Annotated in this window: 53 protein-coding genes (2 of these 53 cut by a window edge); 40 read left to right on the top strand and 13 right to left on the bottom strand. The window is 60.8% G+C overall.

What is annotated here, in order from left to right:
* The 5 genes from gmk to KCX59_RS12420 all read left to right on the top strand — a co-directional run.
* A protein-coding gene (gene gmk, locus KCX59_RS12440) for a guanylate kinase (protein WP_011774946.1) crosses the window boundary here: on the top strand, window positions 1-348 show its 3' portion. 225 nt of this gene lie to the left of the window's left edge; the window shows 348 of its 573 coding nt (coding positions 226-573); the start codon falls outside the window, past its left edge; its stop codon occupies window positions 346-348.
* Between the two features lie 39 nt (window positions 349-387).
* Complete coding sequence (gene rpoZ, locus KCX59_RS12435; RefSeq protein ID WP_011774945.1) at window positions 388-648, top strand: DNA-directed RNA polymerase subunit omega; 261 nt, start codon at window positions 388-390, stop codon at window positions 646-648.
* Window positions 649-675: 27 nt separating this feature from the next.
* Window positions 676-1,932, top strand: a complete 1,257-nt coding sequence (gene coaBC, locus KCX59_RS12430) for a bifunctional phosphopantothenoylcysteine decarboxylase/phosphopantothenate--cysteine ligase CoaBC (RefSeq protein WP_179016529.1) — start codon at window positions 676-678, stop codon at window positions 1,930-1,932.
* Window positions 1,933-2,008: 76 nt separating this feature from the next.
* Window positions 2,009-3,238 carry a methionine adenosyltransferase gene (metK, locus tag KCX59_RS12425; protein ID WP_179016530.1) on the top strand — a complete coding sequence of 410 codons (1,230 nt, stop codon included), beginning with the start codon at window positions 2,009-2,011 and terminating at the stop codon, window positions 3,236-3,238.
* 160 nt (window positions 3,239-3,398) lie between these two features.
* Entirely contained in the window at window positions 3,399-5,495 is a 2,097-nt protein-coding gene (locus KCX59_RS12420) for a primosomal protein N' (RefSeq protein ID WP_179016531.1), read from the top strand.
* Here the strand turns inward: KCX59_RS12420 and KCX59_RS12415 are convergent.
* The gene (locus KCX59_RS12415; RefSeq protein ID WP_178992634.1) at window positions 5,492-6,112 is read right to left on the bottom strand and encodes a PadR family transcriptional regulator; all 621 of its coding nucleotides are present in this window, start codon (window positions 6,110-6,112) and stop codon (window positions 5,492-5,494) included. The genes KCX59_RS12420 and KCX59_RS12415 overlap by 4 nt on opposite strands.
* 152 nt (window positions 6,113-6,264) lie before the next feature.
* Here KCX59_RS12415 and KCX59_RS12410 point away from each other — a divergent pair, with 152 nt between their 5' ends.
* From KCX59_RS12410 to KCX59_RS12400, 3 genes are read left to right on the top strand one after another with little or no spacing between them, the layout of a single operon-like run.
* A complete protein-coding gene (locus tag KCX59_RS12410) occupies window positions 6,265-7,368 on the top strand; it encodes an aromatic ring-hydroxylating dioxygenase subunit alpha (RefSeq protein ID WP_179016532.1) in 1,104 nt (367 codons plus the stop codon).
* Window positions 7,369-7,383: 15 nt separating this feature from the next.
* Window positions 7,384-8,385, top strand: a complete 1,002-nt coding sequence (locus KCX59_RS12405; RefSeq protein ID WP_179016533.1) for a PDR/VanB family oxidoreductase — start codon at window positions 7,384-7,386, stop codon at window positions 8,383-8,385.
* Window positions 8,386-8,399: 14 nt separating this feature from the next.
* Window positions 8,400-9,746, top strand: a complete 1,347-nt coding sequence (locus tag KCX59_RS12400) for an MFS transporter (RefSeq protein ID WP_179016534.1) — start codon at window positions 8,400-8,402, stop codon at window positions 9,744-9,746.
* A gap of 30 nt (window positions 9,747-9,776) precedes the next feature.
* On the opposite strand, the gene KCX59_RS12395 is transcribed toward KCX59_RS12400, so the two are convergent.
* The 4 genes from KCX59_RS12395 to KCX59_RS12380 are packed head-to-tail and all read right to left on the bottom strand — an operon-like array spanning window position 9,777 to window position 13,716.
* On the bottom strand, window positions 9,777-10,871 hold the full coding sequence (locus KCX59_RS12395; RefSeq protein ID WP_179016535.1) for a glycosyltransferase family 4 protein: 1,095 nt from the start codon (window positions 10,869-10,871) through the stop codon (window positions 9,777-9,779).
* The gene (locus tag KCX59_RS12390; protein WP_179016536.1) at window positions 10,868-11,812 is read right to left on the bottom strand and encodes an alpha/beta fold hydrolase; all 945 of its coding nucleotides are present in this window, start codon (window positions 11,810-11,812) and stop codon (window positions 10,868-10,870) included. Before KCX59_RS12390 ends, KCX59_RS12395 begins: the two co-directional genes overlap by 4 nt.
* Window positions 11,813-11,822: 10 nt before the next feature.
* Window positions 11,823-12,719: an aldo/keto reductase gene (locus tag KCX59_RS12385; RefSeq protein ID WP_179016537.1), complete on the bottom strand. Its 897-nt coding sequence runs from the start codon at window positions 12,717-12,719 to the stop codon at window positions 11,823-11,825.
* 34 nt (window positions 12,720-12,753) lie between these two features.
* Window positions 12,754-13,716, bottom strand: coding sequence for a sugar-binding transcriptional regulator (locus tag KCX59_RS12380; RefSeq protein WP_178992641.1), 963 nt, complete (start codon window positions 13,714-13,716; stop codon window positions 12,754-12,756).
* A 122-nt stretch (window positions 13,717-13,838) separates the two neighbouring features.
* On the opposite strand from KCX59_RS12380, the gene KCX59_RS12375 reads away from it, so the two are divergent.
* From KCX59_RS12375 to KCX59_RS12280, 20 genes are all read left to right on the top strand, one after another.
* Window positions 13,839-15,620, top strand: a complete 1,782-nt coding sequence (locus KCX59_RS12375; RefSeq protein WP_179016538.1) for a glycerol-3-phosphate dehydrogenase/oxidase — start codon at window positions 13,839-13,841, stop codon at window positions 15,618-15,620.
* 171 nt (window positions 15,621-15,791) lie between these two features.
* The gene (locus KCX59_RS12370; RefSeq protein ID WP_178992643.1) at window positions 15,792-16,544 is read left to right on the top strand and encodes an MIP/aquaporin family protein; all 753 of its coding nucleotides are present in this window, start codon (window positions 15,792-15,794) and stop codon (window positions 16,542-16,544) included.
* A gap of 82 nt (window positions 16,545-16,626) precedes the next feature.
* Entirely contained in the window at window positions 16,627-18,141 is a 1,515-nt protein-coding gene (gene glpK / locus KCX59_RS12365; protein ID WP_179016539.1) for a glycerol kinase GlpK, read from the top strand.
* Between the two features lie 304 nt (window positions 18,142-18,445).
* A complete protein-coding gene (gene leuS, locus KCX59_RS12360; protein ID WP_179016540.1) occupies window positions 18,446-20,974 on the top strand; it encodes a leucine--tRNA ligase in 2,529 nt (842 codons plus the stop codon).
* 59 nt (window positions 20,975-21,033) lie between these two features.
* Window positions 21,034-22,017, top strand: a complete 984-nt coding sequence (locus tag KCX59_RS12355; protein WP_370628789.1) for a DegV family protein — start codon at window positions 21,034-21,036, stop codon at window positions 22,015-22,017.
* Window positions 22,018-22,090: 73 nt separating this feature from the next.
* Window positions 22,091-22,924 carry a helix-hairpin-helix domain-containing protein gene (locus KCX59_RS12350; RefSeq protein ID WP_179016541.1) on the top strand — a complete coding sequence of 278 codons (834 nt, stop codon included), beginning with the start codon at window positions 22,091-22,093 and terminating at the stop codon, window positions 22,922-22,924.
* Window positions 22,917-24,623 (top strand): ComEC/Rec2 family competence protein, encoded by a 1,707-nt coding sequence (locus KCX59_RS12345; protein WP_179016542.1) that lies wholly within the window; start codon window positions 22,917-22,919, stop codon window positions 24,621-24,623. Before KCX59_RS12350 ends, KCX59_RS12345 begins: the two co-directional genes overlap by 8 nt.
* A gap of 174 nt (window positions 24,624-24,797) precedes the next feature.
* Window positions 24,798-25,826, top strand: a complete 1,029-nt coding sequence (locus KCX59_RS12340; RefSeq protein WP_179016543.1) for an ornithine cyclodeaminase — start codon at window positions 24,798-24,800, stop codon at window positions 25,824-25,826.
* Window positions 25,827-25,914: 88 nt separating this feature from the next.
* Entirely contained in the window at window positions 25,915-27,192 is a 1,278-nt protein-coding gene (locus KCX59_RS12335) for an ABC transporter substrate-binding protein (protein WP_179016544.1), read from the top strand.
* Window positions 27,193-27,194: 2 nt separating this feature from the next.
* Entirely contained in the window at window positions 27,195-27,944 is a 750-nt protein-coding gene (locus KCX59_RS12330; protein ID WP_179016545.1) for an ABC transporter ATP-binding protein, read from the top strand.
* On the top strand, window positions 27,941-28,726 hold the full coding sequence (locus tag KCX59_RS12325) for an ABC transporter ATP-binding protein (RefSeq protein ID WP_179016546.1): 786 nt from the start codon (window positions 27,941-27,943) through the stop codon (window positions 28,724-28,726). Before KCX59_RS12330 ends, KCX59_RS12325 begins: the two co-directional genes overlap by 4 nt.
* Window positions 28,719-29,588, top strand: coding sequence for a branched-chain amino acid ABC transporter permease (locus KCX59_RS12320; protein ID WP_179016547.1), 870 nt, complete (start codon window positions 28,719-28,721; stop codon window positions 29,586-29,588). The genes KCX59_RS12325 and KCX59_RS12320 overlap by 8 nt, the downstream gene beginning before the upstream one ends.
* The gene (locus KCX59_RS12315) at window positions 29,588-30,637 is read left to right on the top strand and encodes a branched-chain amino acid ABC transporter permease (protein ID WP_179016548.1); all 1,050 of its coding nucleotides are present in this window, start codon (window positions 29,588-29,590) and stop codon (window positions 30,635-30,637) included. The genes KCX59_RS12320 and KCX59_RS12315 overlap by 1 nt, the downstream gene beginning before the upstream one ends.
* A complete protein-coding gene (locus KCX59_RS12310; RefSeq protein WP_179016549.1) occupies window positions 30,627-32,021 on the top strand; it encodes a M20/M25/M40 family metallo-hydrolase in 1,395 nt (464 codons plus the stop codon). The genes KCX59_RS12315 and KCX59_RS12310 overlap by 11 nt, the downstream gene beginning before the upstream one ends.
* The gene (locus KCX59_RS12305) at window positions 32,018-33,316 is read left to right on the top strand and encodes a glutamine synthetase family protein (RefSeq protein WP_179016550.1); all 1,299 of its coding nucleotides are present in this window, start codon (window positions 32,018-32,020) and stop codon (window positions 33,314-33,316) included. Before KCX59_RS12310 ends, KCX59_RS12305 begins: the two co-directional genes overlap by 4 nt.
* Complete coding sequence (locus tag KCX59_RS12300; RefSeq protein ID WP_179016551.1) at window positions 33,306-34,460, top strand: amidohydrolase family protein; 1,155 nt, start codon at window positions 33,306-33,308, stop codon at window positions 34,458-34,460. Before KCX59_RS12305 ends, KCX59_RS12300 begins: the two co-directional genes overlap by 11 nt.
* Before the next feature lie 83 nt (window positions 34,461-34,543).
* Window positions 34,544-35,659 carry an amidohydrolase gene (locus KCX59_RS12295; RefSeq protein WP_218648818.1) on the top strand — a complete coding sequence of 372 codons (1,116 nt, stop codon included), beginning with the start codon at window positions 34,544-34,546 and terminating at the stop codon, window positions 35,657-35,659.
* Window positions 35,660-35,767: 108 nt separating this feature from the next.
* A complete protein-coding gene (locus KCX59_RS12290) occupies window positions 35,768-36,661 on the top strand; it encodes a MurR/RpiR family transcriptional regulator (RefSeq protein ID WP_179016553.1) in 894 nt (297 codons plus the stop codon).
* A gap of 115 nt (window positions 36,662-36,776) precedes the next feature.
* Window positions 36,777-38,327: a sigma-70 family RNA polymerase sigma factor gene (locus tag KCX59_RS12285; RefSeq protein WP_179016554.1), complete on the top strand. Its 1,551-nt coding sequence runs from the start codon at window positions 36,777-36,779 to the stop codon at window positions 38,325-38,327.
* A 209-nt stretch (window positions 38,328-38,536) separates the two neighbouring features.
* A complete protein-coding gene (locus KCX59_RS12280) occupies window positions 38,537-39,151 on the top strand; it encodes a beta/gamma crystallin domain-containing protein (protein WP_179016555.1) in 615 nt (204 codons plus the stop codon).
* A 189-nt stretch (window positions 39,152-39,340) separates the two neighbouring features.
* Here the strand turns inward: KCX59_RS12280 and KCX59_RS12275 are convergent, their stop codons facing one another.
* From KCX59_RS12275 to KCX59_RS12265, 3 genes are all read right to left on the bottom strand, one after another.
* The gene (locus KCX59_RS12275; protein WP_179016556.1) at window positions 39,341-39,781 is read right to left on the bottom strand and encodes a hypothetical protein; all 441 of its coding nucleotides are present in this window, start codon (window positions 39,779-39,781) and stop codon (window positions 39,341-39,343) included.
* Window positions 39,782-40,005: 224 nt separating this feature from the next.
* The gene (locus KCX59_RS12270; protein WP_179016557.1) at window positions 40,006-40,338 is read right to left on the bottom strand and encodes a PadR family transcriptional regulator; all 333 of its coding nucleotides are present in this window, start codon (window positions 40,336-40,338) and stop codon (window positions 40,006-40,008) included.
* 13 nt (window positions 40,339-40,351) lie between these two features.
* Window positions 40,352-40,627 carry a hypothetical protein gene (locus KCX59_RS12265; RefSeq protein WP_179016558.1) on the bottom strand — a complete coding sequence of 92 codons (276 nt, stop codon included), beginning with the start codon at window positions 40,625-40,627 and terminating at the stop codon, window positions 40,352-40,354.
* Window positions 40,628-40,824: 197 nt separating this feature from the next.
* Between KCX59_RS12265 and KCX59_RS12260 the strand changes: the two genes are divergently transcribed.
* Together KCX59_RS12260 and holA are read left to right on the top strand one after the other, a co-directional pair.
* Entirely contained in the window at window positions 40,825-41,274 is a 450-nt protein-coding gene (locus tag KCX59_RS12260; RefSeq protein ID WP_179016559.1) for a hypothetical protein, read from the top strand.
* Between the two features lie 92 nt (window positions 41,275-41,366).
* Window positions 41,367-42,383, top strand: coding sequence for a DNA polymerase III subunit delta (gene holA / locus KCX59_RS12255; protein WP_178992655.1), 1,017 nt, complete (start codon window positions 41,367-41,369; stop codon window positions 42,381-42,383).
* 93 nt (window positions 42,384-42,476) lie between these two features.
* On the opposite strand, the gene rpsT is transcribed toward holA, so the two are convergent.
* Window positions 42,477-42,737, bottom strand: coding sequence for a 30S ribosomal protein S20 (gene rpsT / locus KCX59_RS12250; protein ID WP_054808077.1), 261 nt, complete (start codon window positions 42,735-42,737; stop codon window positions 42,477-42,479).
* Window positions 42,738-42,915: 178 nt separating this feature from the next.
* On the bottom strand, window positions 42,916-43,443 hold the full coding sequence (locus KCX59_RS12245) for a type II toxin-antitoxin system PemK/MazF family toxin (RefSeq protein WP_179016560.1): 528 nt from the start codon (window positions 43,441-43,443) through the stop codon (window positions 42,916-42,918).
* Window positions 43,444-43,603: 160 nt separating this feature from the next.
* Here KCX59_RS12245 and lepA point away from each other — a divergent pair, with 160 nt between their 5' ends.
* Together lepA and hemW are read left to right on the top strand one after the other, a co-directional pair.
* Window positions 43,604-45,457, top strand: coding sequence for a translation elongation factor 4 (gene lepA, locus KCX59_RS12240; RefSeq protein WP_026005317.1), 1,854 nt, complete (start codon window positions 43,604-43,606; stop codon window positions 45,455-45,457).
* A complete protein-coding gene (gene hemW, locus KCX59_RS12235) occupies window positions 45,458-46,687 on the top strand; it encodes a radical SAM family heme chaperone HemW (RefSeq protein WP_179016561.1) in 1,230 nt (409 codons plus the stop codon).
* Between the two features lie 32 nt (window positions 46,688-46,719).
* Here hemW and KCX59_RS12230 read toward each other — a convergent pair whose 3' ends face one another.
* Together KCX59_RS12230 and KCX59_RS12225 are read right to left on the bottom strand one after the other, a co-directional pair.
* Window positions 46,720-47,133 (bottom strand): DUF4870 domain-containing protein, encoded by a 414-nt coding sequence (locus KCX59_RS12230; RefSeq protein WP_026005318.1) that lies wholly within the window; start codon window positions 47,131-47,133, stop codon window positions 46,720-46,722.
* Between the two features lie 122 nt (window positions 47,134-47,255).
* On the bottom strand, window positions 47,256-48,107 hold the full coding sequence (locus tag KCX59_RS12225) for a DUF3097 domain-containing protein (protein WP_091467742.1): 852 nt from the start codon (window positions 48,105-48,107) through the stop codon (window positions 47,256-47,258).
* Window positions 48,108-48,299: 192 nt separating this feature from the next.
* Between KCX59_RS12225 and hrcA the strand changes: the two genes are divergently transcribed.
* The 3 genes from hrcA to KCX59_RS12210 are packed head-to-tail and all read left to right on the top strand — an operon-like array spanning window position 48,300 to window position 51,261.
* A complete protein-coding gene (gene hrcA / locus KCX59_RS12220) occupies window positions 48,300-49,307 on the top strand; it encodes a heat-inducible transcriptional repressor HrcA (protein WP_091467740.1) in 1,008 nt (335 codons plus the stop codon).
* Between the two features lie 50 nt (window positions 49,308-49,357).
* On the top strand, window positions 49,358-50,485 hold the full coding sequence (dnaJ, locus tag KCX59_RS12215) for a molecular chaperone DnaJ (RefSeq protein WP_179016562.1): 1,128 nt from the start codon (window positions 49,358-49,360) through the stop codon (window positions 50,483-50,485).
* Window positions 50,486-50,487: 2 nt separating this feature from the next.
* Window positions 50,488-51,261, top strand: a complete 774-nt coding sequence (locus KCX59_RS12210; RefSeq protein WP_178992659.1) for a 16S rRNA (uracil(1498)-N(3))-methyltransferase — start codon at window positions 50,488-50,490, stop codon at window positions 51,259-51,261.
* 30 nt (window positions 51,262-51,291) lie between these two features.
* On the opposite strand, the gene KCX59_RS12205 is transcribed toward KCX59_RS12210, so the two are convergent.
* A complete protein-coding gene (locus tag KCX59_RS12205) occupies window positions 51,292-52,164 on the bottom strand; it encodes a GerMN domain-containing protein (RefSeq protein ID WP_179016636.1) in 873 nt (290 codons plus the stop codon).
* 427 nt (window positions 52,165-52,591) lie between these two features.
* Here KCX59_RS12205 and KCX59_RS12200 point away from each other — a divergent pair, with 427 nt between their 5' ends.
* The 5 genes from KCX59_RS12200 to KCX59_RS12180 form a co-directional block, all read left to right on the top strand.
* Entirely contained in the window at window positions 52,592-53,674 is a 1,083-nt protein-coding gene (locus tag KCX59_RS12200; RefSeq protein ID WP_178992660.1) for a PhoH family protein, read from the top strand.
* Window positions 53,671-54,144: an rRNA maturation RNase YbeY gene (gene ybeY / locus KCX59_RS12195; RefSeq protein ID WP_017197588.1), complete on the top strand. Its 474-nt coding sequence runs from the start codon at window positions 53,671-53,673 to the stop codon at window positions 54,142-54,144. Before KCX59_RS12200 ends, ybeY begins: the two co-directional genes overlap by 4 nt.
* Window positions 54,141-55,472, top strand: a complete 1,332-nt coding sequence (locus KCX59_RS12190; RefSeq protein ID WP_179016563.1) for a hemolysin family protein — start codon at window positions 54,141-54,143, stop codon at window positions 55,470-55,472. Before ybeY ends, KCX59_RS12190 begins: the two co-directional genes overlap by 4 nt.
* On the top strand, window positions 55,456-56,418 hold the full coding sequence (era, locus tag KCX59_RS12185) for a GTPase Era (RefSeq protein ID WP_017197589.1): 963 nt from the start codon (window positions 55,456-55,458) through the stop codon (window positions 56,416-56,418). The genes KCX59_RS12190 and era overlap by 17 nt, the downstream gene beginning before the upstream one ends.
* A gap of 107 nt (window positions 56,419-56,525) precedes the next feature.
* Window positions 56,526-57,671, top strand: partial view of an LCP family protein gene (locus KCX59_RS12180; RefSeq protein ID WP_179016564.1) — the 5' portion only. It continues 414 nt past the right edge of the window; the window shows 1,146 of its 1,560 coding nt (coding positions 1-1,146); its start codon is at window positions 56,526-56,528; the stop codon falls past the right edge of the window.

Raw genomic sequence — 57,671 nt, 5'->3', positions numbered from 1 at the left:
GTCCACGGGCAGAACCGCTATGGGACGCTTCGCAGTACCGTTGACGCCGCCATCGCCGACGGGAAATCAGTATTGCTGGAGATCGACCTCCAGGGTGCGCGACAAGTCAAAGCTGCCGTCCCGGACGCGAATTTTGTGTTCCTGGCACCGCCCAGCTGGGACGAAATGGTCCGTCGCTTGGTGGGGCGCGGCACCGAAACTCCTGAGGAACAGCAGCGCAGGCTGGAAACCGCTAAACTGGAACTTGCTGCTGAACCGGAGTTTGACCACACCGTCATCAATGACGACGTTCGCCGGGCAGCGGACGAGCTTGTTTCACTCATGGGGCTTACCCCGCACCAGCGCTAAGCGCTTGCATTTGTTGGCCCGCTAAAATTTGGAGAATTCGTGTCCACGAACCTTGAAGGCATCATCAACCCGCCGATCGATTCGCTGCTTGAGGCTGCTGATTCCAAGTATGGCCTGGTCATCTTCGGCGCCAAGCGCGCCCGCCAGATCAATGCCTACTACGCACAGTTGCACGAGGGCCTGTTCGAGTACGTCGGCCCGCTGGTTGACACCAAGCTGAACGAGAAGTCGCTGTCCATCGCACTCCGCGAGATCAACGAAGGCCTTCTGGTTTCCACGCCGATCGAGCCCACCGAATAACAAAGACTGCCTGTTGACGGAGGTCACGTGCGCATAGTCCTCGGAGTCGGGGGAGGGATCGCAGCCTACAAGGTTGCATCGCTCCTCCGGCTTTTTACTGAAGCCGGTCACAAGGTGACGGTCATCCCCACCGAAGCCGCAACCCGATTCGTCGGAGTGGCCACGTGGGAAGCCCTCTCCGGCAACCCCGTAAGCAATAGCGTCTTCGACGACGTTGATAAGGTCAACCATGTCCGTCTGGGGCATGAGGCTGACCTGATCGTGGTTGCTCCCGCTACGGCCGACCTCCTGGCCAAGGCAGCAACCGGACAAGCGGGAGACCTCCTCACCAACACGCTCCTTATGGCCCATGGGCCGGTTCTGTTTGCGCCTGCGATGCACACGGAAATGTGGCAGCATGCCGCAACCCAGGCAAACGTGGAGACCCTGCGCAGCCGTGGCGTCACAGTGCTCGAGCCTGCCTCGGGTCGCCTTACGGGTGCTGACTCAGGTCCCGGCCGTTTGCCCGAGCCTGAAGCGATCTTTGCTGCTGCCATGGCGCTGGCCGAGGCCTCGGTGGATGGTGCAGCGAAGGCCGAACCTGCCGCGCACGCATCCTTGGCAGGCCGTACCGTCACCGTTTCCGCAGGCGGGACCAGGGAAGCGTTGGATCCTGTCCGCTTCCTGGGTAACCGATCTTCTGGAAAACAGGGGGTTGCTCTGGCTGCTGCGGCCCTGGCTGCCGGTGCAACTGTGAGGTTCCTCGCAGCGCACATGGATGTCGAGCCGCCTGCCGGCGTCGAGCTTGTCCGCGTCGAATCAGCCTTGGAGCTACGCGACGCGGCACTGAAAGCAGCGGTGGACTCCGACGTCGTCATTATGGCCGCTGCCGTGGCTGACTTCCGTCCGGCAGAGGTTTCGGACACCAAGATCAAGAAGGTCGACGGTGAGGATGCCCCTGTTGTGCGGTTGATCCGCAATCCGGACATCCTGCATGAGCTCGTGGAACGCCGCAACGCCGGGGGCGGCCAGCAGCTGATTGTTGGTTTCGCGGCCGAAACGGGCGACGCCCAGGGCGATGTCCTGGAGCATGCAACGGCCAAGCTCAAGCGAAAGGGCTGCGACCTCCTGGTGGTTAATCAGGTAGGGATTGGCCGGGTGTTCGGCCAGGATGACAATTCCGTAGTGATCCTCTCCGGCCACGGAGCCGAACCTCAGTCGGCTGCCGGTTCCAAAGCCGACGTCGCCGCTGCCGTGATTGATCGGGTGGGCACCGAGCTCACAAGGGTCTTCCCGGCGTTGTAATCGAGCCCACACCCGAATTCTTAGCAAAGGGACACACGGCAAAGACCGCCGTCCCACAACCCAGTAAGGTGGACGAGTGACTTTACCGCTGCACCATGAACACCATGGCACCCCGTCCAAGCTCCGGCTCTTCACCTCCGAGTCGGTCACTGAAGGGCACCCGGACAAGATCTGCGACCAAATCAGCGATGCCATCCTGGATGCGCTGCTCGCCGCTGATCCTGAATCCCGCGTGGCCGTTGAAACCATGGCCACCACCGGCCTGGTGCACGTGGCGGGTGAGGTCACTACCGATGCTTACGTGGAAATTCCGCAGATTGTCCGCGAGACGATCCTTGGGATTGGATACGACTCGTCCGCCAACGGCTTCGACGGTGCCCGCTGTGGTGTGTCCGTTTCAATAGGCCAGCAGTCCAACGACATCGCTGGTGGCGTGTTCAACTCACTCGAGGCCCGTGAAGGCCGCCAGGAGGACGACTACGACCTCCAGGGTGCAGGCGATCAGGGCATCATGTTCGGCTACGCCAGCGATGAGACGGCGTCCTATATGCCCACTCCCATCTGGCTGGCCCACCGTTTGTCTGAACGCCTCACCGAAGTCCGCAAGAACGGCGAGCTGGCTTACCTCCGCCCGGATGGCAAGACCCAGGTCACCGTAGGGTACGACGGCGACCGGCCGGTTTCGGTGGAAACTGTGGTCATCTCCAGTCAGCACGCAGAAGAAGTAAGCCTTGAGCAGCTTCGTGCAGACCTTGCCAGCTACGTGATCGACCCCGTGATGTCGGCGTCCAACCTGGACATTGCCCGCACGGCGAACATCCTCAATCCTGCAGGCGCCTTCGTCATCGGCGGCCCGGTAGGCGATGCAGGCCTCACAGGCCGCAAGATCATCGTGGACACCTACGGCGGATTCTCCCGCCACGGCGGTGGCGCCTTCTCCGGCAAGGATCCGTCCAAGGTGGACCGCTCCGCCGCCTACGCCATGCGCTGGGTTGCCAAGAATGTGGTAGCTGCTGGACTGGCCAAGCGCGCCGAGATTCAGATTGCCTACGCAATCGGCCAGGCACGCCCTGTTGGAACGTATGTTGAGACCTTCGGCACCGAAACTGTTGATCCGGCACGCATCAGCGAAGCAATCGACGAACTGTTCGACCTCCGTCCCCGCGCCATCATTGATGCCCTTGACCTCAAGCGGCCCATTTATACCAAGACGGCGGCCCACGGTCACTTCGGTCGCGACGAGCCCGACTTCACGTGGGAACGCCTGGACCGGGTGGCCGACCTGAAGGAATACTTCAACGCCTGACCTGTTTTGTCGTTGGCCTCTGTTTTTGTCGGTGGCCCGTGATTGGCTGGTGCCAGAGAGATGCCCGCAGCGGGTCGATCCCGCTGTGGGCATCCTGCGTTGAGGTGTGTAGAAGCGTTCCATGGGAATCAGCTTGTGCAATGACTGGGAGGTGACGAACATGACAGGACACGAGGCCCAACAGTCCTTGCTTCAGCCTTCGCTGCTGCAGGGATTTCCGGATCGGGCACCGGTCAACGGACCGCCTCTGGCCGCGAAGGATCCGGTGGCCCGTGTGGTGCTGGAGTCATCCGTGCCGCACCTCGACAGGCCCTTTGACTACAGTGTTCCCGCTGACCTCGCCGAAACGGCGGTCCCCGGCGTCCGCGTGAAAGTTAAGTTCAACGGCCAGGAACTGAATGGTTACATTGCTGAGCGCCGCGCGGACTCCGACGCGGCCCATCCGCTAACTCCGCTGCATAAGCTGGTTTCCCCCGTAGTGGTCCTGACTCCGGCCATTATGGGGCTTGCCGGGACTGTCGCCGCCCGTTATGCCGGGACGCTGAGCGATGTCCTTAGAACGGCTGTTCCTCCACGGGTGGCGAAGGTGGAGAAGGAACTGCTGGCCGGAGATTTTGATGCTGACGTAGTGGACCTGAAGCCGGCCACGGATGCCCATGCCTGGGCTTCGTACGCGAACGGGGCCGCCTACCTGCAGCACCTGGCCAGCGGAGGTTCGCCCAAAGCTGTCCTCACGGCTCTTCAGGGCTTCGGCCCTGATGGTTGGCCGGCTCTCGTGGCGTCTGCCGTGGCTACTGTTCGGGCCTCCGGGCGCGGAGCAGTAGTGGTGGTGCCGGACTATCGGGATCTTGAGCAGTTGGAGGCTGCACTGGCCAAGGTCCTGCCGACGTCGGACGTTGCCCGACTAACGGCGGATGATGGCCAAACGCCCCGTTACAGGAATTTCCTGCGACTTCTGAGCGGCGCCGCGGGCGTTGCCATCGGCACACGTTCGGCGGCGTACGCTCCTGTTCGCGACCTCGGCTTGGTGGTGTGCTGGGACGACGGCGACGACCTCCACATCGAGCAAAGGGCTCCCTATGCACACAGCAGGGAGGTCCTTCTGCTTCGGGCCGAGCAGGAGAATGCCGCCTGCCTCATGGCGTCCCATAGCCGCAGCACCGAGCTCCAGCGCCTTGTTGAAAGGCAATGGGCGGTGCCCATTGAAGCGCCGCGCACTACTGTCCGAGCCACCGTGCCCAGAGTCCTCAACACAGCTGACAGTTTCGAGCAAGAACGTGATCCGCTGGCCCGCATTGCCCGTTTGCCCGGCGCAGCGTGGCGGGCGGCCAAGGAAGGCCTGGAACGCGGGCCGGTCCTGGTTCAGGTGGCCAGAGCCGGGTACGCCCCGTCCCTGGTGTGCGAGACGTGCCGGGAACTAGCGCGCTGCAACGCCTGCCAAGGCCCCTTGGCCGTGTCCAGCAGTTCCGCGATGCCGGCATGCCGGTGGTGCTCCACTCCCGCTCCTCAATGGCGTTGCACCCACTGCAGCGGGACAAAGCTGCGCCGTGGAGCGGCTGGAGTCATGCGTACTGCCGAGGAACTGGGACGGGCCTTCCCCGGCAAGGCCGTGGTGACGTCCTCCGGCGAACACATCAAGGCAACAGTCCCGGATGCGCCCGCACTGGTAGTCGCTACGGTGGGTGCCGAGCCGGTTGCACCAAACGGTTACGCGGCTGCCCTGCTGTTGGACGGCAACTCGCTGCTCCGGCGGGAGAACCTGCGGGCGGGGGAGGACACTGTTCGCCGGTGGTTCAATGCCGCCTCCCTCGTGAAGCCGGCCAGCCAAGGTGGGCTGGTGGTGATTACTGCGGACGACACCGCGGCGACGGGAGCACTGTTGCGGTGGGATGCTTCCGGCTACGCATCACGCGAACTGACGCTGCGGAAGGAACTGCAGCTGCCCCCGGCGGTCAGGGTGGCTTCCGTGACCGGCGCAAGGGTCGACGTCGTGCATTTCAGTGACGCGCTGGAAGCCAACGCCGAGCTGGGGTCGGCACCGAAACTTCGCAAAGCCGGACCTGCGCCGGTGCAGCTATTCGGAGGAGCCCAGTCGTCAGCCGATGAGAGCGATGCGGAGGTCAGGACGCTCTACTTCATTCCCTACGCTGACGCTGCGACCGCCACCCGTGCCATGCGGGCCGTGAAGGTAGCAAATGCCGCCAAGCGTACCGCTGGCCCTGTGCAATTGCGCTTGGACGGCGTAGACGTCCTCTAGGTCCCTGGTTCATTCACCGGATCAGACGTTCCGGGGTTCTCTATATCCTCAAGTATCTGCAGGCCGCGCTTCGCCCACGCGATTTCCTGCTCGGCATGGGCAAGCTGACCTTCATAGGCGAAGACTTTAAAGCGGACAATATGCTCTCGTTCCTCTTCGGAGTACAGGGCGAGGCGCCGGGCAAGCGTGGGATGGGTGCGCTGCTCGAGAGCTTGGATCATGTACAGAGTTTGGAGGCGTTGTTCGTCGTAATGGGCTATGTGGGCTCGCAGCTGCGCAGCCGCCACGCCGGACGGCGCCCACTCGAAGTAAGCGGCCCTGAGGCGGGCAGGGTCCCGGTCCCGGACGTAAGTGAGCGGCTGATTCTGCCACTCGATCAGAGCCGCCTCGCCTGCCGGCGCGAGGGCATATTCCGTTTTCGTCGCTCCGCGGGTGCCCCACGGCACAGGCTTGCTGGAGAGTAAGCCCTCGGCGTGCATCCTACGCAGCTCCGGGTAGATCTGGGAGTCGGGGGCGTGCCAGACGTGGCCCACGGAGGAGCTGAACTGCTTGACCAAGTCGTAGCCCGTCAGCGGGCCTGAGGACAGCAGTGCCAGCAGAGCTGAGCGAAGGGTCACACGCGCTCCTTTCAGTACGGCAATTACAGCTTAGCTCCAGAAGAGCTTTGCAAACCACTATCGAGATAGATAGTATGTGTCTCACGTCACCAAATAGCTATGTTGATAGTTATTTTCTGCCCTCCGGCCCGCTCAAAGATGAGGACCGCTTCATGACTATCTCTGCAACAAAGACCACATCCACCGCCAAGCTCCTGCCCTCTCCGCTCAACGCATGGTTCGTGGCGGGGTGGGATCATGAGATTTCCGCCAAGGGGATTCTGGCCCGCACCGTCGCGGGCCGCCCGCTGGCCCTCTACCGAACCGAGGACGGCCGCGCTGTCGCATTGGCCGACGCCTGCTGGCACCGTCTTGCCCCGCTGTCCCAGGGTAAGCTCGTGGGCCGCGACGAGATCCAGTGCCCGTACCACGGGCTGCGTTACAACGCTGCTGGCCGTTGCACCTCGATGCCCGCGCAGGAAACCCTCAATCCTTCAGCCACGGTGCCCTCTTTCCCTGTGGTGGAGCGGTACCGCTATGTGTGGGTCTGGCTCGGTGACCCTACGAAGGCCGACCCGGGCCTGTTGCCGGACATGCACCAGTTGGAGAGCTCCGAGTGGGCGGGGGACGGCGAGACCATCCACGCCCCGTGCAACTACCAGCTGGTCCTCGACAACCTTATGGACCTCACCCACGAGGAGTTCGTGCACAGCTCCTCGATCGGGCAAGAGGAACTGTCCGAGTCCGAGTTCGAGGTGACCCACGACGAGACATCCGTCACTGTCACACGCTGGATGCGCAACATTGATGCGCCGCCGTTTTGGCTGAAGAACATGCGCGACAAGTTCCCGGACTTCGAGGGAAAGGTGGACCGCTGGCAGATCATCCATTACTACTTCCCGTCCACCATCTGCATCGACGTCGGGGTCGCCGCGGCCGGGACCGGAGCTCCCGAGGGCGATCGCTCCCGCGGGGTGAACGGCTACGTGATGAACACCATCACGCCGGAGACTGAACGTTCCTGCCACTACTTCTGGGCGTTCATGCGCAACTACCGGTTGGAGAGCCAGCTCATCACCACACAGCTGCGCAAAGGCGTACACGGGGTCTTCGGCGAAGACGAGGCCATGCTTCTTGCGCAGCAGGCGGCCATCGACGCCAACCCCGACTACGAGTTCTACAACCTCAACATCGACATGGGCGGGATGTGGGTGCGCCGGCTCCTCGAGCGTGCGCTCGAAGCCGAGGGTCGCCTCGCAACCCTGCCGGGCAGCTGAGCAGGGGGAGAAACCATGGCCGATTCCCACCACATCCTCTGGCAGCGGGCCGTCGTCGACGCCGTATCCGACGTGGCCGAGAACATCCGCCGCATCGTCCTGCGTCCGGAGCGTCCCTGCACCATTCGTCCCGGCGAGCACGTGGATGTCCGCACGACCATCGACGGCGAGCAGCATGCCCGCTCATACTCCGTGGTCAACGCCGCCGACGATGGCACGCACCTCGCCCTCAGCGTCTACCGGACTCCCAACTCCCGGGGAGGATCCGTGTTCATGCACTCACTCCAGCCGGGGCAGCGCCTGGAGATCACCCAGCCGTTGCAGAACTTCCCGCTGCGGATCGGAGCCCCCTCCTACATCTTGCTTGCCGGCGGCATCGGCATCACCGCAATCGCCGGGATGGCCGCGTTGCTGCGCCGCCTCGGCGCCGACTACCGCCTCGTCTATGTGGCCCGTTCCCGGGATGCGATGGCCTACCTGGATGACCTCGCCGCCATGCACGGGGACCGTTTCGAGGCGCACGTCGACGAGGAGGGCGCTCCCCTTGACGTCCGGGCTCTCGTGGGCTCAGCCCCCGAGGACGCAGAGTTTTACATGTGCGGGCCTATCCGGCTCATGGACGCTGTCCGCCGTGCATGGACCGAACGGGAGCTCGAACCCACGAACCTGCGCTACGAGACTTTCGGCAACAGCGGCTGGTACGAGGCAGAACCGTTCACCGTACGGATACCGCGGCTGGGGGTAGAGACAATTGTCGGTTCCGACGAGTCCGTGCTGGAGGCCCTCGAACGTGATGGCGTGGACATGATGTCGGACTGCCGCAAGGGCGAGTGCGGCCTGTGCCAGGTCAAGGTCCTTGAGCTCGCCGGACGGATCGACCACCGCGACGTTTTCTATTCGGACCGCCAGAAGGAACCCAACACCAAAATGTGTTGCTGCGTCTCGCGGGTGGCCGCCGCCGAACCGGGCACAGACCCGACGCCCCGTCCCACCATCCTCACCATCGACGTCCCCTGAGAGGCATCAGCACCATGGATATCAGACACCAGATCGACGCATCCAAGATGTCGTCCTACCAGTGGCTCATCATCGCCGTGACCACTTTCCTCAACGCCCTCGACGGCTACGACGTGTTGGCCATGGCCTTTACAGCCACGTCCGTGACCAAGGAGTTCGGACTCTCCGGTTCCCAGCTTGGCTGGCTGCTCAGTGCGGGCCTCATCGGTATGGCCGTGGGTTCGCTCGTCCTCGGGCCCTTCGCGGACCGCTACGGCCGACGCAAGATCCTCATCGTGGCACTGGCGATCAACGCCGTCGGACTGTTCCTGTCCACAACAGCGAACTCCGCGCTCGAGCTCGGCCTGTGGCGCGTCGTCACAGGACTGGGTGTGGGCGGCATCCTCGCCTCCGCGACTGTGATCACGAGTGAGTACGCCAATGCCCGCCGTCGCGGTATGGCCGTCAGTATCTTCACCGCGGGCTATGGAGTAGGTGCCACGCTCGGTGGAATGGGAGCGACCCAGCTCATCCCAGCCTTCGGGTGGCGCTCCGTGTTCCTTGTTGGTGGCCTGCTGACCCTCCTGGCGATCGCTCTGGTGGTTGTCCTCATGCCCGAGTCAGTCGACTACCTCCGCGCCCGGCGACCGGAGGGCGCGGCCGCGAAGCTCCAGCGCATCGCCGGCCGTCTGGGTCTCGAGGGTGACGTCAATCCCGGTCCTGCCCCTGTGAGCGCCGGTAAGCAGCAGGGCAGCGTGGCCGTGCTCCTGAGCCCGCGGTACCGCACTGCCAGCATCCTGCTTTGGATCTCCTTCTTCGTCATCATGTTCGGCTTCTACTTCGCCAACTCATGGACGCCCCGGCTGCTCGTGGAATCAGGGATGACGGAGCAGCAGGGCATCATCGGCGGACTCATGCTCACCATGGGCGGAACCTTCGGTTCGCTGCTCTACGGGGTGCTCACCACACGGTGGGACGCGCGGTTGACCCTCATGGTCTTCACCGTGCTCTCGGCCGTGACCCTCGTCCTCTTCATCACCACAAGCCCCCTGCCGCTGCTGGCGTTCTCGTCCGGCGTGGTCGTCGGCATGCTCGTCAACGGTTGCATCGCTGGCCTCTACACCGTGGCTCCCATGACCTACGAGCCTGGTGTCCGCACCACGGGTGTGGGCTGGGGGATTGGTATTGGCCGGGCCGGTGCCATCCTCGCCCCCATTGCGGTCGGCGCGCTGCTTGACAACGGATGGAACCCCCACCAGCTCTACATCGGAGTGGCCGTGGTGGTCCTCCTCGCGGCAGTCGCCCTGTTCCGACTGCGGCCCTACGAAGAGATTGCATCCTCCGCAACCAACCAGCCTGCGTCAAGAGCGACTACTGGATGACAGGGTGCCGCCCCTGGACCTGGGAGTGCGCTAAGCGCGTTCCCGGGTCTTGCGTGAGCGCCGGGCCACAACTTCTTCCGCCGCAGCCACGAGCTGCCGCGCCGACTCGTCCCAGTTGAATTCTGCAGCGCGTTCCACTGACTTGTGGGAGCGTTGCTGCCAAAGTGCGTCGTCGGCAAGGGCCGTCACAGCGGCCGCGAATTCCGTCGGCGATTCGGGGTGGACGTAGCTGACGGCGTCACCACCCACTTCACGGAAAATCGGAATATCGCTTGCGATAACGGGGGTGCCCAAGGCCATCGCCTCCACCAACGGCAAACCGTACCCTTCGGCCCGTGACAGGCTGATCAACGCGGTGGCCCGCAGCAGGAGTTCGTCGTACTCGGCGTCAGTGACACCGTTATGGAACAGCACCTTTGCTCCATCGGGGATCAACGCCTCCAACTCGGCTTTCCGCTCGGGGGTGATACGGCTGAGCAAATGCAACGTGTAATCGTGCAGTCCGGACATGCCCCGGATCATGGTTTCCACGTTCTTGTAAGGCATGAACGAACCCATGTAGAGGAGGGATTTATCTGCGCCTCCTTCAGGGTCGCGGGGTGTTTGACCGGGTTGGGGTGCGTTGCCCACGATGCGCACGGGACGCTTGGTCAGTTTGTACTTGGCCATGAGGGCTTCAGTGGTGCGGCTGATGGTGGCCACGATGTCCGCGCGGTCGAGCAGGAGCCTCTGCGGCCAGAACGCCTTGTGGTAGAGCCTCCAGAGAAGGCGCACGGGGGCTGGCAGGAAGCCCGGGGGAGTCGGGTGCTCATAGTAAATGAGGTCGTGAAGGGTAAGCACCAGTCCATAACGGCGGCCCACGGTGCCCATGGTCTGCATAGGACACACCACTACGTCAGCACCAAGGGGGTTGACCTTGCGGGCGACGAACAATTCCATAGGTGACAGGGGGCTGTTGAGCATCACGTACGGGACGTCGGGCAGAAGTGCCAGTTGGCGCTTGTCGCTGATGAGCATGGTGACATCGGCGATTTTGGACGTTGCGGCTATGAGGCTGGAACCGTAGCGGCTGATGCCATCGTGATGGTCCGTTCGGGTAAAGCGGGCGTCGATGACAATTTTCACGCGGGATGTTCCTCCAGGAAGGTACGGATTGCTTCAGCGGCCGGAACCGGCGTCTCATAGTGGATAAGGTGCCCGACGTCGGGAATCACTTCCAGCTTGGCGTCAGGTAGTCGCTTCATGAGTTTGTGCTGGTTGGGAAGAGTGGCGATCTCATCTTTTTCGCCGGCGATCAGGAGTACGGGAAGTGTTAGTTTCCCGGCGACCTCGGCTACGTTGCCCGAGACGGAGGCCTTGAACGATTCGAGCAGGCTCTTCCTGTCTGCGAAGGCACTGAAATATGCGTCGTGCTGGCCGTGGATGAAACGACGAAGGGCTCTGTCCTTGGTTTTGGCCATGGTGATGCTCATGATGCGAACGATCACCCGATTCCGAAGGACCGCTAGTCCGAGCTGGCGGGGAAGCTTGGCGGACGCCTGGTAGTACAACACCGCTAGTTTGGTCATGATGCCCTTGGGACCCTCCAACGCGGGTGCGGCAATGGGGTTGATCAGGATCAGTGGATAGACGGTTCCGGGATTCGCGGCGGCGAAGTGGCTGGCCACGATTGAGCCGAAGGAGTGGCCCAGCAGGACAGTCTCGTCATTCAGATCGAGCGCGGCCATGAAACCGGAGATGAACTTTCCATAGCGCTCAACGCTGTGTTCATCGTGGACGAAAGGCTCCGAGCTTCCGAAGGCCGGCAAGTCCGGCATGATGATCCGCATCTCGGGAAGTTGGTCGGCTACGCGCAGCAATCCGTGGTGGTCACCCCGGAAACCGTGGATGACCAGGATGGTGCGTGTCAGGGGAGTGACGGTGACCGGTTCGTAGGTCCAGTAAGCTACCTTGCTGCCATCCACCTCAACCTCCGAGGCATGCGTCCGCCCCTGCAAGGATTCGCTGAAGAATTCGCTGGGGGCCTGCGCACCCTTTGGGGAGTGCGCGGTGTCCACGTTGTCCATTCGTCTATTCCTAGTTCACGTTGTCCGGGTGGGACCCGGTCCGATGGTGGCGTTCCAATGCGGCTATGCCGTCCATATCCCCGGCGTCCAATTCAAAATCGAAGACGGCGATGTTTTCCTTGATCCGTCCGGCCGAGCTTGCCTTGGGAATGACCAGGTTCCCCAGCTGAAGATGCCACCGCAGAATGACCTGGGCCGGAGTCCGGCCGTACTTTTCTGAGAGCGAGACAATAGCGGGGTCAGCCAGGACTTGCCCGCGACCAAGGGGGCTCCACGCCTCGGTACGGATTCCGAGTTGCTCGTGCAACGTCCGCAATCGGGTCTGCTGCAACCAGGGGTGCAGTTCTATCTGGTTCACTGCCGGAACAACCTCTGCCTTTTGCATGAGCTCATCGAGGTGTCCGGGCTGGAAATTGGAAACACCTATGGCCCGGATTTTGCCTTCCCTGTATAGGGTTTCCATGGCTTTGTAGCTTTCCACGAACAACCCCCGGCCGGCGCACGGCCAGTGGATGAGGTAGAGGTCCACGTAATCAAGTCCAAGGTTCGCCATGGACGTGTCGAACGCCCGTAGTGTCGCGTCGTAGCCTTGGTCATCGTTCCAGACCTTGGTGGTAACGAAGAGGTCTTCGCGTGCCAGCGCGTGTACCGACTCGCCGGAGCCACCGGTACCTCTGTTGGCTTCCGCGGCGTCACCGATCGCACCGCCGAGAGCTCGGCCCACCCCGACTTCGTTGCCGTACATCGCGGCAGTATCAAACCGGCGGTAGCCTTCACCCAAAGCCGTGGCAACCAAGGCCTCTGCGTCTTTGGCTGGAACTTTATAGAGCCCGTATCCCATGCGATCCATCTGAACGCCGTTGTTTAGTGCCAGCCTGTTCGATGTCAGCTTGGATGGGGATCTCATAGCAACGACTCTACCCATTCCTTGCACGATTGCTTCAGGAATGGCCATTGAAACTCACCAGGCGTCGGGCTGAGGCTTCGTCCAGAATGAGGTCCGTCGCGAGTCCCGCAGCCAGGGCTCCTTGGAGGCCATTGATCTTGGATGCCCCGGAGACCACGCAGATCCGTCGCCTGACTTGCCGCAATTGTTCATGGCTGGGACCGGTTGACCTCTCATTCAAGGTGATGCCGTCAGAGGAACCATCACTTCGGAAGAAGACCGTGGCTACATCGCCCACAACATCGTCTGCGGCCAGCATGGTGAGGTCGTGTTCATCGAGGTAACCGCCGGCATAGACATGGCTCGGGTAGTCCGAGTCCACAGATCCGACGCCGAAGATAGCGATGCTCATCCGGGCCTGCAGGTCCAGGATGCGTTGAACGCTGCGCTCATTCCACATGGCGGTCTTGGTGGAGGCATGATCAAAAAAAGCCGGAACAGGGAACTGTTCCACGCGGGCGCCGTACGCACTGCCGAAGCGGCGCATGATGTCACTGGCATACGTAATGCCGGTGGTTTGCATGTTGCCGGCGCCATTGAGCTGGACCACGATGCTGTCGTGGGTCACCTTGCGCGTGAGGTGCCTGCTGACCGCGCTGAGCGTCGCACCCCAGGCCACCCCGATGATGGCATTCGAGTCCACCAAGGGTCCGATTGTCCGTGCAGCCTGCATGGCTACGCGGTCCAGGGTCTCTGCTTCGTTGAGCGTGTCCAGTACCGGAACCACGTGGACATCCACGCCGTATTGGTTCCGGATCTGGCTTTCCAGCTCAGGTCCGGTATCGAAGGGGCTTCGAATCTGGACCTGCACGAGGCCCGTTTCCCTCGCCGAAGACAACAGCCTGGACACCGTGGACCTGGATGTCCTCAGCTCCCGGGCGATCGCATCCATGGTGAGGTCCTGCAGGTAGTACATCTGTGCAGCCCGGAGTGCATCCGAGTGACGTGATCGTCCCATCTCATTTCCTTTCTGCACGTTTGTGCAAATAGCTTGACTCCATTTTCCACCTTCGCCAGATTAGTGGTGAACGGTGCAGCAGCGAGTGGCGCGGCGCACGAACCAAGCCCAAGGGAGCAGTTTTGGGACACAACAGGATTTCCGGTACCTCACAGCACACACAGCGCGACTCCGTCGTTGCACTGCAGGAGCGGCCCTCGGCCAAGGTACTCATCATCGGCGGTGGCATCAATGGTGTCGGAACTTTCCGCGATCTCGCCCTCCAGGGTGTCGACGTTGCGCTTGTTGAACGTGGTGACTACTGCCAAGGTGCCAGCGGCGCCTCCTCCCACATGATCCACGGCGGAATCCGGTACCTGGAAAACGGCGAGTTCCGCTTGGTCCAAGAGTCCGTGGTCGAGCGCAACAGGCTCCTGCGGATCGCCCCCCACTACGTGAAGCCACTGCAGACCACCATCCCGATCTTCAGCACGTTCTCCGGCATCCTGTCTGCACCCATGCGCTTCCTCACCCACAAGCAAGGCAAGCCAAAGGAACGCGGCGCTTTCCTGATCAAGGTTGGCCTGAGCATGTATGACTTCTTCTCCCGCGACGGCGGCAGCGTACCGCGCCACCAGTTCCGTGGGCGGACCAAGGCCTTGGCTGAACTTCCCAAACTTCATTCCGGTATCAAGTACGCCGCCACGTACTTTGATGCTTCGGTCCATAACCCGGAGCGTCTGACCCTTGACGTCCTGCAGGATGGCGAGAAAGCAGGCCGCGGCGGGGGACTCCCGGGAGGAAGCGCCCGCGCCAGCAACTACGTTTCTCTCGTGTCCATGGGCTCGGACGGCGTCCGGCTCCGTGATGAACTGACGGGTAAGGAATTCGACTTCCAGGCTGACGTCATCGTCAACACCACGGGCGCCTGGGTGGACCTCACCAACCAGGCCATGGGCGCCGTCAGCCAATTCATGGGTGGCACCAAGGGATCGCACATCGTCCTGGACCACCCGGAACTGCTGGCAGCGTGCAACGGCCGCGAAATCTTCTTCGAGCACACTGATGGCCGTATCGTCCTGATCTACCCCATGGGGGACCGCGTGCTGGTAGGCACCACGGATGTGGACGCTGATATGTCCCAGGACGCCGTGTGCACTGAAGAAGAAATCGACTACTTCTTCGACCTCGTCGGCCACGTGTTTCCCACCATCAAGGTGGAGCGCGAACAGATCGTCTACAGCTTCGCCGGCGTCCGGCCCCTGCCGCGCCACGACGAAACCCAGCCGGGATTCGTCTCACGCGATTACCGCATCGAACGCAGCGTTCGCACCGGCAGCGACTCCGTCGCTACGCCAGGCGGTAAGGCCGCCGTCGTACTCAGCCTGGTGGGCGGCAAGTGGACCACCTTCCGCGCCCTGGCCGAACACATGACCAATGACGTCCTCCGCGAACTGGGCATGGAGCGCAAGGTCTCGACGGCGAAACTCGCTATCGGTGGCGGCGCCGGCTTCCCTGCCACTGAACAAGGCGAGCAGGAATGGATCAAGAAGCACATGGGGCCTGGGTTGGATGCTGACCGCGTAGCCGTCCTGTTGACCCGGTACGGAACGCGCGCAGACGCAGTCATCGACTACCTGAATGCCGGACACGACACTCCGCTGCGTTCCACCCGCGAACTGAGCGTCCGGGAGCTCGCGTTCATGGCCGAGCACGAGCAGATCGGGCACCTGGTGGATGTCCTCATCCGCAGGACGTCGCTGGCGTTCCGGGGGCTTGTCACCGGGGAGTTGCTCAATGAAATAGCAGCAGCGTTGGCCGAGCCTCTCGACTGGGATGCTGCTGCCCGCGAAGCAGAAATCCGCCACGCCCAGGAAGTACTGCAACGGTTCCACAAGGTTGACGTGCACAGTCTCGTAGCCTGACACCAAGCAGCGGAAACAGCTTGACCGTCCCAATGTGCGGCAGGGGCGGAATGGGGTAGGTGGGCCCGCCAGGGGACCACCACACCGGGACGGTTCCGGAGACAACGGAACCGTCCCAACCAGCCTCTTCACCCGCGAGGGGGCTGACAACAGAAAAATGAGGAGTCAAAGATGTCTCTTGGAATTGTTTTCCTTTCCGAAGTATTCGGAACCATGATGCTGACCCTGCTGGGTTGCGGCGTCGTGGCAAACGTTGCGCTCAAAGGCACCAAGGGCAACAGCGGTGGATTCTTGATGGTGACGTGGGGCTGGGGTATTGCGGTCTTCGCGGGCGTTTTCGTGGCCGCAAAGTCCGGTGCGCACCTTAACCCGGCCGTCACCCTGGGCCTGTTGGTCAACGGAAAAGCAGAATACGCCCCCGGCGTTCCCGTGGATTTCGCCTCCACCCTGACGTACTTCGGCGCTGAATTGCTCGGCGCTTTCCTGGGTGCCGTTGTTTGCTGGCTCGCCTACAAGCAGCACTTCGATGAAGAGCCCCTCGCAGCGAACAAGCTGGGCACCTTCTCCACCGGGCCGGCCATTCGCTCCACCCCGTGGAACCTCATCACCGAAATCATCGGCACGTTCGTCCTGGTCTTCGTCATCCTGACCTTCGGCGGGACCCCTTCGGGCCTCGGTCCGCTGGCCGTGGCACTGCTGGTTGTTGGCATCGGTGTTTCCCTCGGTGGCCCCACCGGCTACGCCATCAACCCTGCACGTGACCTGGGCCCCCGCATCGCCCACGCCATCCTTCCCATCAAGGGCAAGGGCACCAGCGACTGGGCCTACTCCTGGATCCCCGTCGTCGGACCGCTGGTTGGCGGCGCCCTTGCAGGCATCGTTGCCCTCTGGGTACCGGACATCATGCCTGCAATCGCAGGCTAGTCCCGCACGTACGCACTTCACTTCACCGCACGTTGTAGATAAAACACTTGAGAAGCTAACAAACAAAGACAAGGACGTCACCATGAATCAATACGTCATCGCCATCGATCAGGGCACCACCAGCTCCCGCGCCATCGTTTTTGACCACACGGGCAACATCGTGTCCACCGGACAGATGGAGCATGAGCAGATCTTCCCGCAGGCCGGCTGGGTGGAGCACAACCCCGCCGAAATCTGGAACAACACCCGCGAAGTCATCGCCTCCGCCCTGTCCAAGGCGAACCTGACACGGCACGACATCGCCGCCGTCGGCATTACCAACCAGCGCGAAACCGCTGTCGTTTGGGACAAGAACACCGGCGAGGCCGTTTACAACGCCATCGTCTGGCAGGACACCCGAACCCAGCCCATCGTGGATGAACTGGCCCAAGACGGGGGAGTGGAGCGCTTTAAACAGAAGGTCGGCCTGCCTTTGGCCACGTACTTCTCGGGAACCAAGATTAAATGGATCCTGGACAACGTGGATGGCGCCCGCGAACGTGCCGAAGCCGGCGACCTCCTGTTCGGCAACACCGATGCCTGGGTTCTCTGGAACCTGACCGGCGGTGTTGACGGCGGCGTGCACGTCACCGACGTCACCAACGCTTCCCGAACCCTGTTCATGGACCTCGAAACGCTGGAGTGGGACCAGGAGATCCTGGACGTCTTCGGCGTCCCGGCCTCCATGATGCCTGCCATCAAGTCCTCCTCCGAGGTATATGGGCACGTCCACACCTCGCAGTTGCTCCGCGAAACGCCGGTCGCCGGCATCCTCGGAGACCAGCAGGCGGCAACCTTCGGGCAGGCTGCATTCCAGCCCGGCGAAGCCAAAAACACCTACGGCACCGGCTGCTTCCTGATCTTCAACACGGGCGAAGAGATCGTTCACTCAAAGAACGGCCTGCTCACCACCCTCGGATACAAACTGGGCGACGCCAAGCCGCACTATGCCCTTGAAGGCTCCATCGCCGTTACCGGGTCCTTGATCCAGTGGCTCCGCGACAACCTCGGCATGATCAGCTCCGCACCTGAGGTTGAGGACCTGGCTGCCGCCGTCGAGGACAATGGCGGCGTCTACATCGTGCCGGCCTTCTCCGGCCTGTTCGCACCGTATTGGCGTGCAGACGCACGCGGCGCGATCGTCGGACTTACGCGCTTCGCCAACAAGGGCCACATTGCCCGCGCCGCACTCGAAGCAACTGCATTCCAGACGCGTGAAGTACTCGACGCCGTCAACGCCGACTCGGGCGTTCCGCTCACCGAGTTGAAGGTCGACGGCGGCATGGTCGCCAACGAGGCACTCATGCAGTTCCAGGCTGACATCCTTGGCGTGCCCGTCGTCCGCCCGAAGGTCGTGGAAACCACGGCCCTCGGTGCTGCCTACGCGGCCGGCCTCGCCGTCGGCTTCTGGAAAGACCTCGGCGAGCTCAGCGCAAACTGGAACGAAGACAAGCGCTGGGAGCCACAGCTACCGGCAGAGGAGCAGGAGCGTCAACTGCGGCTCTGGAAGAAGGCCGTGACCAAATCCATGGATTGGGTCGACGAAGACGTGAAGTAGTCCAAAAAAGGGGCCGATGACTCCCGCCCGCCCGCTTCGCGGTGCCCACCACACCATGGCGGGGAGTCATCGGCCCCTTTTTCGACGCTGTGCGCCGCGCCGCCCACCATGATTTGCCGGTGAGTGGAACGTTGATCGTGCGCTATTGTAGATCTATGCGTGCGATCCTTCTGCTTAGCTAGCCGCTCGGCTTTCAATAGCCGTGCGGCCGCCCCTCCATTGTTGAGGGGCTTTTGTGTGTCCGGGACTTTCCGGTGCCATAGCAGGAGTCAAAACCGCCATCGAAGAACAGAAGAGGGCAGCAGTGAGCGTTCAGCCGGAGACAGAGACCGGAACAGCACAAACAGCCGCAGCCGAAGCGCCCGAAGAAGGCGTCTACAGCTTCGCTGCGATGGAAGCCAAGTGGCCGCAGGTCTGGGAGGACCTCAAAGTCTTCACGCCTGCCGACGACGGTTCGCGGGAACGCCGCTACGTGCTGGACATGTTCCCGTACCCCTCCGGCGACCTCCACATGGGCCACGCCGAAGCCTTCGCCATGGGTGACGTCGTGGCGCGTTACCTGCGCCAGAAGGGCTTCGATGTTCTGCACCCCATCGGCTGGGACTCCTTCGGCCTGCCCGCTGAGAACGCTGCGATCAAGCGCAACGCCCACCCCAGTGAGTGGACCTACGCCAACATCGACACCCAGGCGGCGTCCTTCAAGCGCTACGCAATCTCCGCCGACTGGTCCCGCCGCCTCCACACCTCCGACCCCGAGTACTACCGGTGGACTCAGTGGCTGTTCAAACGCTTCTACGAGCGTGGCCTCGCCTACCGCAAGGACTCGCCCGTCAACTGGTGCCCCAAGGACCTGACTGTGCTCGCCAACGAGCAGGTAGTCAACGGCGCTTGTGAGCGTTGCGGCACGCCTGTCACCAAGAAGTCCCTGAACCAGTGGTACTTCAAGATCACGGACTACGCCGATCGTCTTCTTGAGGACATGGACCAGCTGCAGGGTCACTGGCCCGAGCGCGTTCTGGCCATGCAACGCAACTGGATTGGCCGCTCTGAAGGCGCCCATGTGCGTTTCGTCATTGAAGCCACGGATGACCGTGCCGAGCGCGAAGTCACCGTGTTCACCACCCGTCCGGACACCCTCTACGGTGCAACGTTCTTCGTCGTTGCAGCGGATGCTCACCTGGCGCTGGATTTGGTGACGCCTGAACAGCACGATGAACTTATGGCCTACCGCGAAAAGGTCAAGGCACTCTCGGAAATCGAGCGCCAGTCCACCGAACGCGAGAAGACCGGTGTCTTCACCGGCCGCTACGCCGTCAACCCGCTCAACGGAGAAAAGCTCCCGGTGTGGGCCGCTGACTATGTCCTGGCCGACTACGGCACGGGCGCCATCATGGCGGTCCCGGCACACGACCAGCGTGACCTCGACTTCGCCAAGACTTTCGGGCTGCCCGTCCGTGCGGTACTGGATACCGGTGATGAAGATCCCGCAGAGACCGGCGTCGCCACTGCAGGTGAAGGCACGCTCAAGAACTCCGGTGAGTTGGACGGCCTTTCCAAGTCCGACGGCATTCCCGCGGCGATCGAGATTCTCGGGAAGCTCGGAACCGGCGAAAAGTTCGTCAACTTCCGTTTGCGTGACTGGCTGCTGAGCCGCCAGCGCTTCTGGGGTACCCCGATCCCCATCATCCACTGTGGTGAATGTGGCGAAGTGCCCGTTCCAGATGACCAGCTCCCCGTCAGGTTGCCCGACAACCTGCGCGGTGAGGCGTTGTCCCCGAAGGGGACCTCCCCGCTGGCCGCCGCCGTCGAGTGGGTCAACGTTGAGTGCCCCAACTGTGGCCGTGCAGCGCAGCGTGATACTGACACCATGGATACGTTCGTGGACTCGTCCTGGTACTTCCTGCGATTCGTATCGCCGGACTACACCGAAGGCCCGTTCGATCCCGAAAAGATCAACAACTGGATGCCGGTCGGGCAGTACGTGGGCGGCGTGGAACACGCCATCCTGCACCTGCTGTACGCACGTTTCTTCACCAAGGTCATCAAGGACATCGGCCTGATCGAAGCCAACGAACCGTTCTCTGCGCTGCTCAACCAGGGCCAAGTACTCAACGGCGGCAAGGCCATGAGCAAGTCCCTCGGCAACGGCGTGGATTTGGGCGAGCAGTTGGACAAGTTCGGTGTCGACGCCGTTCGCCTCACCATGGTCTTCGCCTCCCCACCTGAGGACGACGTCGACTGGGCGGACGTTTCGCCGTCGGGTTCGGCCAAGTTCCTGGCCCGCGCGTGGCGCCTGGGCCAGGACGTCAGCAGTGAACCGGGCGTTGATCCGGCTACTGGTGACCGTGCGTTGCGCACCGTGACGCACAAGACCATCGCAGATGCCGCTGAACTGCTGGACAACAACAAGTTCAACGTCGTGGTTGCCCGCCTCATGGAGTTGGTCAACGCCACGCGCAAGACCATCGATTCCGGTGCAGGTGCCGCAGATCCAGCCGTTCGTGAAGCGGTGGAAGCCGTAGCCGTAATCCTGAGCCTCTTTGCGCCCTACACGGCCGAGGACCTTTGGAACACGCTCGGTCACCCGGCTTCCGTTGCAAATGCAGGCTGGCCGAAGCACGACGATGCACTGCTGGTGCAGGACACCGTCACCGCCGTTGTCCAGGTACAGGGCAAGGTTCGCGACCGTCTTGAAGTGTCGCCGGACATCACCGAGGACGCGCTGCGTGAGCTCGCCTTGGCCTCGGAAAACGTCCAGCGTGCCTTGGACGGCCGTGGCATCCGCACCGTCATCGTGCGTGCACCTAAACTGGTGAACATCGTTCCTGCCTAGCAGGGACAGTGCGGCCGCCGGCGTTCTGCCGGCGGCCAGCCATCATCTTTGGAGGTTGCGTGCCTGAGCGAGAACCACCCGCATGGATATGGCTCAAGGAAAGAGTGGCGCGCCTCCGGCAGCCCACGGCACCGGTTCCTGTCGCTGACGTGCCGCTGGCCGCCGTCGTCAAAACCGCGGTTGTCACCGATTCCGCCGCTGCCCTGCCGCCGGACTGGGTATCTGCCTTTACCTCAGACGGCCGCCTCGCGGTTGTTCCCATGCCAGTCATGGTGGGAAGCGAAATCTACGGCGAGGGCGAAGACGACATCACACAAACCCTTTCCTTGGCTCTTGCCTCCGGCGCCTCGGTGAAAACCTCACGGCCGTCGCCTGGACAGTTCGAACAGGCGTACCTCGCTGCGGAGCGCCACGGTTTCGAGGCTGTAGTGTCCATCCACATTTCGTCCGAGCTCTCAGGAACCGCTGATGCCGCAAGGTTGGCTGCCGCACGCGTCCGCATCCCGGTTGAAGTAGTGGACTCGCGCACTGTGGGGATGGCTCAGGGAATGGGTGTCCAGAGTGCAGTGGTGGCAGCAGCCGATGGCCAAGGAGCGGCAGAAGTCCGCGACTTTGCTGAGAAGCGCATGCAGCGCACCAAGGTCTACTTCTACGTGCCCAGCCTCGAACAATTGAGACGGGGTGGGCGCATCGGGGCGGCAGCGTCGCTCTTCGGTACCGTCTTGGCTATTAAACCCATCCTGGCGGTCGACGGCGGCAGGATCGTGCCGCTGGAAAAGGTCCGTTCTGCTGTGCGAGCCGTGGCCCGTCTGGAGGAGATCGTCGCCGCTGACGTCGCCTCCCGCCCGGCCGGCCAGCAACGATTGGCAGTTCACCACTTTGGCAACCAGTTGGAGGCCGAAGCCTTGGCAGCCCGCCTGAACGAAAAATGCCCTGACTGCCCGCCGCCCCAGATCAGTGCGCTTCCGGCTGTGTTGGCAGCACATGCAGGATTAGGCGTTCTCGCGGTCATCGTGGGGGAGAGCAGTACGCCAACGGATTGATCCTTCGCTGCTCTTATCCACATAGGGCACCTCGTCCCCGCTGTGACAGTGGTGGCAGCCATAGGCTCGTTTTATGCCACGCCGGAACCGGGATGCCTCCCCAGATGCCGCAGCGGAGGCAGTCCGACAGCGTTTTGTATCCCGTCTGGGTACGGACACCCAGACCATTCCGCTATTACAGTTGCCCATCGAGCCCGATCCGATGCCCGAAGATTCGGACCCGGAATCCGGGACGCGTTATCTGCGGACCCGCTGGCGAACCCCATGGCGGGTTGCTGCCCTCCTTGCCGTTGTAGGAGTGGCCATTGTTGCCTGGCACTTGTGGCAATCGGCCGTGGGGCAGCCAACAACGGAACCCCTCACGTCATCCTCGTCTGCGGGGCCCGGCATGCCGGGTACTTCCGAAGCCCCTCAGTCAGAGGCCACGGACGCTGGGGGGAGCGTGCTCGTGCACGTGGCCGGTGCGGTGCAGAAACCCGGTGTTGTTTCCTTGCCGGTGGGCAGCCGGGTTTTCCAAGCGATTGAGGCTGTGGGCGGAGCTGTTTCCAACGCGGAACTCAACGGCCTCAACCTTGCTGAGGTGGTGAGCGACGGGGCCAAGATTCAGGTCCCGGTGGTCGGGGAGGTGCCGCAGCCTGCTCCAGTTGCTGGAAGTTCAGGCGGTGCTGGCGGTTCTGAAGGGGCCGCGGGCCCTGCGGCCGCAGAGGCCAAGGTCAACATCAACACGGCGTCGCTGGAAGAACTGGGAACGTTGCCGAGAGTCGGGCCGGTGACTGCGCAAGGAATTATTGATTGGCGGAAAGAGCACGGACCTTTTGCCTCGGTAGACGAACTTGACGCGGTTGACGGCATAGGACCCAAGCTCATGGAATCACTCAAAGACCTTGTCACGGTGCAGGATGGCTAATTCGGCTGAGGTGACAAGGCTTGCCGGAGTCTCTGCGTTATCGAGGCGTACGGATCTGAGGCTGGTTCCCGCTGTGCTGGTGACGTGGTCCGTTGCCCTGGCGGGGGCCTTTATTGATGCAACCTGGTCCGCAGCCCTGGCGGGGGTTTTTGCCTTGGCTGGGGGTCTGCTGTTGGTGGGGGCGCGGCGTCATCGGCCAGTCCTGCACCGTGCCAGAACGGTCCCCGCCACCATTGCCCTTGCATGCATCCTGGGTGCTGCAGTGGCTGTTGATTGTGCTGTCATGGCCAATACGCGCGAAGAGGGGCCGCTCGCTGAGGCGGTAGCAGAGGGGAGTGGTGTCCTTATCCACGTGCTCATCACAGGAGTTCCTACCGAGGTCCGCGTGCCGGGCCATGCGAGTGGAAACAGGTGGTCGGTAGATGCAGCCTTGGTTGAGGTCACCTCCAAGGGTTCGGTCATTCAAGGTTCCGCTGACCTGGTGATAGTGGGTGGGAACGGCTGGCAAGACGTGCGGCCCGGGCAGCGGGTCAGAACTTCGGGAACGATAAAGGCTGTGCGGGAGGGACAAATGCAGGCTGCTCTTTTGTCGGCGTCCTCCGCGCCCGTTGTCGTCGCGTCGACTCTTGATATCCGACAATCCGTCGCCGACGTGCGGAGGCACTTTATCGAAGCTTCGGGTTGGTTGCCGCCGGACCCGGCCGGGCTCATGCCGGGCATGGTCACAGGAGACACCAGCGCTCTTCCGGAAAGCCTGGAGGCGGATATGAAGACAACCGGAATGACACACCTGACCGCGGTCAGCGGCGCCAATTGCAGCCTGGTGCTGGGAGGCTTCATTCTGTTAGCGCGATGCCTGAGGCTGACACGCCCCGTAGCCGGCATTTTTGCTGCGTGTGGTCTGGCGGCTTTTGTCGTGATGGTGGGTCCGGAACCAAGTGTGCTCCGGGCGGCTGTGATGGGGACTGTGGGGCTGGCGGCCTTGATTGGGGGCCTGCGGGGTCGATCCTTGACGTTCCTCTGCCTAGCCACCATTGTTCTCTTGCTGCTTGATCCGAGTATGGCGGCGAATGTCGGGTTCCTGCTGTCCGTGCTGGCGACCTTGGGTATTGTCCTGCTGGCCACTCGCGTTGCGTCATGGATCCCTGTATGGGTGCCACGGTGGTTGGCCGCGGGGGTTGCCGTTCCGTTGTCTGCGCAGCTGCTGTGCGGCCCGGTGATTGTGGCCCTTCAACCGCAGTTCACTCCCTACGCGTTCATCGCCAATGTGGTGGCCGGCATTTTGGTGGCCCCGGTGACGGTGTTCGGTACCCTCGCCGTTCCGCTGGCAGTTGGTCTGCCATGGTTGGCAGCAGTTCCCATAGCCATCGCCGGGACCTGTGCGGGCGTGGTGGCCGGAGTGGCCAGGTTCTTCGCGCATTTGCCCGGGGCAGCCCTGCCATGGGCCGAAGGACCGGCCGGGATTGTGTCCATGGTGGCCTTCTCGATGATGACTTTATTGCTTGTCTGGGTAGCGCTCCACCCTATGCAAGCCATAGCAGGCATCGTCTGGCTGCATGACGCCGTGGTTGTGCTCCTTGATCGCTGGCCGGGGAAACGCGTGGGCGGATGGGGAGCAGCCAAGGAAACGCAACGAGGGCTCCATAAGCCGCGGCGATCAACCAAACGTCCTAGGCCGAAAGGCCCCCCGCAGAGGTGATCTGTGCTCGGACCGCACTGAACTGCATGGCTGTGCGACGCCCGGTTCGCTATAAGCAGGCGTGAAAGAAACATAACAAATCTAAAAAAAGTAGTGACTTTGAACGGTTTGTAACGCATGATGGATTGAGCCGATCCCGAGGACGTGAACGGCACGAACCAGAAGGGAACGCAGATGACGCGCTTTGTCGATGTAAGCAACATGATCCGTTGGGTCAGATCCCAAGGCCCGGAAACGATCATCAAAGACCTGATCCACTACATGGAAGAGGACTTCCGACGCTGGGCGCGGTTTGATAAGACGCCGCGCGTCGCCAGCCATACGCCCTACGGCGTTATCGAACTCATGCCCACGAGTGATCACGAGACCTACGGCTTCAAATATGTGAACGGGCACCCCTCCAATCCAGCCCGTGGCTACCAAACCGTCACGGCGTTCGGCGTTCTGGCAGATGTCCATAACGGCTATCCAACGTTCCTGGCGGAAATGACGATCCTTACCGCGCTACGCACCGCAGCCACGTCCGGCATGGTCGCGAAGGTCTTGGCTCGATCCGATTCCAGCGTGATGGCCATGATTGGAACCGGGAGTCAGGCAGAATTCCAGGCACTGGCGATGAGGACGGCGTTGGGGGTGGCGAAGCTTCAGGTTTGGGACACCGATCCCGCCGCGCTGAACAAATTCATCCGCAACATGATTCCCCTTGGATTCGAAGTACATGTTGCTGCGTCTGCTCTGGAAGCAGTTCAGGGTGCCGACATCGTCACGACGTGCACTGCAGACAAAACCCAGGCAACGATCATCAGCGTTAAGCACATTGCTCCTGGAATCCATCTCAACGCGATCGGCGGAGATTGTCCCGGAAAGACGGAACTTGACCCATCGATCCTGGAGATCGGCGACGTCTTTGTTGAGTATGAGAGCCAGACACGGATCGAAGGTGAAATCCAGCAGATGCCGGCCGACTTCGCCGTCACAGAGTTCTGGAAGGTCCTGCTCGGCGCGGCACCAGGGCGTACATCCGAAGAGCAAATCACCATCTTCGATTCCGTTGGATTTGCTGTGGAAGACTTCTCGGCCCTGCGATACGTGCGGGACTCCGTGGACGGTTCCGAGTTCTTTGAAGACATAGACCTCGTTGCCAATCCGGACGATCCCAAGGACCTGTTCGGCCTTGTCGGTGCTTTATCGCCCGTCGGATAGACGACTTACCCCAGCGTCGCCACCCACCAAATGCCTTCAGGTATGACCCCCAAACCCGGACCAAAATCCCCATCTCCTACGGAGCGCTATGTCCATCTCAATCAAGCCCCGATTACGTTCTTCACTTCTTCTTTCCGTGGCAACCCTCATGGCAATCTCGATGGTGAGTTGCACCGTCCCTACCGGTGAAGGTGGTGACTCCGAGGTTTCCGGAGAAGCCATCAAGCTAGGTCTTCTTGCCCCGCTCACTGGTGTGGCCGCGGCTGACGGCAAACTCATGGAACAGGGTGCCCGACTCGCAGTCGACGAAATCAATGCCAAGGGCGGCATCGATGGCAGGAATGTTGAACTCAAAGCCCTTGATGTACGGGACCAGAAGTCGGACGCGGTCTCGGCCGCTGTGACGCAGCTGACCTCAGACCCCGATGTTGCGGCCGTGCTCACCGGCTATGCAAGCACCACTAACTTTGAAATCGATCAACTGGCAGAAGCGGGAATTCCGTACCTGCTCAGCGGCAACAGCGCCCAGACGCAGGACATCATTTCCAAGAATCCAGAAAAGTATCCTGGAGTTTGGTCCCTTGCTCCTTCATACGAGGGCTACAGCACCGGCATCCCTGAACAATTGGATGCATGGAACGCCGATGGCACGTTCCCGCTCACTAACCGCCGCGTTTACGTCATCTCCAGTGACAATGCGTACTCCAATGGAATAGCTTCCGGGTTGGAGAAGAACTTCAGGGCAAAGGGGTGGGAAGTTACCGGGCCCGACACCGTTCCCTTCGGGGAAGTAGACGACTGGACCACGCAGATTACCAAGATCCGGCAGGTCGATCCGGCCGTGATCATCAACCTCGACTACTTGACTGCAAATGCATCAAAGTTCCTCACCCAGTTCCGCCAGAATCCTACTCAGTCTTTGGTGTTTTCGCAGTACGCCCCAAGCGTCCCGGAGTTCACTGAGCTGGCAGGGAAGAACGCTGATGGCGTGCTTTACAACCTTCCGTTTGCCCCGTTGCCTGCATTGTTGGAAACCAAGGACCTCACTCGGAAGCTGACGGAGGCATACGAGAACGAACCTAGCCTGTATAGCTACGGCCTCTACGAACAGGTTCATTTGTGGGCCGACGCCGTGAAGGAAGTCGGTGATCCTGACAAACGCGAGGAAGTCGGAGCTGCATTGGGCAAGCTGGACAAGCAAACCACGCTTGGTCGTGTGCATTTTGATCCCAAAACGCATCTGGCCGTGGCTGGCAAGGGCGGTATCCCGATGACGTATTACCAAATCCAAACCGGAAAACGCCTGAACATCGCTCCTAAAGAGTTCGCCGACGGCACGTTCCACAGGCCCGAGTGGATGAAATGAGAATGTCCGAGTCATTTGCCCGGGGCACTTCCAACGGGCACCTCCTGGAAGTCCGGCAGGTCAGTCGCCGCTTCGGTGGATTCGTGGCCGTGGACAACGTCACGCTGAATGTCAGCGAGGGGGAGATCCTGGGGATTGCCGGTCCCAACGGTGCCGGAAAGAGTACTCTCTTCAACTTGATCGCAGGGGTCCCGTTCGGCCCGACAGGCGGAGAGATTCTCTTCGACGGTATCCGGATTGACAAGCTCCCGGCGCACAAAATCGCTCGCTCGGGAATGCGTCGAACCTTCCAAGCAGAACAGCTTTTCCCGTCGTTGAGCGTTTCAGACAACATCGCCGTGGCCAACCACTACCTTGGCGGCGGGCGCACCAAGGGGGGCGTGGAAACTGCCTTGGAAACCGTAGGAATCACCAGATACAGGGACGATAAGGCGGCGGATATACCTCTGCTTGCAAAAAAGAAGCTGATGATAGCGAGCGCCCTTGTCTCAACGCCGCGGCTCCTGATGTTGGATGAACCGGCCGGCGGCCTCAACGATGAGGACCAGGCGGACCTCATCCTGCTCCTGAGGGAACTTCAGAAGGGCGGCCTGACATTGCTGATCATTGAGCACGTACTCAGTCTTATCCGCGATCTTGCCAAGAGGATGATCATCATGTCATCCGGTGAAGTCCTGGTTGAAGGAACCCCCGACGCCGTTCTCGCGGATCCGCGGGTGATGGAGGCATATCTGGGGAAGGCCACAGCGTGAATCACCTTCAGCAGAAAGTTAGCCCACTGCTCGGCGTGTATGACCTTGAAGCAGGATATGGCCGCTTGCCTGTGGTCCGATCGTTTTCCATCGAGGTCATGCCGGGTGAAGCACTGGCCCTGTTGGGTCCCAACGGTCATGGAAAGACGACCGCGCTGCGCGCCATCTCAGGCCTGGGCAGGACATCGTCAGGTCGGGTTGTCTTCGATGGCAGCGATATCACCGGCATGCCCGCCTACAGGATAGTCAACCAAGGAGCTATGCATGTGCCCCAAGGCAATCAGCTCTTTCCGAGGCTCACTGTCAGGGAGAACTTGGCATTAGCAGGCGGCATCCCGCCAGCGAGGGGTCAGCGGGAAGAGACTCTGGAAATGGTCCAGGAACTGTTTCCCAAGCTCCGGCAACGTCGCGGACAACTTGTGGGCACGCTGTCCGGCGGAGAACGCCAAATGGTGGCCATCGGAATGGGCCTAATGGCCAAGCCCAAACTCCTGGTGCTGGATGAACCGACCCTCGGGCTGGCACCCAAGATCCGGTACGAAATCCTTGAGACACTCCACGAAGTCCGCCGATTGGGTCTGTCGCTAATAGTCGCCGATGGCGATATTGAGTTCCTCTTCGAACTCGCGGACCGCTGGCATCTTGTGGAGCTCGGACGAATCGTCTCCAGCGGAACCACCGCAGTCAAGCCCAGCCACGAGGAAGTCATGGACATGTACGTCGGCTCCCATGCGTCAACCGCAACCAACACCAACACCAATGAAGGAGACAAGCATGACTGACGCCCTCCTTTCCATCCTCGTCTCAGCCCTCGTGCTCGGGTCGCTTTACTCGTTGATGGCCAGCGGACTGTCCCTCATATGGTCCACGCTGGGAGTCTTCAATTACGCTCACGGTGCGCTCCTGCTGTTGGGGGCGTACTTCATCTGGACGTTCTCAGAGAAGGTCGGGCTCCCGGTTCTTCTCGCCTTCGCCGCTGCGGTTCCCCTGCTGGCTTTGCTGGGCATGCTCCTGGACCTCGTCGCAGTCCGGCCATTCATCAGCAGGCCAAACGGAACGCTCTTGGTCATGGTTTCCACTCTCGCTATTGCCAACGCAGTGGAGGGCGCAGCACAACTGATCTGGGGACCGCAGAACAAGCAGATAAAGTCCGTGAGCACCTCAACGTTTGCCATGGGCGATGTAAAAATCGCGAGCTCCACCCTCATCGCTCTGGGCCTGGCCTTAGTCCTGGTTATAGGACTGATTATGTTGCTGCGCACAACGAAGTGGGGGATGGCCGTCCGGGCAGTGGAACAAAACAGGGATATGGCAATGCTCGTCGGAATCAGGCCGGCGCGCATATACGCCAGCGTCTTTGCGGTGGCATCAATTCTGGCCTGCGCCGCTGCCTTCGTCTATGGAACGACCACCACCATTACTCCCACTAAAGGCTTTGAACCCCTGCTGACTGCCTTTGTCGTCCTGGTCTTCGGCGGGTCGGCCACTTTGTGGGGAACTCTGGTCGGTGCCTTCACCATAGGCCTGTTGGAAGCGGGTACGACGTACTGGCTCGGGCTGCAATGGAGCCCTGTCGCCGTCTTCCTCGTCCTGGTCCTCATCATGCTGGTCCGCCCCCAAGGCCTAGTGAAAGGACGTTCGTGATGAACAGTCTAGGATCCCTCAAGCGCTCCGCTACGTGGCCGTTACTCTTGCTTGCCGCAGCCTTGTTGCCGTATGTCGTCATCAGCGGCTCTGCACGCTTGCTGGCCGCGACGGCGCTCATTTACGCGCTGCTTGCCGCCAGCTGGAACCTGACATTGGGCATCGGCGGTATCTTCAACTTTGCCCACGTTGGCTTCTTCGGCGTCGGAGGTTACACGATGGCCGTTGCCACAGTTACATGGGATGTAAATCCGTGGATGGGGCTCCTTCTGGCAACGGTTGCGGGAGGGCTGGCCGGTGCACTGGCTTACCTTCCGGTGATACGCATGCGCGGCATCTACATCGCACTTATCACTTTCGTCTTCGTGCAATTGTGCTACTACCTGGTTCTGGCCATTCCCGGAATCACCGGCGGATCCAGTGGTCTGACGGGCGTGCCGGCCCTGAGCATAGGCGATTTTTCTTTCGCCAAGTACTCGGGGTTGGGCTACTTATGGTTGCTCGGCGGGGCAGTGTTCCTTCTCCTGGTCCTGCTCCGGGCAACCCTACGCAGCCCGTTCGGCAAGAGCCTTATCGCACTGCGTGACAATGAAAGCCTGGCAGTCAGCCGCGGAATGAACCGCATCAGGCAGCATCTTTTAGCCTTTGTCCTCAGCGGTGCCGTTGCCGGCGTGACAGGAGCCCTCTATGTTGCCTACTTCCGCGTTGCGGACGTCACGCTCTTCAGCTTCGGATTCGTCACCCTTGGCTTGAGCATGATCTTCCTCGGCGGCACCGGTCATATCTGGGGTCCTGTCCTGGGGGCGCTGATAGTCACAGTCATCGACCGCCAACTCACGGATTTGGGTCCTGCGCGTGCGATCATCATCGGCGTCGGGACCTTGCTGGTTCTTATTTTCCTCCCCAGCGGCATCTCAGGCCTCCTCCAAGACGCACTGGACAGAACGCGGAGGATTCTTCGAAGAAACCGGAACGAATCCGCCCAGACAGCGAACCAAATACCCGCAAGCCAACATTCGGAAGTCGAGGAAACCACACATGTCCGTTGATGCCATGGCCCGAACTGAGCAGAACCAGCGTAGGGCGGTCCTGGACGCAGTGGATCGTCTGGCACCCAGGATCGTCCAGTCTGTCGCGGACGCCGTCAAGATCCCGAGCATAAACCCTAAGTATCCCGGTCAGGACTACGGGAAGCTTGTGGGCGCCGAGGGGGAGGTCAGCGCTCTTATGAATGATCTTCATCGCGAAGCGGGTGCCTCGACGGAACTCGTGACAGTTGAGAAGGGCCGGGACAATGCTTGCGGGCGGATTGCCGGTACAGGTGGTGGCCGCTCGCTGCTGCTCAACGGGCACGTGGATGTGGTGCCGCCAAACCGTGAAGGTCTTTGGGACCATGCGCCGTTCTCCGGTTTGATCACCGATGATGCTGTCCATGGCAGGGGAGCTACGGATAATAAAGCCGGCACAGTCGCCGCGGCATACGCTGCCATCGCTTTAGCCACCGCAGGTATCCGGCTCCAAGGAGATCTTGTGCTGCAGGCGGTCGTCGGAGAAGAAGTCGGTGACCACCTTTCGGGCACAACGGCAGCTTTGCAAGCAGGATATGGGGCCGACGCTGCGATCGTCTGCGAACCGTCGAACTTCTCCGACGCACCTCCCAATCTGGTTCCCACCACCCCGGGCCTGTTGTGGTTCTCACTGTCCCTTGTCGGCAAAGCGGCGCACTCCGGTTTGCGGGGTCTTACCATTCATCCAACCCTTGAAGGCGAAGCATTGGGTGTCAACACCATCGACAAGTTCTGGATCATCTATCACGCCCTGCGGCAGTTGGAAGATATCTGGGCGCGGCGTGACAGGCACCCCCTGTTCCTGCCGGGCTACTTCAATCTCTTGCCCGGGGTGATCCGAGGAAACCCGGAGGGTGTTCTGGTCCCGTTCTTCCTTGCCGACACGCTCACAGTCGAATACTGCGTCTATCACCATCCTGAGCGAAGCAACCACGAAGTCATTGATGAGATCGAGAAAACCGTGCGTCAAGCTTGCGCCAACGATCCCTGGCTGAGCGCCCACCGTCCCGAATTTGACTGGAAGCTCCTATGGCCGCCATACACTGCGCCAGCCAGCCATGAACTCATCCCCGCGGTCATGAAAGCCCACAGTGATTCTGTCGGCGGGTTTGGCCTCGCCACGCCACCCAAACAGGAAGGGTTCCTCGGTGTTTGCGACCTCACATGGATGGATGCACAAGGTATCGACGGGCTCGTTTATGGTCCCGGGGTCGGCCGGACCGCGCACGCGGAAAATGAGTACGTGCCGATCCACCAGATCATCACCGCAGTAAAGACGTACGCCTTATCCGCAATGGATTACTGCGGCGTCTCGGGCACTGAATCCCGCATCAAACCACCCACAACTGGCCGGAGGCGCCCGTGAACACCCCTGATATTTTCGTTGCTACCTGCGATCTCGCAGGGCAGGTCAAGGGGCGGGGTGCTCCTGGCGAAGCCTACGGCTCCGTTCTTCGCTCCGGGCTGGGATGGGTACCGGCGAACCTCGGCATTTCGGCTTTCGGCACTATAGCGCCGGGCAGTGCCTTCGGCTCAACCGGAGACTTGCGCCTCATGCCGGACGAAGCCACCGAAATCACCATTGCCGACGGGCCCGCCACGACTCGACTCAGGGTATTGGTGGCGGACCAAACACAAGCTGACGGAACCGACTGGGACTGCTGTCCCAGGACCTTCCTGCGCCGAGCCATCAGCGACTTTCGAGAACAAACGGGCCTGCGCGTTATCGCCACTTTTGAACACGAATTCGTCTTGGAGGGCCTGCCCCAATCAGCTCCGTTTTCCTTGCGCAGGCATCTCGACGCCGATCCGTTCGGACCAGACCTGCTGCGTCTCTTGACGGATTGTGGTCTCGCACCGGAGAACTGGTTGCCTGAATATGGGGCGAACCAGTTTGAAATCACGGTGGAACCGAGCGATCCCCTCACTGCCGCAGACAGGGCGGTGCTCTTACGTGAATTGGTCCGCGATTTGGCAATCCGACGCGGCCTCAGAGCGTCCTTCGCTCCGCTTCAGGAACCAGACGGTACAGGGACCGGTGTCCATGTCCACATCAGTTTGGTGGACGACGGCGGTAATCCGGTTCTGCTCGACGCCAACCGTCCGGGCCGGCTATCCGAGGTTGGATCCAGGTTCAGTGCAGGAATCCTGCGTCACGCCGAAGCACTGACGGCCTGGACAGCACCGAGCCCGATTTCCTTCATGCGCCTGGCTCCGGATCGATGGAGTGCAGGCGGTATCTTCCTGGCGGAACGAAACCGGGAGGCTCTTCTCCGAATCTGTCCAACCAGTTCGGCAGGTGGATCTGCTCCGGAGCGCCAATTCAACCTTGAGTACAGGGCAGCCGATGCAACCGCCAACCCGTGGCTCACGCTTGGTGTCCTGCTCAGGGCCGGTATGTCCGGAATCGTAGGTGGTGACGAGTATCCAGAACCTGACGTTTTCCCGGAGACGGCAGGGCCGGCTGAATTGAACGACGTGCCTCGACTCCCAGCTACTCTCCAGGACGCACTTCTGGCCTTGGAAAAAGACCAAAGCGTGAGGTCGTGGTTCCATCCGGATTTGTTGGCAACGTACTTGGCGGTTAAACGGCATGAGCTCGCCCATGTGGCTGCCCTCGATGATGCTGCCCGAATCAAAGCGGTATCTGATGTCTACTGACCCCATCGAAGGACTCCTGACCGCCATCGAGGAAATGCCTTTGGTGGATCACCACGTCCATGGAGCGCTGAAGGATGACGTTGATCGATCCTCGCTGGAAGAACTGCTGACAGAGTCCGACAGGCCTATTCCTGAATGGATGACGCAATTCGACTCCCAGTTGGGCTTTGCGATTCGTCGTTGGTGTGCGCCGTTGCTGGGCCTTCCTGCCCATGCGAGTGCCGACGCATACTTTGAACGGCGTGTGGAGCTCGGGACGCCCGAAGTAACCTCACGCCTGCTCAAGTCTGCAGGAATAGGCCGTTTCCTGATCGAGACCGGATATCGCGGGGATCAAATCCACGGCCTTGCGGGGATGGAGAGCATCAGCTCAGCCTCAGTGGGCGAGATCGTCAGGCTCGAGTCCATAGCGGAGTCCCTGGCGTGGGAAGGCGTATCAGCCGCGGATTTCGCTAATGCCTACACGGCCCGGCTTGCTCTGGCAACGCAGAACGCGGTTGGAGTCAAGAGCATCATCGCCTACCGTCATGGGTTCGACTTTGACCCAGTCCGGCCGTCCAAAGAAGAGGTGGGAAAGGCAGCTGCTTCCTGGCTCCGTCTGGTAGGAGCCGGTTACTCGCTCCGTGTCTCGGATCCTGTGCTTTTGCGTTTCTTTCTGTGGACGGGCGTCGACCGCGGCCTGCCCATACAAATGCACACAGGGTACGGCGACCCTGACTTGCGTCTGGACCGCTGTGACCCGCTGCTGTTGGTTCCTTGGTTGAAGCTGATTGAACCCTTCGAGGTGGACGTACTTCTCCTGCACTGCTATCCGTTCCATCGGCACGCAGGCTACCTGGCGCAGGTATTCCCACACGTCTACTTCGATGTCGGGCTTGGGATCAACTACACAGGCGTTCAGTCTCTGGAACTGATCAAAGAGTCTCTCGAGCTGGCACCGTTTTCCAAGGTCCTGTTCTCTACGGATGCGTGGGGACCTCCGGAACTGCATTACCTCGGGGCGCGACTATGGCGCGAAGGAATGAGGAAGGTCCTGGGTACCTGGGTTCGCGATGGAGACTGGGCAGAGGAGGACGCCATTCGAGTAGTTCAGATGGTCGGAAGGGATAACGCGGTGCGCGTCTATGAACTGGGGGAGAAGTGAATCCTGAACTGTTTGAGGCGCTCAGGAGACGCATTGACCAGGAAATTCCGGGTGCAATAGCACTGCGCCATAAATTGCACAGCATGCCGGATCTATCCGGTTCCGAGGGGCCAACCCTTGAACTGGTCTTGAATGCATTGCCGGGGGACCTGCAAGCCAGGTTTGTGGCCGGAACAGGGGCAGTTCTGCGAATTGGCGGGCCGGGCAAGGCGATTGCTATCCGTGCCGAGCTGGATGCGCTGCCTGCGTTGGAAGAGTCCGAACTCGATTGGGCTTCTAAAAGGCCAGGTATCATGCACGCCTGTGGGCATGACGTTCATCTGGCGGCCGTCGTTGCCTTGGCCAGGGCCGTCCACTCAACAGCGGGCGCTGCCCCCATGGCACTGGTCTTCCAACCCAGGGAAGAAACGTACCCGTCCGGGGCGAAGGACATCTGCGCAACGGGGATACTCGCGGAGGAAGACGTTCGGGCCACGGTCGCGGCCCATGTTCAGCCCCTGCTGCCCGGAGGGACAGTGGCGTGCACACCGGGGGCCGTGAATGCCTCATCGGACGAGTTCGTCATCAATATTCACGGACGGGGTGGACACGCTGCCTACCCGCACATTGCAGCAGACCCTGTTCTGGCGTTATCCCACGTTGTGGTCTCGTTGCAAAACATCGTGAGCCGGAACGTGGACCCCATGGATTCGGTCGTCCTCACCATTGCCACCCTTCAGGCCGGTACCGCGGCTAACGTCATACCCGGTACTGCCGCTGCCCGCGGAACGGTCCGCACCATGTCCACACCGGTGAGGGCGGAAGTGCTGCGGCGACTTGCCGAGACGGTCCGGTTGGTTGCAGCGGCGCACGGCTGCAGTGGTGAAGTTACCGTCACCGAAGGCGAACCCGTCTTGGAAAATGATGCGCACATCGTCAAGGCGACTGCTCCCCTCCTGCTGGCTCTCGGCATGGAAGTGGACAGTAATCTCAGGTCTGCGGGCTCTGATGATTTTTCGTACTTTTCGGAAAAGATGCCGTCATTGATGATGTTCGTGGGTACCAGCGGCGCCGGGGAACGGTTGCACTCAAGCACTTTCGTGCCGCACGACTCTCATGTCCATGATGTGGCGCATGCGCTACTGGCTGGATACGTTGGCGCCGCCAGGACGTTACTGCCCGCACATGAATTGCCGCTGGTTGTCGCCCCAACAAGTTGACCGCATGCTACCGGTCAAGCCGTTTTGCGTTTCCTGATTGAATGGGGATCAAAAGCGGAGCCTTCACAACTTCTTCCAGCTTTACCGCTTATGCAAGAAAGGAATGCCATGTCGCAGTCCGGACAATTTGAACAGTCTGAGAACCAATCTGCCCGGTTGACCCTGGCGGACAGGATCCGTCAAATACAGGGTTCGCTCTCCCCGGCAGAGCACAAGCTCTCGCGAGTGTTCCTCGCCAACTACCCGACGGCAGGGTTGGAGTCCACGGTTGAATTTGCCAAGAAGGGCAATGTCAGTGCCCCCACCGTGCTCAGGTTCGTCAGCAGACTGGGCTTCAACAAGTACCGGGACTTCCAGGATGCCCTACGCGAAGAAGTGCAGGCGCGGAGGGCATCCCCGCTGACCCTTCAAGGCAAAATACGCGCTGATTCAGATGCTCCGGAATTGGCTCGGTCGGTGGCCGAAACAGCCGTCGAAGGCATCGAGAGCACGGTCACTTCGCTGCCGGAGCATGAGTTCGACCGTGCCGTTGCACTTCTCTGCAATACCTCACTGCAAATTACTTCGATCGGCGGCAGGTTCTCTCACCTCCTGGCCACCTACTTGGACTTACACCTTCGTCTAATGCGACCGAACACCTTGGTGCACGCCCAGCATCCGAACAACGACTCCACATTCATAGCTGACCTCAGCAAGCGCGATGTCTGTGTCTTCTTTGATTTTCGTCGCTACCAGAAAGACACCGTTGACCTGGCAAAGGCAGCCCGGGTGAGAGGGGCCAAGATCATCCTCATTACAGACCCGTGGCTCTCACCGGTTTCATTTAATGCGGACATTGTTCTGCCGGCACGGGTGGAGTCTGCGGGTTCGTTCGACAGCATCGTTCCTGCGACCGTGTTGGTGGAAGCCCTCATCGCAGCGGTTCACGTCAAACTTGGGCCGGCGGCCGAAGACCGTATGCGGACTTTGGAAGCCGGCTATGGCACAGTGCTCGCCGATTGAGCCCGGTTTTCTTCGAGCCGGCCATGTTGCCCAAGGTGAAAGTGACGCTGAACTTGTCGAGCAGGTACGCTCCGGACAGTTAGCCTCTTTCGAGAAACTGTACGATCGACACTGTTTGGCAGCCCGCCATGTAGCCTCAGCACAGGCCGACAACGCTGCCGATGTTGATGACGTTGTTGCAGACGCCTTTGCGTATATTCTCCATTCGCTCGCTGCTGGTAAGGGGCCGGATACATTCTTCCGGGGCTATTTGCTGACGGCAGTTCGTCGCATAGCCCACAAGCACAACCAGGCGGCGACCCGCGCAAGCGTCACGGGTGACGACTTCGTGCTGGACAGCGAGCATGTGGATACTGATCCGGTCATCGCGGACTTCGAATCTTCGGCCATCGCCGGTGCCTTCGCGACGTTACCGACACGTTGGCAGGAGGTTCTTTGGTATGTCGACATTGAGGGGATGAAACCGGCTGCTGCGTCTCCACTGCTAGGCGTGTCGCCCAACGCCATATCCTCCCTGGTCCTAAGGGCCCGCGAACGACTTCGCCAGGCCTACCTTCAGAATCATGTTGGTTCCGCGGTGGGCGAGGTCTGTGAGGAATATTCAAACCAACTGGGCGCCTACGCACGTAACGGTCTGGGTTCGCGGTCCGCGGGCAAGATTCGGGAGCACCTGGACAACTGCTCGAAGTGCACGGCACTTCTGGTGGACCTCAATGACATGCAGTCTGCAATGCGTGCTGTGGTCTTCCCCATGGTTGCCGGCATAGCTTTCACAGGGGCGATACCTGCGCTGTCGGCAGGGGTGAACGGGACCGCTATCAGCGCAATTGGGTCTCACAGTGCCCACGGGGCTTTGCCTCTGTTGTTGAAGAAGGCTACCGGCGTGTTGGCGGCGTCAGTTGTTGCTGTTGGAGCTGCCGTAGCAATGGGAGGGACCGGTGCGCCGACCGCCGATGTTCCTGTCGCGGAGGCATCACTGATACCCGGGCCCACCATTGTGCCGGGCCAAACGACGGCGCCTGCCGAGCAATTGCCGATGGTCCCGGCCGCGGAGGAGACAGTCAGGCAGCAGGAACAGTTGCCTCCAACGGTTCCAGCCTTGGTCGGGCCGTCCAGTCCTAGGCTGGTTAGTCCTGGTCCGATCCTGTCAGCGCGGCAGACGTCCCAGGCGTGGGGCAGCTCGCCCGTGGCGTCAGTACCGCCGCTATTCCCGGGGTTTGCTGTCCCTGTCGACCCGATCCCGACTACACTTCCAACGGTGTTACCGACGCCGGGCGCTACGCCGACCGTTGCAGGTACACCTTCACCAACGCCGCAGGTTGCTGGGTCATTTCGCGTAGATCCGGGCACGAGCGCCGCGGAATTGAACATCGTCGTCATCTTTAGCCTTCGAGAAGAAACAGCACCTGCCACAGCCGAGGCAGTGTTCACTATCTCCGGCGGGGCTCAGATGATCCCCGGAAAGCTGATTGAGCCAGCGGGATGGACATGTAGAACCGACAACACAGTCGTTGATCAGTTCCGCTGCACCAGCGACAACGTTGATCCGGACAGGTTGGTCTTCTCCATGGGCGTGTACAAATCAGACTCCTCGCGGACGCGGACCATGGACTATAAGTTCAGTGGCGGGGGCATGGAAACAGCCCGCTTCTCTAACGATTTCTAGCTGGGTCTTCTACGTGGCGAGGATTGAGCTCGTGAGTTGACGCATTGGATTTGATGAGCCGCTGATCGATAAGTCAGTCCGACTGGTTCCTGAGCGTGTACGGCGTTGATCGGGGCATTGAACATTATTCGTGATTGGCGTCACGTTCCACTGCGAGTACCCACTTAGGAGGCGTAAGAGCAAGATCAAACATCTCATTGGGGGATAGCATGCGATTTATTCGCAAATCAGCACTTATATCGGCAGTTGTTCTGACTGCCATGATGGGCATGGGCGCAGGTGCTGCGAACGCCGCCGACGGCGACAGCACCTCATCAGGCAGTATTGTCTACGTAGGTTTAGGAACGGCCGGGGAGACGATTGACTCCGGCGAAGTCATCACGCTTGAAAACAGCCGCAAACTTGGTGACGATGAAGTCCGGAGCATGTACAGCGTCAAGGACATGGTCGTGCATGGGAAGAGCCTGGGGGAAATCAAGAAATACTACCCCACGACAACCGGAGCAGACATCAAGGCAATCAAGCGTGATATCGCGAATACTCCACAGCTGCGTATCACTAACCCGATCTGCAACAATGTGGACTTCTACAGCATCGTCCGCGATTTCGACCAAAAAGAATACTGCTTTGCAAACGCGGGAAGCATGAGCTTCTACATGCCGAACATCTACAAAGTTTGCCCGGGGAACAATCGTGGATACGTCAGCTACACTCCGGCCAGCGGTGGATACTACACCAGCTATGTGTTGGGTCCCGTAAATCCCCGAGATTACTGCTACGGCTTCGGCATGAACGTAACAGTGACGGGTGTCACGATTCTCTAGTTGACCTCATAATCGCACCCTAAACAATATCAACGCAGCACCTTGAAACCTATATTCAAGGTGCTGCGTTGATATGTGGGCGTCTCCGCGCCTCGACGACGTGGAATCGAAGGGCAGTTCGAGCTTAGCGGCTGATGCTGTATTTCGTCGAATACTCATGGGAGTATTGTGTGATTGCCAGCTGGGACTTCAGCCAGCGAATTTTGTTCCGTCTTCGAGTGTGTAGATGACGCGACCCTTTTCATCCACAGGGAAGCTGTCAATGACTTCGTCTGTTGCTGTGTCGATGATGACTACGGAGCTGGTTGGCCAGGTCGAGTCAGGAACGACGTTGTACGTGGCATCTGAAGGGAATGTTTGTTGGCCAGCTTCAGCCTTCGCTCGGTTGAAGTATTCTACGATCGTTCCGGTGTTGGTGTTCACTCCTACTACATCCGGGGGGCCCATGCGGCTTCCAAAGAGTGGTGTTGAGTTCCACCAGCCCAGATACCCGGCGATGTGTGCTTCCGCCATGGCAGCCTTCAACTGGGACCCGGGATCCTGCGGCGTCGTCGCGTTGGCTTGGACGCTTACCGTGACTGCACCAGCCAGCACCACTGCCGTGCCCAAAGCACCTATTACGAGCTTCATGTTTTCCCCCTTGGTAATTTGCGACAGGATCATCCCGCCCCGATGTTTGAGGTCGAAAAACCTCGACGCCGCTGATGAGCATGCAGCGCCAAACAGCAAAGTGGCGGGAGATATGCCCATTCCTGGACCGTCTAGTAGGTCAGCTTTCCACTGCTCTTCCCGGATTGGCCGAAGCCGTGCCGGCGTCAAAGCGAGACATGCAGCAAGCACTGCATCTTGTGGCTTCATACAGCGCTCCATTCGCCCGCACTGAAGGCGGGCGACGGGCGGGCAGCAGGGGCAGTTCGTGATTTTTGAGCTCTCACAAACTCCTGCGCCAGTGGACGGGCGTCGGCAAGGAGACGGTAGTAACGCCGTCGTGGTCCTTTGCGTTCTAATGAGGTTTCCCATTCCCCTTGCACCCAGCCAGCGGCTTCGAGGCGCTCCAGGATGGGATAAACCGTACCGGGCTTCTTGCCCGTATCTTTGACGATCTGCAGCCCCCACACGCTCTCTGCTGACAACAGCGCTTCGAGGACAAGTGCAGTGGCCGGGGTGATCCGTCCCAAGTTCTCCATGCGCCTAATCTAGCTATATAGATTTAGAAGTCAAGTCGACGTTTGTTGGTGGGCTGCCGGGCGAGGTGGATTCCGGCCCAATGGTTAGCGCCGTGATTTTCTTACGGAACACCAGTGTTGCCAGCGGTACTGTCAGCAGGAAGACGCAGACGACGAGGAAGGTCGCCAGAGCAGTCGCCAGGACAATCAAGCACATCAAGGCAATGTGGATTTCGGTTGAGCTGATATCGCCGATGTCATCAACCGCTTGGACGCGCAGTAACTGGGTGCTGGCAAATCGGAAGGCCATCTTTCGCTCCTGTGGATTCTGATTTATGAGTCAGAAGTAAGTACGGAGCAGGTTCATCCTGTGGCGCCAGTCGGGGAGAAGGTTATGCTCTTGTGATCCGCCGCATGAACCGTGGGAATGGAGATGGTTCTACGGTGGCAATGATTGGGCTTCCCGGAGTCCGAGCAGGTATGGATCATTAGCCTTGGGGGAAAGTGATGAAGCGTAGACATCCGGCCGGCATCGCAATAGCGATCTCTCTTCTCGGGGCCTCGCTCGCGGGATGCGCGGGGCAGCAAGCGGCCAGCAATGAACTGCGGTCTTTCAGCTCCATGGATGAGGCGTACGCTGCCGTCGATGAGATCCTGGGATGCGACTCCGAAGCCATTGGCAACCCGGTTGTTCCTATGGGCGATGGCGGCCGACTCGCTTCCGCGCAGAGAGTCTGTTCAGAGAATGTGCAGATAGACCTGTACCCGAATCAGGGCGCCCTTGATGAAAGCTATCAAACGTGGGCTGACTCAAGTCAGGGCAAAATCCCCCTGGTTCGCGGCGCCAACTGGATGGTTGTCGATCTCAGCAGAATCGCGGGCGGCCAGTCGTCAACAACGGACCTCCAAGGCCTGGCCGACAAACTGAAAGGCGAGTACGCCGTCGTCGGCACTTAGCTCAAGGCGGCAGCACAATCACTAAACGCAGCACGGTCACCAAACATGGCAGACTTGAAGCCTGCAAAATAAACGTCCGGAAGGAACTACCAGTGGCTGCTGCCCAAAACACCCGGGCCAAGAGCGTCGCGGCGAACACTGTCAGCTGGCGTGACGCCGCGCCGGCCGCCGTAGTCCTGATCATGGGCCCGGAGGAGTACCTCGGAATTCGCGCCACCGATGGGATTCGTACCCAAGTTCGAACCAGCACTCCGGATGTTGAGCTCAGCCGGTTGAACGCTGGCGCCTACGAGGCCGGGTCCTTGGCGATGACCGTCACCCCGTCGCTCTTTGGTGAGGGCAAACTTATTGAGGTCGAGGGCCTCGAAGCTATGAATGACGCCTTTCTGGCAGACGGGTTGGCCTATCTCCAGCATCCGGACCAGGACGTTGTCCTTGTCTTGCGCCATGCCGGGGGAGTACGTGGCAAGAAGCTGCTCGACGCCGTGAAGTCTGCCGGCTGGCCAGTCATTGATTGCCAGCCCCTGAAGAAGGACTCGGACAAGACGGCGTTTGTCGTCTCCGAGTTCAGGGCTGCGGGACGCCGCATTGAAGGCGAAGCCGTCCAGGCTTTGGTGAACGCCGTGGGTGCCAATCTCTCGGAGCTCGCGGCGGCATGCAGCCAGTTGATTGCCGACGCCACCACAGCTGTTACAGCCGAAACCGTGGAGCGTTACTACGGTGGCCGAGTGGAAGCTACGGCGTTCAAAGTGGCCGATGCTGCCATGGCCGGCAACGGACCGGTGGCATTGTCCACTCTGAGGCACGCCTTGGCCACCGGTGTGGATCCCGTTCCTTTGGTTGCGGCACTGGCGGCCAAGCTGCGCACTCTGGCAAAAGTTGCGGGAGCCAATGGTTCGCCGGCCACCATCGCCAAGAACTTGGGAATGCAGCCCTGGCTCGTAGAGCAGGCCCAACGCGATGTCCGCCGCTGGACCCCTGAGGGCCTGATTCGTTCTATCCAAGTCATCGCCGAGGCGGATGCCCAAGTGAAGGGCGAATCGCGTGACCCTGTCTATGCGGTGGAGCACGCGGTCACGGTTATTGCCACGTCGGCCAGCCGCCGCTGAAGCTGGCGCGTTCACCGCGGCTTCCGTTTAAACCCAAAGGCCGGCACCCAATGGGCGCCGGCCTTTTGATCAGCTCAGTCGAACTGGAAAACCTTAGAGTGCGTTGACCTTCTTGGAGATCGCCGACTTGCGGTTTGCAGCGTTGTTCTTGTGAATAACGCCCTTGCTGACAGCCTTGTCCAGCTTGCGGCTGGCAGCAACAAGTGCAGTTCCAGCAGCATCCTTGTCAGCAGACTCAACGGCGGTGGTGACGGCGCGGATGGCCGTCTTCAGCTCAGACTTGACGGCGTTGTTACGCAGGCGAGCCTTCTCGTTGGTGAGGATGCGCTTCTTCTGGGACTTGATATTAGCCACGTATGAACTCTCTTTTTAATGCGGAAATGGTCTAGAGGGTTTTCAGGTTGGCCATCGACTGAGCGGCGTGGGGATGCCTATGGCAGCCAACCATGTATGGCCGTCGACCTGCACGGACACACAGCTATAAAGGATAGCAGAAACTCAGGGGTCACGCAGAACCTGGCGAATAGTCCGGCTAGTTCCGGGCTTGGAGAGCCCGGGCAACCTCGTGGAACTGCGACTTTCCCAGAACGGCGCCTTCCCGCCGGATCGCGTTGGGATTCAGCCGGATGACGCGACCCACGTTGATCTCACTGGGCCTGCCTTGCCGATCCCAGGCGCCGGTTCCGATGTCGACATACTCGCCCGCCTGCGCGTCGTTGTCGTGGTCCTTGGACGTCAGCATGAGACCCAACAACCACTCGCGGTCCCGACCAACAAGAAGTACGGGGCGGTCTTTGCCTTTCGTGTGGTCCTCTTCATAGGGAACCCAGCTCCACACAATCTCACCAGGGTCCGGTTGGCCATCGGGCTTGGGGGAGTAGTTGACCTTAACTGAACCGCGGAAGTCGCCGGGGTAGGGGCCTGGCTGATGTTCGACGTCGGATCGCCGGGACTGCGTCCTCCGGGTCCGTGCCGGGGTGGCCGTCTTGGTGCTGGTGCCTCCCAACGACTTGAGGGACCGCAGGATGAGTTTGCCCAGAGGGCGCAAGTCGAAAGCCATGTGACAACGCTACAGCTGGCTCCTGCTGATGCCCGGTACGCAATGTACGGCGAAGCGCCGGTTCATGGGAGACTAGAGGATCAGATGCGCGGTGTGTTCCGGCTGGCCTATGCCCAGTGACGGGAATTTACCGCGCGAGTGTCGACAGTAAGGATCCTGCGTGTCTCCCATGGCCCGCACCGCACCGGTGCCCGCCGCAACAGATCCGGCCATCATCCGGAACTTCTGCATCATTGCCCACATCGACCACGGTAAATCCACCCTGGCCGACCGCATGCTGCAGTACACCGGCGTCGTTAAGCAACGCGACATGAAGGCCCAGTATCTGGACCGTATGGATATCGAACGTGAGCGCGGCATCACCATCAAATCCCAGGCTGTTCGTATGCCGTGGGAACTCGATGGCAACAGCTACGCCCTGAATATGATCGATACTCCTGGCCACGTCGACTTCACCTATGAGGTGTCCCGTTCCCTGGCGGCCTGTGAAGGTGCCGTGCTGCTGGTGGATGCTGCCCAAGGCATCGAGGCCCAGACCCTTGCCAACCTGTACTTGGCGATGGAAAACAACCTCACCATCATTCCTGTCTTGAACAAGATCGATCTCCCGGCCGCGCAGCCAGAGAAGTACGCGGCTGAGCTTGCCAACCTGATTGGTGGCGACCCGGATGATGTGCTCAAGGTTTCAGGTAAGACCGGCGTAGGAGTAGAAGCCTTGCTGGACAAAATTGTCCGCGACCTCCCTGCGCCCGTGGGCGATCCCAATGCTCCGGCCCGCGCCATGATCTTCGACTCCGTCTATGACACCTACCGCGGCGTGGTCACCTATGTCCGTGTGGTTGACGGCATGCTCCACCCCCGGGAACGCATCCAGATGATGTCCACCCGTGCCACGCACGAGCTCCTGGAAATTGGTGTCAGCTCCCCGGAGCCCACACCGTCCAAGGGCTTGGGCGTCGGTGAGGTGGGATACCTGATCACCGGCGTGAAGGACGTCCGCCAGTCCAAGGTCGGCGATACGGTCACCAACCTGGCCAAGCCGGCATCGGAGTCGCTCAGCGGTTACGCGGACGCCAAGCCTATGGTCTTCTCGGGTCTCTACCCGCTGGACGGAACGGATTACCCGGTACTCCGTGACGCCCTCGAAAAGCTGATGCTCAACGACGCCGCGCTGGTTTACGAGCCCGAGACGTCGGCAGCGCTGGGCTTCGGTTTCCGTGTTGGGTTCCTTGGGTTGCTTCACCTCGAGATCACGCGTGAACGCCTCGAGCGTGAATACAACCTGGACCTTATCTCCACGGCTCCCAACGTGGAGTACGAGGTGACACTGGAGGACAAGAAGGTCATCCACGTCACCAACCCCAGCGAGTACCCCACGGGCAAGATCTCCGAGGTCCGCGAACCCATGGTGTCCGCCACCATCCTGGCACCCAACGAGTTTGTTGGTTCCATCATGGAACTCTGCCAAAGCCGCCGCGGCCAAATGCGCGGCATGGACTACTTGTCCGAGGATCGCGTGGAGCTCCGCTACTGGATCCCGCTGGCCGAAATCGTGTTCGATTTCTTCGACCTCCTGAAGTCCAAGACGCGCGGCTACGCCTCGCTGGACTGGAAGGCCGACGGCGAGCAGGTGGCCGACCTCGTCAAGGTGGACATCCTGCTCCAAGGTGAACAAGTGGACGCATTCAGCGCCATCACCCACCGTGACAAGGCCTACGCCTACGGTGTGATGATGACGGGGAAGCTCCGTGAGCTTATTCCCAGGCAGCAGTTCGAGGTGCCCATTCAGGCCGCCATCGGATCACGCATCATTGCCCGCGAAAGCATCCGGGCCATCCGCAAGGACGTTCTTGCCAAGTGCTATGGCGGTGACATCACCCGTAAGCGCAAACTGCTGGAAAAGCAGAAGGAAGGCAAGAAGCGCATGAAGATGGTGGGCCGCGTGGAGGTGCCCCAAGAGGCATTCATCGCTGCCCTGACCACTGACGAGTCCAAGGACAAGGCCAAGAAGTAAATGCCCAGCGTCCTACCTCTGGGCGACCCTGCACCTGCGGATGGCATTTTGCCTCCGCAGGTGTTGGCCGGCGTCGAGCACCGTAATTTCGGGCTCTACGTCCATATCCCGTTTTGCGCCGTTCGCTGCGGCTACTGTGACTTCAATACCTATACGGCCACCGAGCTTGGCGGTGGGGCCTCGCAGGATGCCTACGCTACTACGGCGGTATCTGAGCTCGACTTCGCGGCGTTGGCCTTGGACGCTTCGGGTTTGCCTCGGCGTCCCCTCAGCACTGTTTTCTTTGGTGGTGGTACTCCCACGCTCCTCCCGGCGGAAGACCTGGCGCGGATCCTGCGCGCCGCCGTCGACCAGTGGGGCTTGGAGCCCGGGGCCGAGGTGACAACGGAGGCCAATCCCGATTCGGTAACGCCTGAATCCCTGAAGGTGCTGGCTGACGCCGGATTCACCCGGGTCTCGTTCGGCATGCAATCCGCAGTCCCACACGTTCTGAAAGTACTGGACCGCACCCATACGCCAAGCCGCGTGCCACTAGTGGTGCAGTGGGCACGTGAAGCCGGCCTTGCAGTGAGCCTGGACCTCATCTACGGCACGCCCGGGGAATCCATGGCGGACTGGCAGCTGTCACTCGAAACTGCACTCTCGTACCAGCCTGATCACATCAGCGCCTATGCATTGATCGTCGAAGACGGCACGAAACTTGCCGCCCAGATCCGTCGCGGCGAAGTCCCCGGAATCGATGACGACGACCACGCCGCTAAATACGAGCTGGCAGACAAAATGATCTCCCAGGCAGGTCTGAACTGGTACGAGGTCAGCAATTGGTCCCGAACGCCGGAACAGGCCTGCCGGCACAATCTTGCCTACTGGCGCGGGGATGACTGGTGGGGCATCGGCCCCGGAGCGCACTCCCACGTGGGCGGTGTCCGGTGGTGGAACGTCAAGCACCCCACTGCCTATGCGGGACGGTTGGCTGCAGGAAGCTCGCCGGCTGCCGGCCGGGAAACCCTTGACGCCGAAACCCGTGAGGTTGAGCGCATCATGCTTGAAGCGCGGCTCGGAACGGGGCTGTCCGTGGATGCCTTGGACGCGATCGGGCGCCATGCGATGGCCGGGCTGATTGCTGACGAGCTGGTGGACCCCGTCCAGGCGTTCAAGGGCCGGCTTGTCCTCACTCTGAAGGGGCGGCTGTTGGCCGACGCCGTAGTCCGCAGGATTCTTCCGGACTGACCGCAGTGCCCGCCCGAATTGGCAGGCGGGGGCTACTTAATCCAGCGCAGGTTGACCTTGTAACGGTGGGGTTGCCCGTGGTTTACGCGGATTCCCGCCGAGACGGAGAAGCACGTGAGGGCCACCCAGATGGCGGTGGCGATCACGGCAAAGATGTTGCCCACAACCGGCAGCAGCACCAGAATGTTGGCCAGCACTGCGGCGATGGTGGGAGGCAACGTGAAGTTCAGCGCCTCTTTGGATTCCTGCGCGGTGAACGGCCCGCGATCCCGGAAAATCAAGTAGATCAGAAGGGATGGCAGGCACCCCAGGATGCCGCCAAAGTGGGCCAAGGTAGCCCACTGCCTGTCTTCGCTGGCCGTCAACGGGAGTGCGTTGGCAGGCGCGCCATGGTACTGGGGCCGGCCTGCGGCGCTGCCCGGTTCTTCAGGAGCGTTATCTGCCACGGTGTCTTCCCTTTGCTGTAAAGATGCTGCGGTATTGCTGTCCCAGAATACCGGCCCCAAGGTACTTTCGGGGACCAACGCCCCGTTGACACGGTAGTTGCTGATAGCTCATGGACCGTGGCTCAGGGAACCGTCAGGAAATCGATGACTTCTTCAACGCGGCCCAGAAGAGATGCTTCAAGGTCGGCATAGGTGCGAACTGCCCCGAGTAGCCGCTGCCAGCCCAAGCCTATGTCCTCCGCGGTCTCGTGGGGCCAGCCGAAGGCCGTGAGGATTCCTGTCTTCCAATCGATCCCCCGGGGTACGGCAGGCCAAGCCTCGATGCCCAGGACCTTTGGCCGGATGGCCTGCCAGACGTCCACGTAGGGGTGGCCGACAATCAAAACGTTTCCTGCCGCTCCGGGTACCGTCATTGCCTCGGCTGCGATGCGCGACTCTTTGGACCCGGGGACAAGGTGGTCCACCAAGATGCCGAGTCGGCGACCCGGCCCGGGGTTGAAGGCAGCGATGGCCGACTTCAGGTCGTCTACGCCATGCAATGGCTCCACGACGATGCCTTCCACGCGGAGATCGTCACCCCAAACCTTCTCGACGAGCTCGGCGTCGTGTTTTCCTTCCACCCAGACGCGGCTCGCCTTGGCCACCTGGGCACGTTGGCCCTGTACCCTCACGGATCCGGAGGCTGTCCGGGTGGAAGGGGCGGCAGAGGCGGCAGGGCGGGCAGCAGGAGGCATCAGCCGGATTGCCTGCCCTTCCAGAAGGAACCCGAATCCCAACTGGAACGACTTGGTCTTTCCGCGCCTGTCTTCAAGGGAGACAACGTGCATTCCGCCTGATTTCTCAACACGGGTGACTTCGCCCACCCAGCCCGACTGCACGTCTTCGAGGACCATTCCCCGCTGTACGGCCACTTCCGGCAGCTGTTTTTTGCCAGGAGCGGACAGATCCTGCGGGCCCCAATTGTCGAAAGCCAAGGGATTCCTACCTTTTGTGCTGGTTTTTGGCGCGGGCCGAAGGCGGCCGCGCGAGGTTTCAATGCTAGCAACGGGGTGGCTCATACTAGACTTGTTAGCACTTGGGCATGTTGAGTGCTAAGTGTGGTGGTCCGATTGAGATCCCGCGTTGACCGGTCGTAGGGACCAAGGCAGTCGTCAGGAGGTGGAGCAATGAGTGAGCCGCGCAAGCTTGAGGTGCTGCGTGCCATCGTTGAGGATTACGTGCATTCCAGGGAGCCTGTTGGATCAAAGGCCCTCGTGGAACGGCACCATCTTGGCGTTTCCAGTGCCACCATCAGGAACGACATGGCTGTCTTGGAAGAGGAAGGCCTCATCGCGGCACCCCACACCAGCGCAGGCCGAATCCCAACAGACAAGGGCTACCGCTTATTCGTTGACCGAATTTCCCAGGTCAAGCCGCTTTCGGCCGCCGAGCGCAGGGCCATCCACTCGTTGCTTGAGGGCCCGGATGATGTTGATGACATCCTGGAGCGCACAGTGAGGCTTCTGTCGCAGCTGACCAACCAGGTGGCCGTGGTGCAGTATCCCCATTCCAATCGCGCGCTGGTCCGGCACGTGGAATTCGTCCTGTTGGCCCCAAAGCAGGTGCTTGTGGTCCTCATTGCGGATACGGGCAGCGTTGGGCAGAAGGTCATCGACGCCGGCTCTGACGTGAGCAACGAGGCGCTGATGCTCCTGAGGTCCCGCTTCCTCGGCAGCATCGCAGCCACCCAGATGGCTCTTTTGCCGCAGGTGCTGCCATCGGTAGTCGCCCTGTGCCCGCCGGAGCTCCGCAGCCTGGCGCAGACGTTGGCTCAGGGGCTGCAATCACTCAGTGACACCAGCCGCGAAGAGCGCATCCTGATGGCAGGAACGGCCAACCTGGCCCGCTCCAATGTGGATTTCCCATTGAGCATCGGTCCCGTGCTGGAGGCACTCGAGGAACAGGTTGTCATGCTTCGGTTGTTGTCTGACATGGGGGATGATCCCCGGGGCGTAACCGTGAGCATTGGACGCGAAAATCCGTACGACGGCTTGGCTGAGGCGTCCGTCGTGGCTACCGGCTATGGCTCCGGGGCCAAGGTGGGGATTCTCGGTCCGACACGCATGGACTACCCCACCACCATGGCAGCAGTACGCGCCGTGGCCCGTTACCTTTCCCGCATTCTCGGCGGCTGAAAACCGGTCCGAGGAAACATCCGCAGTACAACAAGGAAGAGATACCGACTTTGAGCAGCCACTATGACGTTTTGGGAGTCTCGCCGGAAGCCACCGGGGAAGAGATCAAAAAGGCGTACCGCAAGTTGGCGCGGAAACTGCACCCCGACGTAAACCCCGGTGAAGATGTCGCGGAACAGTTCAAGGCCGTGACCCACGCTTACGAAGTGTTGTCCGACCCCCAGAAGCGCCGGGTCTACGATGCCACCGGCAATGAGAACGGCACCGACAACGGTTTCGGTGGCGGCTACTCCGGCCAGGGTTTCGCGTTCCAGGACATCTTCGACACCTTCTTTGGGGGCGGTGGCGGCCACGGTGGACCAGCCTCGCGTGTCCGTCGCGGCCAGGACGCACTCATCAGCGTCCGCATCGACCTGAAGGACGCCGTGTTCGGCGTCAACAAGAAGCTTGAAGTGGACACTGCCGTGGTTTGCCCCACCTGTGACGGCAGCTGCTGCCGCCCGGGCACCCACCCGGAACGCTGCGACATTTGCGGTGGTAGCGGCCAGGTACAGCGGGCTGTCCGCTCCATTCTCGGTCAGGTCATGACCACCGCGCCTTGTGGTTCCTGCGAAGGCTTCGGCACGGTCATCAAGGACCCCTGCAACGAGTGCAACGGACAGGGCCGAATCCGCAGCCGCCGTTCCCTCACCATCAAGGTACCGGCAGGCGTCGCAACCGGGACGCGCATCCAGTTGTCCGGGCAGGGCGAAGCAGGTCCCGCAGGTGGTCCTGCCGGTGATCTCTATGTAGAAATTCGGGTCAACAACGATTCCATGTTCATGCGTGAAGGCGACGACCTTCATGCCACACTGAGCGTCCCCATGACGGCGGCGGCACTTGGCACCGAGCTGCAGCTGGACACCTTCGACGGCGCACAGGATATCGACGTGAAGGCAGGCACGCAGTCGGGCGAAATCATTACCCTCCGCGGCATGGGCGTCACGCACCTCCGTGGTTACGGACGAGGCGACCTCAAGGTTCACCTGCACGTAGAGACGCCAAGCAAGCTCGACCCAGCCCAGGAAGAACTCTTGCAGCAGCTCGCCAAGCTGCGCAATGAGCAGTTCACCGAAGGAAAGCTTGTGGCAAGCGGGGGCATGTTCGCGAAGCTGCGGGACAAGCTCGGTAACCTGTAGCGGTGAGCAACCCCGTTTTCTTCACAGCCGCGGGCAGCCTCGGCCAGGTGATCCCCGGTTCCACATTCGTGCTCGAGGGTCCCGAGGCCCGGCATGCTGTAACGGTCAAACGCCTGGCCGCGGGCGAGCCCGTTGATATAGCGGATGGTTCAGGTGCGCGGCTGATAGGCACGGTGGTGGACGCCGGATCCAGCAGTTTGACCGTGAAGGCGTCTGAGGTGCTTTTCGAGGAGCAGCCGGGAGTCCGGTTGGTGCTGGTTCAGGCCCTGGCTAAAGGTGACCGCGATGAACTTGCCATCGAGACGGCCACGGAACTAGGAATTGATGCTGTCATTCCATGGCAGTCTGAGCGCGCAATCGTGCGTTGGAAGGGCGAAAGGGCTGCCAAAGCCCACGCGAAGTGGCAGTCGGTGGTCACTGCGGCCGCCAAGCAGGCGCGGCGAGCCTGGATTCCTGAGGTCCGGTCCATCGTGGATACCGCCAATTTGGCGAAGGCGGTCGAGGCCGCTGACTTGGCCATCATCCTGCATGAAGACGCCAAGAATCCCTTGCGGACTGTCCTCGAAGAGTCGGCTGCGTTGCTCAGTGACGCTGCGGGGTCACCGCGGGAGGTTCTTTTGATCGTTGGACCGGAGGGCGGAATCTCACCGCGTGAAGTAACACGGCTCAGCGACGCAGGCGCCGTAACGGCCCTGTTGGGTCATCATGTCTTGCGGTCGTCGACGGCGGGACCCGCCGCCGTCGTTCTTGCCAGTGACGTTCTGGGCCGCTGGTAAGCAGCCTCGCAGGCTATCCAGCCCCGCACGCTATCCGACGTTGAACAGGCGGGTATCGGTGCTCGTTTCGATGGTGGCGCCGGCTTCATCGACTTGTGAAACCCGCAACTCATACTTTCCGGTCTTCAACGTGGCGCTGAAGGTAAATAGTCCGTACTGACCTGGTTCACCGGTCGCCTTGGTTTGACCGGTGAGCAGGCCGGTCTTTTCGCCCTTGCCGTTCTCTTGGAGGATCTGCCAGCTGACGGGCCTGGAGCTGTCGGTGCTGCGGCCGTTGAACTTGACGACGCCTGCCGGCAAGGACGTTTCTTCCTGCGGATCGATAATCCAGAGCGGCGCGACCAGGGAGGCATTCCGTTCCATGGGTTGGCCGAGCTGTACCTGCCCGAACGCCATGTAGTCCTTGTGTCCATCAACCAAAATGACAACCTGGATTTGCTGGCCTGAGTTTATGAGTCCGGAGGACGAAGCTGCTGCTGTAGCCGTGTAGACCAATTGCTGGACGGCGCGATGGGCCATTCCGGCGTCGAGGTTTGAGTTGAAGGCGTCCCGCGAAATATCAACGGTGATCACATTCTTGCCCGAGATGGACGTAGCAAGACTCTCGGGGTCCTGCCACGGCGTGAAGAAGTCGTGGTCCAAGGGTTTTTCGGCCATCATGATCCGCAGCGCTGTGGTCACAGGATTTTCGTCGCTCGAAATGTCCCTGAACTCGCGGTAGAGGTAAACCTCCTCCTTGCTGCGTCCGATCCAGTACACCGGGATTTTGGTGGAAGCCTGCGTGGTCTCCAGCGGGGCGTGGCTGGCAGGGGCGTCCTGGACGGTGACTGGTGGCGAACTAACGCTTGCTTGGCTACTGCCGCCGTTGGCGATGCAACCGGTCAGCAAAAGGACAGCAAACATCGCTGGCACGGCGATGACGGACCTCGTCCGACTGCGCGAGCCATTCCCGATGATTGCTGGCTTCGTGATGGGCTTCCTGCCTTAACGTGTCTCTCTTGGCGGCCGCAGCCACCCGGGCCGGACCGCGGGGTGCTGATCCCACCCGCTATGCCAGCTTGGCACATCGTCGACGGCGGTCGGTCGGGTTCGGGCTGTCAGGCGCCAACTGAAACATGATTGATACCGGCTTGATGCAGAGTTGAGACAATATGTCTGACGTAACAACCGGTCCCTGATGTTGCCGTTGGTTGAGGTTCAACGCGGGCCGGGCTGGCGTAGGATTGAAGACAATCCGGCATCCGGGCGGTCGCCTTTAAGTGGCCACGAATGTCGAATCGATGGCGTTAATACGACCAACCGGAGGAGAAAAGGCCCTAAGGCCAGCACTATGAGTGAATCTTTGAACGGGCGGCTCAGGACCGGAAACGGCAACCAGCCGCCCACCGAGTTCCCGCACACACTACCGGGTACGCGCACGGAAGTTGTCACGTTCGACAACTCCGACCAAATGGTTCACTCGTTGGGCAGCCACGACGAAGCCTTGCGATACATCGAGGAACAGTTCCAGGACGTTAATTTCCACGTCCGTGGCAACGAACTTTCCATGACCGGGCCTTCCACAGTCATTCCACGCATCATGCGTCTCTTGGAGGAAGTCCGGGGGCTCGTGGCGAAGGGGACGGTGGTCACTCCGGACATCCTGCAGCAACTCGTGTCCCTGCTGAGGACGCAGTCCGTGCAGAATCCGGCGGATGTCCTGACGCACAACATCCTGTCCAGCAGGGGTAAGACCATACGGCCGAAGACGCTGAACCAGAAAAACTATGTGGACGCCATTGACGACAACACCGTGATTTTTGGAATTGGCCCGGCTGGTACTGGAAAGACCTACCTGGCAATGGCCAAAGCAGTGCAGGCCTTGCAGACGAAGGAAGTCAGCCGGATCATCCTGACCCGGCCCGCGGTGGAAGCGGGGGAGAGGCTGGGCTTCCTCCCCGGCACGCTGAGCGACAAGATCGACCCCTATCTTCGCCCGCTGTATGACGCTTTGCACGACATGATGGATCCTGAATCCATCCCGCGTTTGATGGCTGCGGGGACCATCGAGGTCGCTCCTTTGGCCTACATGCGTGGACGGACACTGAACGACGCCTTCATCATCCTCGACGAAGCGCAGAACACCACTCCGGAGCAGATGAAGATGTTCCTGACCCGCCTCGGTTTCGGATCGAAAATGGTGGTCACGGGCGATGTCACCCAGATTGACCTGCCTTCCGGTTCAACATCGGGCCTGCGGATCGTCAGGGAGATCCTGAAGGGGATTGACGACGTCAATTTCTCCATTCTGGAGGCTGCTGACGTCGTGCGGCACCGCTTGGTTGCCGACATCGTCTCCGCCTACAGCACCTGGGACGACGCACACCGCACAGACGCCACAGGCGCACAGTACCAACGTGGAGAACGTAAATGAGCATTGAAGTAAACAACGAGTCCGGTGTAGCGGTGGACGAAGCGCAACTGGTGACGTTGTCCCGCTTCATCTTTGAGCGTCTGTACATCCATCCCCAGGCCGAACTGTCCATTCTCCTTGTCGATGAACCGGCCATGGAAAAGCTGCACATCGAACTTATGGACGAGCCCGGAGCTACGGACGTGTTGTCCGTACCCATGGACGAATTGACGCCGGGCACTCCGGACAAGCCCACGCCGCAGGGCATGCTGGGTGATATCGCCATCTGCCCGCAGGTTGCCGAGGTTCAGGCGCGCAACGCCGGGCATGCCACGCAGGATGAGATGCTTCTCCTGACCACCCATGGCATCCTCCACCTGCTTGGATTTGACCATGCGGAGCCGGAGGAAAAGGAAGAGATGTTCGGCTTGCAGCGGGAACTGCTGTCTGAATTCCTGGGCAAGGATGCCCCCATGGAGACCATGCAGTGACCTCGATCATCCTGGTCGGCATGGCGCTGGTTTTCCTCAGCTTCGTTGCACTGCTGACCGCAGCCGAGGCTGCGTTCAACTTCCTGCCCCGGCATGAGGCCGAGCAATCAATAGTGCGCAGCAAGGGCAAAGCACTGGGGGGCATTCTCAAGAACCCGATCGCACATATGCGGGCGCTGCGCTTTTGGCGCGTGTGGTTCGAAATGGCGGCAGCAGTTGCCGTCGCCGTGGTCCTGCACAGTTTGCTGGACAACGTATGGCTCGCCGGGCTCGCAGCTACGGGCATCATGGCGGTGATTGGCTTCGTACTTGTGGGTGTTTCGCCCAGGCAGTTGGGCAGGGCCCACTCCGGACCCGTCGTTCGTTTCACTGCTCCGCTGATCAGGTTCCTGTGCTGGATATTGGGACCAATCCCCGGCTGGTTGGTTGCCCTGGGGCAGGCAGTTGCACCTGGCGCCCCGAGCGGGGACGACGCGTTCGTCAGCGAAGAAGAGTTCCGTGAGTTCGTGGATCGTGCCGCGGAGTCGGACATGATTGAAGACAATGAGGCTGAACTCATCCATTCAGTCTTCGATTTCGGTGACACTTTGGTGCGTTCCGTGATGGTGCCCCGTACGGACATTGTCAGCATTGGTACGGGCTCGGACCTCGAAACTGCAATTGGCCTTTTCCTGCGTTCTGGTTATTCAAGAATCCCGGTCATCGGTGAGAACACGGATCAGATCCGTGGAATTCTATACCTCAAGGACGTGGCTGCAGCCATGCATCGCAGCGAACCGGGAATGCAAGCCCATGACGTTGACTCACTTGCAAGGGATGTTCGTTATGTCCCGGAATCCAAGCCAGTGAGCGACCTCCTGAGGGAACTCCAAAAGGAGTCCACACACGTAGCGATCGTGATCGACGAGTACGGCGGCACCGCTGGACTGGTCACCCTTGAGGACCTCATTGAGGAAATCGTGGGCGAGATTGTGGATGAATACGACGCCGCAGCCGAGGAGGCGGTCGACCTCGGCGATGGCACGTACCGCGTGAGTGCCCGCATGAGCATCGATGACCTGGGCGAGTTGTTCGATATCGACCTCGACGACGACGAAGTGGATACCGTAGGTGGCCTCCTCGCGAAAGCCCTTGGTCAGGTTCCCATTGTTGGGAGCTCCGTTGAAGTGAACGGTATTTCACTTCGGGCAGATAGGCTGGAGGGTCGCCGAAACAGGGTCAGCCACATCATTGCGGCAGCCATGCCAAAGGAAGACACTGACTTTGAAGACCTACTCGATGACGCCGACTCAACGCAACAGGGAGTTCCACGTGAGCAAGCAAAATAAGAAATTCGATGCCGATGCCGATTTCGGTGGCTTCCACGCTGGCTTCTCGGTGCTTGTCGGCCGACCCAACGCGGGAAAGTCGACTCTGACCAATGCCTTGGTTGGCCAGAAGGTTGCCATCACCTCGGCCAAGCCGCAGACTACACGGCACACCATTCGAGGTATCGTTCACCGCGATGATGCGCAACTTATCCTCGTGGACACGCCGGGCCTTCACCGCCCACGGACCCTCCTGGGGAAGCGTCTTAACGAACTGGTGGCAGACACCCTGGCGGAAGTCGATGCCATTGGTTTCTGCCTTCCCGCGAACGAAAAGATCGGCCCCGGCGACAAATACATCGCAGCCCAATTGGCCGCCGTCGGACGCAAGCCGATCGTGGCGCTGGTGACTAAAACGGACCTTGTGGACCGTCAGGCGTTGACGGAGCAACTGCTCGCAGTCGCCGCACTGGGACGCGACGTTCTTGGTGAGCAGGGCTGGGCTGACATTGTGCCTGTTTCTGCTGCCGATGGTTTCCAGGTCTCAACAGTGGCGGATGTGCTGATCAGCCACATGCCGTCGTCGCCGCCGCTTTACCCTGATGGCGAGCTGACTGACGAGCCCGAGGCCGTCATGATCGCTGAGCTTATCCGCGAAGCGGCCCTCGAGGGAGTCCGTGATGAACTTCCGCACTCACTGGCAGTGGTGGTGGAGGAAATCGTTCCCCGCGAAGGCCGGACCGAGGACAACCCGCTGTTGGATGTTCGAGTGAATCTTTATGTCGAGCGGCCTTCGCAGAAGGCCATCATTATCGGCAAGGGCGGAAGCCGGTTGCGCGAGGTGGGAACCAACGCCCGCAAGGGGATTGAAACGCTGCTCGGAACCCGGATTTACCTTGATCTCCACGTAAAAGTAGCTAAAGACTGGCAGCGCGATCCCAAGCAACTGGTCAAACTCGGGTTCTAAATTGGCACCACTGGATCCGGCGTGGCTTCGGGCGCGATAAGGAACTTCCCAGAAACGGCAACTATGATTGCGGGGATCCAGCTGTTTGATGAAAGGTAAACCAAATAGTGCGACGTCGTGACGCCCGCCCGCAGGGCACCGGCACCGCTGTCCCCGGTGGGGCACGCCATGGAGAGGATACCGACGGTACCCCTCGCCACATGAAGGCGCCCAAAGGCCTGCCGCTTTGGTTGAAAATTGTTACCGGCGTGGTCTCCGTTGCGCTGGTTGCAGGCGTTGCCTTTGCCGCTTTTTGGTTTATCCGGTTGCAGACCAACATCACCAAGGCCCCCTTGAGTGCCGGCGAGACACGCAATGCCGGTGATCCGCTGGTCGATGACAAGACGGATCGCCTGCAGATCCTGATTCTTGGCTCCGATACCCGTGATGGAAAGAACGCCGAATACGGCAGCACTGAAGACTCCACCGGTTATGGCCACTCCGATGTGATGATGCTCTTGGATATCTCCGCGGACAACAAACGGGTTAACGTCCTGAGTTTCCCGCGAGACTTGTTGGTGGACGTTCCGCAGTGCACGGACCGTACCAATAACCAGACGTTCCCTGCCCGCAGTGGGGTGATGATCAACGAGGCCATGGCTGAGGCTGGGATCGGCTGCGCTGTGGATACCGTCAACCAGTTGACCGGCTTGGAAATCGACCACTTCATGATGGCTGATTTCAACGCCGTCAAGGAGCTTTCCCACGCGGTGGGCGGCGTCAACGTTTGCGTCAGTGATCCGGTCTTTGATCCGGATTCCCGGCTCCGCCTGGCCAAGGGCGATTCCCTGGTGGAAGGCGAACAGGCTTTGGCATTCCTCCGAACCAGGCATGCTTTCGGTGACGGAGGCGACCTCGGTCGCATCAAGGGCCAGCAGGCCTTCCTCTCTTCCCTCACCCGGAAGCTCAAGGACGAGGGAACTTTGGGCAACCCGCAGCGGCTGTTGCAGATCGCGGATGTGGTCACGCAGAATCTGACAGTGGACGAGGGCCTCGCGTCAGTTCCGTCACTGTTGACCATTGGTGGGCGGCTCAAGGACATTGATGTTTCCAAGGTGGCGTTCGTGGCGGTGCCCACGCAGCAGGCGGCGGTCGACCTTAACCGGTTGGAGCTCGTGGAGCCTCAGTCATCACAGCTGTTCGCCGCACTTCGTGCCGACCTGGACCTCACAACACCCGGTGCGACGTCCACTCCGGCACCTAGCGAAAGCCCG

This window comes from Paenarthrobacter nitroguajacolicus, from assembly GCF_051027655.1.
Classification (GTDB): domain Bacteria; phylum Actinomycetota; class Actinomycetes; order Actinomycetales; family Micrococcaceae; genus Arthrobacter; species Arthrobacter nitroguajacolicus.
This window is presented reverse-complemented; position numbering and strand designations above follow the sequence as displayed.

What these genes read in the sequence shown, in the direction of transcription:
- KCX59_RS12370 (WP_178992643.1), top strand. Translation starts at nt 15,792, where the DNA reads ATGTCTCTTGGAATTGTTTTCCTTTCCGAAGTATTCGGAACCATGATG.
- KCX59_RS12315 (WP_179016548.1), top strand. Translation starts at nt 29,588, where the DNA reads ATGAACAGTCTAGGATCCCTCAAGCGCTCCGCTACGTGGCCGTTACTC.
- KCX59_RS12280 (WP_179016555.1), top strand. Translation starts at nt 38,537, where the DNA reads ATGCGATTTATTCGCAAATCAGCACTTATATCGGCAGTTGTTCTGACT.
- KCX59_RS12310 (WP_179016549.1), top strand. Translation starts at nt 30,627, where the DNA reads ATGTCCGTTGATGCCATGGCCCGAACTGAGCAGAACCAGCGTAGGGCG.
- KCX59_RS12385 (WP_179016537.1), bottom strand. Translation starts at nt 12,719, where the DNA reads ATGAGATCCCCATCCAAGCTGACATCGAACAGGCTGGCACTAAACAAC.
- hrcA (WP_091467740.1), top strand. Translation starts at nt 48,300, where the DNA reads ATGAGTGAGCCGCGCAAGCTTGAGGTGCTGCGTGCCATCGTTGAGGAT.
- KCX59_RS12345 (WP_179016542.1), top strand. Translation starts at nt 22,917, where the DNA reads ATGGCTAATTCGGCTGAGGTGACAAGGCTTGCCGGAGTCTCTGCGTTA.
- KCX59_RS12295 (WP_218648818.1), top strand. Translation starts at nt 34,544, where the DNA reads ATGCCGGATCTATCCGGTTCCGAGGGGCCAACCCTTGAACTGGTCTTG.
- KCX59_RS12335 (WP_179016544.1), top strand. Translation starts at nt 25,915, where the DNA reads ATGTCCATCTCAATCAAGCCCCGATTACGTTCTTCACTTCTTCTTTCC.
- KCX59_RS12200 (WP_178992660.1), top strand. Translation starts at nt 52,592, where the DNA reads ATGAGTGAATCTTTGAACGGGCGGCTCAGGACCGGAAACGGCAACCAG.
- ybeY (WP_017197588.1), top strand. Translation starts at nt 53,671, where the DNA reads ATGAGCATTGAAGTAAACAACGAGTCCGGTGTAGCGGTGGACGAAGCG.
- KCX59_RS12275 (WP_179016556.1), bottom strand. Translation starts at nt 39,781, where the DNA reads ATGAAGCTCGTAATAGGTGCTTTGGGCACGGCAGTGGTGCTGGCTGGT.
- KCX59_RS12265 (WP_179016558.1), bottom strand. Translation starts at nt 40,627, where the DNA reads ATGGCCTTCCGATTTGCCAGCACCCAGTTACTGCGCGTCCAAGCGGTT.
- KCX59_RS12245 (WP_179016560.1), bottom strand. Translation starts at nt 43,443, where the DNA reads ATGGCTTTCGACTTGCGCCCTCTGGGCAAACTCATCCTGCGGTCCCTC.
- KCX59_RS12390 (WP_179016536.1), bottom strand. Translation starts at nt 11,812, where the DNA reads ATGGACAACGTGGACACCGCGCACTCCCCAAAGGGTGCGCAGGCCCCC.
- KCX59_RS12405 (WP_179016533.1), top strand. Translation starts at nt 7,384, where the DNA reads ATGGCCGATTCCCACCACATCCTCTGGCAGCGGGCCGTCGTCGACGCC.
- KCX59_RS12350 (WP_179016541.1), top strand. Translation starts at nt 22,091, where the DNA reads ATGCCACGCCGGAACCGGGATGCCTCCCCAGATGCCGCAGCGGAGGCA.
- glpK (WP_179016539.1), top strand. Translation starts at nt 16,627, where the DNA reads ATGAATCAATACGTCATCGCCATCGATCAGGGCACCACCAGCTCCCGC.
- KCX59_RS12420 (WP_179016531.1), top strand. Translation starts at nt 3,399, where the DNA reads ATGACAGGACACGAGGCCCAACAGTCCTTGCTTCAGCCTTCGCTGCTG.
- KCX59_RS12290 (WP_179016553.1), top strand. Translation starts at nt 35,768, where the DNA reads ATGTCGCAGTCCGGACAATTTGAACAGTCTGAGAACCAATCTGCCCGG.
- KCX59_RS12400 (WP_179016534.1), top strand. Translation starts at nt 8,400, where the DNA reads ATGGATATCAGACACCAGATCGACGCATCCAAGATGTCGTCCTACCAG.
- KCX59_RS12410 (WP_179016532.1), top strand. Translation starts at nt 6,265, where the DNA reads ATGACTATCTCTGCAACAAAGACCACATCCACCGCCAAGCTCCTGCCC.
- KCX59_RS12330 (WP_179016545.1), top strand. Translation starts at nt 27,195, where the DNA reads ATGTCCGAGTCATTTGCCCGGGGCACTTCCAACGGGCACCTCCTGGAA.
- hemW (WP_179016561.1), top strand. Translation starts at nt 45,458, where the DNA reads ATGCCCAGCGTCCTACCTCTGGGCGACCCTGCACCTGCGGATGGCATT.
- KCX59_RS12205 (WP_179016636.1), bottom strand. Translation starts at nt 52,164, where the DNA reads ATGTTTGCTGTCCTTTTGCTGACCGGTTGCATCGCCAACGGCGGCAGT.
- KCX59_RS12380 (WP_178992641.1), bottom strand. Translation starts at nt 13,716, where the DNA reads ATGGGACGATCACGTCACTCGGATGCACTCCGGGCTGCACAGATGTAC.
- KCX59_RS12320 (WP_179016547.1), top strand. Translation starts at nt 28,719, where the DNA reads ATGACTGACGCCCTCCTTTCCATCCTCGTCTCAGCCCTCGTGCTCGGG.
- KCX59_RS12270 (WP_179016557.1), bottom strand. Translation starts at nt 40,338, where the DNA reads ATGGAGAACTTGGGACGGATCACCCCGGCCACTGCACTTGTCCTCGAA.
- KCX59_RS12300 (WP_179016551.1), top strand. Translation starts at nt 33,306, where the DNA reads ATGTCTACTGACCCCATCGAAGGACTCCTGACCGCCATCGAGGAAATG.
- KCX59_RS12340 (WP_179016543.1), top strand. Translation starts at nt 24,798, where the DNA reads ATGACGCGCTTTGTCGATGTAAGCAACATGATCCGTTGGGTCAGATCC.
- KCX59_RS12260 (WP_179016559.1), top strand. Translation starts at nt 40,825, where the DNA reads ATGAAGCGTAGACATCCGGCCGGCATCGCAATAGCGATCTCTCTTCTC.